The sequence below is a fragment of the Liquorilactobacillus oeni DSM 19972 genome (assembly GCF_001436275.1).
Taxonomy (GTDB): domain Bacteria; phylum Bacillota; class Bacilli; order Lactobacillales; family Lactobacillaceae; genus Liquorilactobacillus; species Liquorilactobacillus oeni.
In genome coordinates this window covers 1-57,671 of the sequence record NZ_AZEH01000041.1, presented here as the reverse complement: position 1 = coordinate 57,671, position 57,671 = coordinate 1, and the positions used below count along the sequence as shown (strand labels likewise).

Below are 57,671 nucleotides of genomic sequence, written 5' to 3'. Positions count from 1 at the left end.
TGTTTCCTTTAGTTTGTTGACAGTGCAGGTTGGTCGTGGTAATCTGTAAAAGGTGCTTTATGTAGACAGTTCTTCCAATTTGTGGGACATGCTGACTGTGTTGCGTTAGCATACAATTGCAAACATCCGGTTTTGCCTATTTTTTTGTAAAAAAAAGGCTCGCCTGGATGTGTGTACTTAAAAAGGTAAATTAAGAAAGGAGGAAGCTTTAGATGCCAACAATTAATCAATTAATTCGTAAAGGGCGTAAGTCTAAAGGTTCAAAATCTGATTCCCCAGCTTTAAACTTCGGATATAACAGTTATAAAAAAGTACAAACAAATAATCCTGCACCGCAAAAACGTGGAGTAGCTACTCGTGTCGGTACTATGACACCAAAGAAACCAAACTCTGCTTTACGTAAGTATGCACGTGTTCGTTTATCAAACTTGATCGAGGTTACTGCATATATTCCTGGAATCGGTCATAACTTGCAAGAACATAGTGTCGTTTTAATTCGTGGAGGCCGTGTAAAGGACCTTCCTGGTGTTCGTTACCATATTGTACGTGGTGCTTTGGATACGGCTGGTGTTACAGATCGTAGACAAGGACGTTCTAAGTATGGTACTAAGAGACCTAAGAAATAAATTTGGATTGGTTTAAGGAGGTTATATAGATGCCAAGAAAAGGTGCTATTTCAAAACGTGAAGTACTCCCAGATCCAATTTACAAGTCTAAATTGGTAACACGCTTAATCAATCGTTTGATGGTTGATGGAAAACGGGGAACTGCTTCAAAAATTTTATATGCAGCATTTGATCAAGTTAAGGAACAAACAGGTAATGAGCCTTTAGATGTTTTCGAAGAGGCAATGAAAAATGTTATGCCTGTTCTTGAAGTTAAGGCTCGTCGTGTCGGTGGATCAAACTACCAGGTTCCAATTGAAGTGCGTCCTGAACGTCGTTCAACTTTGGCTTTAAGATGGCTGGTTAACTACTCACGCCTACGTGGAGAACATACAATGGCTGAGCGTTTGGCAAAGGAAATTATTGATGCTGCCAATAATACTGGTGCATCTGTTAAGAAACGTGAAGACACACATAAAATGGCAGACGCTAACCGTGCATTTGCACATTATCGCTGGTAATTTTTTAGAAAATGGCTATTATATGATTTCGGGAAATCCACAGGAAATCCTATAATAGTCATTTTTTTAAGGAAACTAAATACACGCTCACATAATTTGAAGTAGATTTGGAAGGAGAAAACTCTCAAATGGCTAATAAACGTGAATTTCCATTAGAAAGGACACGTAACATTGGAATTGTTGCCCACATTGATGCTGGAAAGACAACGACGACGGAGCGTATCTTATACTATACTGGTAAAATCCACAAAATTGGTGAAACCCATGAAGGTGCTTCACAAATGGACTGGATGGCACAAGAGCAGGAACGCGGAATTACTATCACATCTGCAGCAACAACTGCTCAATGGAAAGATCATCGTATTAATATCATTGATACTCCCGGACACGTTGACTTCACTGTTGAAGTTGAACGTTCTTTGCGAGTTCTCGATGGTGCTGTAGTTGTACTTGATGCCCAATCAGGGGTAGAACCTCAAACTGAAAATGTTTGGCGTCAAGCAACTACTTATGCAGTTCCAAGAATTGTTTTTGTTAATAAGATGGATAAAATTGGAGCTAATTTTGATTATTCAGTAGGTACTATCAAGGATCGTCTGCAGGCTAATGCTGTTGCAATTCAAATGCCAATCGGAGCAGAAGATAACTTCGAAGGTGTCATTGACCTGCTTGAAATGAAGGCCGATATCTATGATGAAGACAAGTTAGGCGCAAAATGGGATACTGTTGACATCCCAGATGAATACAAGGAAGAAGCACAAAAACGCCGTGAAGCAATGATCGAAGCAATTGCTGACGTTGATGATGGCATCATGGAAAAATATCTTGAAGGCGAAAAAATTTCAAATGATGAAATTAAGGCTGCAATTCGTAAAGCAACTTTAAACTTGGAACTTTTCCCTGTTCTTGCAGGTTCTGCATTTAAGAATAAGGGCGTTCAGATGATGCTTGATGCAGTTAATGATTATTTACCATCACCTTTGGATGTTAAACCATATAAAGCTACTGATCCTGATAGCGATGAAGAAGTAGAATTAGTTGCTGGTGATGACAAGCCGTTTGCCGGTTTGGCGTTTAAGATTGCAACCGATCCATTTGTCGGCCGATTAACATATCTGCGTGTTTATACCGGAACACTAGAAGCTGGTTCTTATGTACTTAATGCAACAAAAGATAAACGAGAACGTGTTGGTCGTTTGTTGCAAATGCATTCTAACCATCGTAAAGAGATTCCCGAAGTATTTTCTGGAGATATTGCAGCTGCAATCGGCTTGAAGGATACAACTACTGGAGATTCCCTAACAGATGTTAAGCATCCTTTGATCCTTGAATCTATGGAGTTTCCAGATCCAGTTATCCAAGTTTCAATTGAGCCTGATACTAAGGCCGACCAAGACAAGATGGATATTGCTTTGCAAAAGCTTGCTGAAGAGGATCCTACTTTTAAGGCTGAAACAAACCCAGAAACTGGTGAAACTTTGATTTCTGGAATGGGCGAGTTGCATTTGGATATCATTGTTGATCGTATGAGGCGTGAATTTAAGGTTGCTGCTAAAGTTGGTGAACCGCAAGTTGCATATCGTGAAACATTTACTAAACAAGTTTCTAGCCAAGGTAAATTTGTTCGTCAGTCTGGTGGTAAAGGACAATATGGTGATGTTTGGGTAGAATTTACACCTAATGAAGAAGGCAAGGGATTCGAATTTGAAAATGCCATTGTCGGTGGTGTAGTTCCGCGTGAATACATCCCATCAGTTGAACAAGGATTGAAAGAATCAATGAAGAATGGTGTTCTTGCAGGATATCCTTTGATTGATGTTAAAGCTAAGCTATATGATGGTAGCTACCATGATGTCGATTCCAGTGAGGCTGCCTTTAAAGTTGCTGCTTCTTTGGCATTGCGTAATGCCGCTAAAAAGGCTGGTGCAGTGATTCTTGAACCGATTATGCGTGTTGAAATTGTAACACCTGAGGATTATCTTGGGGACGTTATGGGTCATGTAACAGCTCGTCGTGGACGTGTTGAAGGAATGGAAGCTCATGGCAATGCTCAAGTTGTTAAGGCTTTTGTACCATTGGCAGAAATGTTTGGCTATGCTACAGTTCTTCGTTCATCAACACAGGGTCGTGGTACCTTTACAATGACGATGGATCATTACGAACCAGTACCAAAATCAATTCAAGAAGAAATTATTAAAAAGAATGGTGGTACTGCTGAATAGTTTTTCAACAGTTTAAGTTAAAAGGTATTTTCGTTAATGATTGATATTTTTGAGAACTTCTTAAAAAGCCATACCAAATTAGTTTTTGGTACGGTTTTTTTATTACCTTTTGAAGAGTAAAGGCTGTTGATATAAAAGAAGAAAGAAAAGACAAAAAAAGCTTGCTTTACACATTGAAAAAAGTTATCATGGTAGGGTACTTGTCAAAGGGATGAGTATGTGCAAAAAAAGAATGCTGAGCTGTGATGTTGAAGGTTGCGACACACCCGGGAGCTTTGCCATGGGGTGAGTTGGGAATTTTGACGGAGCTAGTCTTGTTTTTAAAATAGACGAAGGAGGGAACACAATGGCAAAACAAAAGATTCGTATTCGCTTAAAGGCATACGAGCATCGCATTTTAGATCAGTCAGCTGATAAAATCGTTGAGACAGCAAAAAGAACTGGTGCAGCAATCGCGGGTCCTATTCCATTACCGACAGAACGTACTTTATATACAGTTATCCGCTCGCCGCATAAGTACAAGGATTCTCGTGAACAATTCGAAATGCGGACACATAAACGTTTGATTGATATTGTAAATCCAACACCGAAGACTGTTGATTCATTGATGAAACTCGATCTTCCAAGTGGTGTGGATATTGAAATCAAATTATAATTACAAGTCAAAAAAATAATTTAAATGGAGGTGTACTCATGACCACAAAAGGAATCTTAGGGAAAAAAGTAGGTATGACACAAGTTTTCACTGAAAACGGTGAATTAGTTCCCGTAACAGTTGTTGAAGTTGGAGAAAATGTGGTATTGCAAGTTAAAACTGTTGAAAATGACGGCTACGAAGCAATCCAGTTGGGCTTTGATGATTTACGAGAAGTTTTGTCTAACAAACCTGCTAAGGGTCATGCAGCAAAAGCAAAAACTGCTCCTAAGCGCTTCATTCGTGAGATTAGCGATGTAGCACTTGGAGATTACAAAGTCGGAGATGAAGTTAAGGCTGATATCTTTGAAGTCGGTGACATCGTTAGTGTTACAGGTACATCAAAGGGTCATGGCTTCCAAGGAAACATCAAGCGTTGGGGACAATCACGTGGACCAATGGCTCACGGTTCTCGTTACCATCGCCGTCCTGGTTCAATGGGTGTTATTATCAACCGTGTTTTCAAGGGCAAGCTTCTTCCAGGTCGTATGGGTGGAAAACGTGTCACAATTAAAAACTTGGAGATCGTTAAAGCAGATACCGAAAACAAAGTTCTGTTGATCAAGGGTAACGTACCAGGTGCAAACAAATCATTAGTAACGATTACAGGAAACGTAAAAGAAAAATAAAAGGAAGGAGGAATTTTAAATGCCAAAAGTTACATTATTCAAGCAAGATGGCAGTCAAAATGGCGAGGTTTCTCTGAATGAAAACATTTTTGGAATCGAACCAAATAACAATGTTGTTTTTGATGCTGTTGTTATGCAACGTGCATCTCGTCGTCAAGGAACACATGCTGTTAAGAATAGAAGTGCTGTTTCAGGTGGTGGGAAGAAGCCATGGCGCCAAAAGGGAACAGGACGTGCACGTCAAGGTTCTATTCGTTCACCACAGTGGGTTGGTGGTGGAACAGTCTTTGGACCAACACCACGTTCATATAGTTATAAACTTCCTAAGAAAGTTCGTCGTTTAGCGATTAAGTCAGTGCTTTCTCAAAAAGTACTGGATGAAAGTTTGGTGGTTGTTGACAAATTAGCATTTGAACAACCGAAAACAAAAACTTTTGCTGAAGTTTTGAATAGCTTGGATGTTAAAACAAAAGTATTAGTAGTTCTTGAAGAAGGTAACGACTTAGCTGAACTTTCAGCTCGTAATTTAAAAAATGTTACGGTCATTAATGCAAAAGGTGTAAATGTACTGGATGTAATTAATAATGATAAGTTAGTCTTGACTCAAGAAGCTCTTTCTCAGGTAGAGGAGGCTCTTGCATAATGGAAGCTCGCAATGTGATTTTAAAGCCAGTTATTACTGAAGCTTCAACGGATGAAATGGATTCAAAGCGTTATACCTTTGATGTGGCTACTACTGCTACAAAGACACAGGTTAAAAAGGCTGTTGAAGAAATTTTTTCTGTTAAGGTCGTTAAAGTTAACATTATGAATGTTAAAGGTAAATTGAAGCGTATGGGTCGCTATGCCGGCTATACCAAAAAGCGCCGTAAAGCAATCGTAACTTTGAGTACCGATTCAAAAGAAATTAAATTGTTCGAAAAATAAAAAATAAGTAGGAGGGAATTCACGTGGGGATCAAAAAATTCAAACCGACCACAAACGGACGCCGTAATATGACCGGTTCAGATTTTTCTGAAATTACAAAAACTGTCCCAGAAAAATCGTTACTTGAGTCGCAAAGTAAGACAGCTGGTCGTAACAGTTATGGTCGAATTACTGTCCGTCATCGCGGTGGCGGTCATAAGCGCCAGTATCGTTTGATTGATTTCAAGCGAATTAAAGATGACGTACCAGCAACTGTCAAAGCAATCGAATATGATCCAAACCGTTCTGCTAATATAGCGCTTTTGGTTTATGCAGATGGAATTAAGTCATATATTCTTGCACCTAAGGGCCTCGAAGTAGGTCAAACAGTCCAGTCTGGTAAGGAAGTTGATATTAAGGCTGGTAACAGTTTACCGCTTGGAAATATTCCAGTTGGTACTATTATTCATAACATTGAACTTAAGCCTGGTAAGGGTGGACAGCTTGTTCGTTCTGCTGGCGGTGCTGCACAGTTACTTGGTAAAGAAGGTAAGTATGCTTTAGTACGTTTAAGTTCTGGCGAAGTGCGTATGGTACTTGCTACTTGCCGTGCAACTATTGGTGCTGTAGGTAATGAGCAACATGAACTTATTAAAGTCGGTAAGGCTGGACGTACACGTTGGACAGGCAAGAGGCCTACAGTTCGTGGTTCTGTAATGAACCCTAACGATCATCCACATGGTGGTGGTGAAGGTAAAGCTCCTGTTGGCCGTCCAAGTCCAATGTCACCATGGGGTCAGAAAACAATGGGTTACAAGACTCGTTCTAAGAAAGCCAAGTCAGATAAGTTCATTGTACGTAAGCGTAATAAGTAATATAAAAGTTGCTTAATATCAGAAGATCCGAAAGGAGGATTCACTTTGAGTCGTAGTTTAAAAAAAGGACCTTTTGCTGATGCTCATTTAATGAAAAAAATTGAAGCACAAGCAGATCAAGAGAAGAAATCCGTTATTAAAACATGGTCTCGTCGTTCAACAATTTTCCCAAGTTTTATTGGTTACACAATCGCAGTATATGATGGTCGTAAGCATGTGCCTGTATATATTCAAGAAGATATGGTTGGTCATAAATTGGGCGAATTTGTTCCAACACGGACTTTCCATGGTCATGGTAGTGCAGACAAGAAAACAGCAGTTGTTAAGTAAAAAAATAAGGGAGGGTTAAAAAATGGCTGAACAGGTAACATCAGCAAGGGCAATTGCCACAACAGTTCGAATTCCAGCACGCAAAGCGCGCTTAGTAATCGACCTTATTCGTGGCAAGAGTGTAGCTGAGGCATTAGGGATTTTAAAGTTCACTCCTAGAGCCGGCTCCCCAATCATCGAAAAAGTTTTAAAATCAGCAATTGCAAATGCAGAAAATAATTTTGACTTAGATGTTGAAGATTTAGTTGTAAGCGAAGCTTACGTTAATGAAGGACCTACGCTTAAACGCTTCCGTCCTCGTGCAAAGGGTTCTGCTTCTCCAATCAACAAACGTACAAGTCATATTACTGTAGTTGTATCTGTCAAATAAGGAGGGATAATGCGTGGGTCAAAAAATAAATCCAACGGGATTACGTGTTGGGATCATTCGTGACTGGGATGCAAAGTGGTATGCAGAAAAAGATTTTGCTGCAAACCTGCACGAAGATTTACACATCCGTAAATATATTGCAAGTAAATTAGCTGATGCATCTGTCTCTACCGTTGAAATCGAACGCGCCGCAAAACGTGTTAATATTTCAATTCATACTGCAAAACCTGGTATGGTAATCGGTAAAGGTGGATCAGAAGTCGAAAAACTGCGTAAAGAATTAAATGATTTAACAGGTAAAAGAGTTCATATCAACATTGTAGAAATCAAGAAACCTGACTTGGATGCAAAGCTGGTCGGTGAAAATGTAGCTGTACAGTTGGAAAACCGTGTAGCATTCCGACGTGCAATGAAGCAAGGAATTCAAAGAACAATGCGTGCTGGTGCAAAAGGAATTAAGGTTCAAGTTGCAGGCCGTCTAAATGGGGCAGATATGTCACGTGTAGAGCATTTTTCAGAAGGAACAGTTCCTTTGCATACTTTGCGTGCAGATGTTGATTATGCTTGGACTGAAGCACATACTACTTATGGTAAATTAGGTGTTAAAGTCTGGATTTACCGTGGTGAAATTTTACCTGCTAAGAAAGAAAATAGCAAAGGAGGGAAATAACCTATGTTAGTACCAAAACGTACAAAGTATCGTCGCGAATTTCGTGGCAAGATGCGTGGTGAAGCTAAAGGCGGAAAAGAAATTGCTTTTGGCGAGTACGGCTTGCAGGCGATTGATTCTCATTGGATCACAAACCGCCAGATTGAGGCTTGTCGTGTTGCAATTACACGTTATATGAAACGTGGTGGGAAAGTTTGGATTAAGATTTTCCCTCACAAATCATACACTGCCAAAGCTATTGGTGTTCGTATGGGTTCTGGGAAAGGTGCACCTGAAGGCTGGGTATCTCCTGTTAAACGCGGTAAAATCCTGTTTGAGATTGGCGGCGTTTCAGAAGAAGTTGCCCGTGAAGCATTGCGCTTAGCTTCTTACAAGCTCCCTATCAGGACCAAGTTTGTAAGACGTGAGGAAGTAGGTGGCGAATCACATGAAAACTAAAGAAATTAAAGAATTAACCACTACTGAAATGCTTGAAAAAGAAAAGCAGTTCAAAGATGAATTATTTAACCTTCGTTTCCAGTTAGCTACCGGACAATTGGAAAATACCGCTCGTTTGAAGGAAGTACGTAAAACAATTGCGCGTCTTAAGACCGCATTACGTCAACAAGAATTGAACAAATAGAATACGAAGAAGGAGGAAAATAAAGTATGGCTGAAACTCGTAACCAGCGTAAAGTCTATCAAGGCCGTGTTGTTTCTGACAAAATGGATAAAACAATTACAGTTGTTGTTGAAACCTACAAGAACCATAAGACATACAACAAACGTGTTAAGTATTCAAAAAAATTTAAGGCACATGATGAAAACAACGAAGCTAAGGTTGGAGACATTGTGAAAATTATGGAAACTCGCCCATTGTCAGCTACAAAACGGTTCCGTTTATTAGATATCGTTGAAAAAGCAGTTATTATCTAGGTTACTTTGTTCCTAGTTAAAGATACTTTGATTCGTATTCTGATTCGTTAACGAAAGGAGGTCACACAAAGTGATCCAACAAGAAAGTCGTTTAAAAGTTGCTGATAATTCGGGGGCTCGTGAAATCTTAGTTATTAAGATTTTGGGAGGTTCACGTGTAAAGACTGCAAATATTGGTGATACCATCGTTGCTACTGTCAAACAAGCAACACCAGGTGGCGTTGTCAAAAAAGGCGATGTGGTTAAAGCTGTTGTAGTGCGTACTAAATTTGGTACCCATCGTACAGATGGATCTTACATCAAATTTGATGAAAATGCTGCAGTTATTATTGGTGATGACAAATCACCAAAGGGAACTCGTATTTTCGGACCAGTTGCTCGTGAATTGCGTGATGGAAACTTCATGAAGATTGTTTCCCTAGCACCTGAAGTATTGTAATAAACCAATGTTGGCAAGGAGGTGCAAGATTAATGTTCATTAAGAAAAATGACAAGGTTAAAGTGATTGCAGGTAAAGATAAAGGCAAAACCGGTACGGTTGAAAAAATTTTTGCTGCTAAAGATCGTGTAATCGTAAAGGGTGTAAATGTTGTAAAAAAACACCAAAAGCCAAGTAATGCAAACCCCAACGGCGGCATTGTAGAAATCGAGGCTCCTATTCATGTTTCGAATGTAATGCTGGTTGACTTAGATAATGATGAAGCAACTCGCGTAGGTTACAAAGTTACTGATGGTAAAAAAGTTCGAATTTCGAAAAAAACCGGTAAGGCACTTGACAAGTAGGTAGGAAAGGAGGAGTACTTTCTTCATGGTTAATCGTTTAAAAGAAAAATATGATAAAAACATTACTCCATCATTGATGGAAAAGTTTAATTATACTTCAATCATGCAAGTCCCAAAGGTTGATAAGATTGTGATCAATATGGGTGTTGGCGATGCTGTCAGCAACGCTAAGAATTTAGATGAAGCAGTTGAAGAATTAACTTTAATTTCTGGTCAAAAGCCAGTTGTTACAAAAGCAAAGAAATCAATTGCTGGTTTCCGTTTGCGTGAAGGAATGCCGATCGGAACTAAAGTTACATTACGCGGTCAGCGTATGTATGAATTCTTAGATAAACTGGTTTCAGTTTCATTGCCACGTGTGCGTGACTTTCATGGTGTAAGTAAACGTGCATTTGACGGTCGTGGAAATTATACATTAGGGATTCACGAACAGTTAATTTTCCCAGAAATTGATTTTGATAATGTTAACAAAGTTCGCGGAATGGATATTGTTATTGTTACAACTGCTAACAGTGATGAAGAATCCAAAGAATTATTAACACAATTAGGAATGCCATTCGCCAAATAAAGGGGGTTTCACATTGGCTAAAAAATCACAAATTGCAAAGAATAAACGCCAAGCTAAGTTCTCAACACAAGAATATTCACGTTGTGCACGCTGCGGTCGTCCGCATTCTGTTTATCGCAAATTTAAGCTATGCCGTGTTTGCCTTCGAGAACTTGCACATAAAGGTCAGATTCCTGGTATGAAAAAGGCTAGCTGGTAGTCCAAAATAAAGTAAAGGAGGGCAAATTAATGGCTGTGACTGATCCAATTGCAGACTTCTTAACTCGTGTTCGCAATGCTAACGTTGTGAGACATGAATCATTTGAAGTTCCTGCTTCAAAAATCAAACATGATATCGCTGAGATCCTTAAAAATGAAGGGTTTGTCCGCGATGTTGAATATATAGATGATGATAAACAAGGAATTATTCGTGTTTTCTTGAAGTTCAATAAGAATAATGAACGTGTTATTACAGGAATCAAGAGAATTTCTAAACCAGGACTGCGTTCATATGTTAAAGCTGATTCAGTTCCTAAGGTTTTGAACGGTTTAGGAATTGCTATTCTCTCAACCTCAGAAGGGGTTATGACTGATAAAGAAGCCCGTGCTAAAAAAATCGGCGGAGAAGTACTTGCGTACGTCTGGTAGGAAATAAAAGAAGTGAGGAGGTGTCATTCGTGAGTCGTATTGGTTATAAAGAAGTTGTATTGCCTGAAGGTGTTGAAGTGAAGCGTGACGGAAACACTGTGACTGTTAAGGGTCAAAAAGGTGAATTAACAAGAGAATTTTCTGATCAGATTTCAATGGAAGTTGAAGGAAAGACTGTTAAGTTTGATCGTCCAGCTGATGACAATAAGACAAAAGCATTGCATGGTACGACAAGAGCTTTGTTTCATAACATGGTGGTTGGCGTTACAGAGGGATTCAAAAAAGAATTAGAGCTTCAAGGTGTCGGTTACCGTGCTCAGATGAAGGGGAATAAACTTGTCTTGAATGTCGGTTATTCACACCCAGTTGAATTCATTCCAGAAGATGGACTGAAAATTGAAGCTCCTTCTGCAACTTCAATTATTGTTTCAGGAATTTCAAAAGAAGAAGTTGGGGATTTTGCAGCACGTATTCGCTTAACTCGTGCCCCTGAACCTTATAAAGGTAAGGGAATTCGTTATGTTGGTGAGTTCGTTCGTCGTAAGGAAGGTAAGACTGGTAAGTAGTCAAGTCCTTTTCAAAATACTGTAGATTAAAATCAAGAGGTGAAAATAGTGATTTCAAAACCAGATAAGAATAAAACACGTCAAAAGCGTCATACACGTGTTCGTGGTAAGATCTCTGGTACAGCTAAGCGCCCACGCTTAAATATTTATCGTTCAAATAAAAACATCTACGCTCAAGTAATTGATGACGTAGCGGGTGTGACGCTAGTTAGTGCCTCTACATTAGACAAAGAAGTTAGCGGTGAAACAAAAGTTGAACGTGCTGCTTCTGTTGGTGCAACTGTTGCAAAACGTGCTTCAGAAAAAGGAATCAAGGATGTTGTCTTTGATCGTGGCGGTTATCTCTATCATGGCCGTATTGAAGCTCTTGCCAGTGCAGCTCGTGAAAACGGCTTAGACTTTTAAAAAAAGGAGGGAAACTAATTTATGACTTTTATCGATCCAGCTCAATTAGATTTAGAAGATCGTGTTGTTTCAATTAACCGTATTACTAAGGTTGTTAAAGGTGGACGTCGTCTTCGCTTTGCTGCACTTGTAATTGTTGGTGATCACAATGGACATGTGGGTTTTGGTACAGGTAAAGCTCAGGAAGTTCCTGATGCTATTCGCAAAGCTGTCGATGATGCACGGAAAAACCTTATTAAAGTTCCGATGGTTAACGAAACTCTTCCACATAAAGTTATTGGTGAATACAGTGGCAGCCGCATCTTATTAAAGCCTGCAATTGCCGGTGCCGGTGTTGCAGCCGGTGGAGCAGTCCGTGCTGTCATGGAATTAGCTGGAGTGGCCGATGTAACAAGTAAGTCACTTGGTTCAAATACACCAATCAACGTTGTTCGTGCAACAGTAGATGGTTTAAAAAGAATGAAGAGTGCTGAAGAAGTTGCAACACTTCGCGGGGTTTCTGCCCAGCATTTAGCAGAATAAGGAGGACTCAATTGTGGCTGATTTAAAAATTACTTTAACTCGCAGTATCATTGGGCGTCCTCAGAACCAGCGTGAAATTGTAAAGGCGCTTGGACTGGGACGTGTCAACAGTTCTGTTGTGCTTCCAGATAATACTGCAACACGTGGTGCAGTTTCAAAAATTAACCATTTGGTAGCTGTTTCAGTTGCTGAATAAGACATGTTATAATTATTAATAAGGAGGTGCCAACCTGATGAAATTACACGAATTAAAAGCAAGTGAAGATTCACGTCAGACACGTAATCGTGTAGGTCGCGGGACTTCATCTGGTAATGGAAAAACTGCTGGACGTGGCCAAAAAGGCCAAAAAGCCCGTGGCAAGGTTCGTTTGGGGTTTGAAGGTGGCCAGATGCCATTATTCCGTCGGATGCCTAAACGCGGTTTTCAAAATATTAATCGTAAAGAATATGCTGTTGTAAACCTTGAAACTCTTAATAAGTTTGAAGAAAATACCGAAGTTACACCTGTTCTCTTAGTAGAAAATGGTGTAATTAAGGATGAAAAAAATGGTATTAAAGTTTTAGCAAATGGTGAATTGACGAAAAAATTAACCGTGAAAGCTAACAAATTTTCTGCTTCGGCTAAACAAGCTATTGAAGCAGCTGGCGGTCAAGCCGAGGTGATCTAATGCTGAAAACAATGAAGAATGCCTTAGCTGTAAAGGAGATCCGCAATAAAATCTTATTTACCTTAGGTGTCTTGATTGTCTTTCGCTTAGGCACATACATCACTGTCCCTGGGATCAACGCAAAAGCCTTGAGCAGCGTTGCATCTTCAGGGTTAGTTAGTATCTTGAACACTTTCAGCGGAGGCGGCTTAACAAATTACTCTATTTTAGCAATGGGAGTTTCACCTTATATCACTGCGCAGATTGTTGTGCAGCTATTACAGATGGATATTGTTCCACGGTTTGTTGAATGGAGTAAACAAGGTGAAGTTGGCCGTAGAAAACTGAATCAAGCTACAAGATATTTAACTATTGTGCTTGCGTTTGTACAGTCAATTGGTATCACTGCTGGTTTTAATGCTTTAAGCAGTTTGAATTTGGTTAACAATCCTAGCGTTCAGACTTATGTCAGCATTGGGGTAGTATTGACTGGTGGATCTTTATTCACCACGTGGCTCGGTGATATGATTACCGATCGCGGTTTTGGAAACGGGATTTCTATGATTATCATGGCTGGTATCTTAGCAAGAATACCAACGGGCGTTAAACAGATTTATACTGAGCAGTTTGCTGATGCTTCATCAGGCGAGTTATGGAAGGGAATTTTATTTGTTGTTGTTCTGTTGGTGGCAATTTTAGTAATTGTTACTTTTGTTACTTATGTACAACAGGCTAACTATAAAATTCCGATTCAATATACCCGCCGTTTAGCTGGTGCCACAAATAATTCTTATTTACCATTGAAAATTAATGTTGCTGGAGTTATTCCGGTGATTTTTGCAAGTTCATTTATTGCAACACCTCAAACTATTTTAATGGCCTTCACTCAAAGTTATGGTGAAGACACATGGTATAAGGTGTTAACTAATATTTTCAATATGCAGGCACTAGGCGGTATGATCCTTTATACCCTTTTAATCGTAGTGTTCACATTTTTCTATGCTTTTGTACAGGTTAATCCAGAAAAGTTATCTGAAAATCTTCAGAAGCAAGGAAGTTATATTCCGAGTGTTTGGCCTGGTAAAGAAACTGAAAAATATGTCTCACGCCTTTTAATGCGGTTAAGTTCAGTTGGTTCACTTTTCTTAGGATTAGTTTCACTGATTCCTTTAATTGCATCTAATCTGTGGGGACTTGATGAATCGATTGGTTTGGGCGGTACTAGTTTGCTGATCGTTGTTGGAGTTGCGCTTGAATCTATTAGACAATTAAAAGGTATGATGATGAAACGCGAGTATGTTGGTTTCATCAGATAATAATTGAATTAGGTTGAGCTTTACTGTATGTGGAGCCAACTTTTTCATTTGAACTTACTTTAAACTTTGATGGAGGAAAGACAATGGTTTCTAAGAATTTAATGTTGATGGGACTGCCGGGGGCCGGCAAAGGAACTCAGGCAGAAAAAATTATTACTGTTTTTGACATTCCACATATTTCTACGGGTGACATTTTTCGGGCTGCAATAAAAAATGGCACTCCTATGGGAATTAAGGCGAAGAGCTTCATTGATAAGGGCGAATTGGTACCTGATGAAGTTACAAATGGAATTGTTAAGGAACGCTTGATGGAGCCTGATACAAAAGATGGTTATCTACTTGATGGATTTCCCCGTAATATGATACAAGCCAAGGCACTTCAAGAAATGGGATCTGAACTTGGAAAATCCTTATCAGCTGTCATTAACATTCATGTAGATCCAGATTCTTTAATGGAACGTCTTACAGGACGTTATATTTGCCGTAATTGCGGAGCAACCTACCATAAGGTTTTCAAACCAACAAAAATTGATGGAACTTGTGATCGTTGTGGCGGTCATGAATTTTATCAACGTGAAGATGACAAGCCGAAAACCGTTAAGAATCGTTTGGATGTTAACCTAAAAATGAACACTCCACTTCTTGCTTTTTATAAGAAACTGGGGTTGTTACATCAAGTTGATGGTAATCAGGAAATTAATAAGGTATTTAGTGATGTAAAAGAAATTTTGAATAAATTATAATGGTTATTATAACTCTGAGGCTTGCTTTAAAATTTATTAGATGATATAATATTCCAGGTTTAACTTTTCAACAGGGGAAGTCTGCCTATTTAGACGGGTTAACTTGCGGGAAGGACACTTATTTAAAGTGTCTGCTGTTTACTATGTGTGAAGTTTTGAAATTATTTAAGGAGGTACTTTTGCGTGGCGAAAGATGATGTGATTGAAATTGAGGGTAAGATTAAAGAAACATTACCCAATGCGATGTTCAAAGTTGAACTCGAAAATGGGCATGAAATCTTAGCTCATGTTTCTGGGAAGATTCGAATGCATTATATTCGCATTTTACCTGGTGACAGGGTAACAGTTGAAATGTCCCCTTACGATTTGACTAAGGGTCGCATTACCTATCGCTTTAAATAGATTGTACTCCATCAAATATCTATGGGAGGTATAATTCATGAAGGTAAGACCATCAGTAAAACCAATGTGCGAACACTGTAAAGTGATTAAACGCAGAGGACGTGTTATGGTAATTTGCTCGAATCCAAAGCACAAACAACGTCAAGGAAAGTAAAAATTAGGAGGTGTAATTGTTATGGCTCGTATTGCAGGTGTCGATTTACCGCGTGATAAGCGTATAGTGATCGGCTTAACTTACATTTATGGAATCGGTAACACTACCGCAGAAAAGATTTTGGCAGAAGCTGGTGTTTCTGCAGACATTCGTGTCCGTGATCTGACAACAGACCAGGAAGATAAAATTCGTGCTGCTGTTGACAACTATAAGGTTGAAGGCGATCTTCGCCGTGGAGTCAGTTTGGATATCAAACGTCTTTCAGAAATCGGTTCTTACCGAGGCTTGCGTCATCGTCGTCATTTACCATCTCGTGGTCAAAACACGAAAAATAATGCACGAACATGCAAAGGCCCAGTCACTTCGATTGCTGGTAAGAAGAAATAAATAATAAAGGGGGTTAGCTAATTCATGGCAGTTAAAAAAGGTACACGTAAGCGCCGCGTAAAGAAAAATATCGAAAGCGGTGTTGCTCATATTCATTCAACATTCAACAATACTTTAGTTATGATTACAGATGTTCATGGGAATGCAATTGCTTGGTCATCTGCAGGTTCATTGGGCTTTAAGGGTAGCCGTAAGTCTACTCCGTTTGCTGCTCAAATGGCCGCTGAAGCTGCAGCTAAAGGATCAATGGAACATGGCATGAAGAGTGTTGAAGTTGCAGTAAAGGGACCAGGATCAGGTCGTGAAGCTGCTATTCGTGCATTACAAACAACAGGTCTTGAAGTAACTTCTATTCGTGATGTTACTCCAGTTCCTCATAATGGATGTCGTCCTCCAAAGCGTCGCCGTGTTTAATATGGTATCGTATTCATTTTGAGGTAAATCTTCATAATGTTTTTGCCAGATTACACGCAGCGCTTTGAAAGGGGTAAAGATAAGAATGATCGAATTTGAAAAACCAAAAATTCATAAAATAGAAGAAAGTCATGATTATGGCAAATTTGTTGTAGAACCACTCGAACGTGGTTATGGGACAACATTAGGCAACTCTCTTCGTCGAATTTTGCTTTCTTCTCTACCTGGTGCAGCAATTACAAGTATCCAAATTGATGGAGTATTGCATGAATTTTCAACTATCAAAGGTGTGCTTGAAGATGTTACACAAATTATTTTAAACTTGAAGAAAGTCGCACTGCGTATTGATTCGGAAGAGGCTCAAACTTTGGAAATCAATGTTAATGGTCCTTTAGAAGTCAAGGCCAGTGATATTCAAGGCAGCAGCGATGTAGAGATATTGAATCCGGATTTGTACATTTGTACAGTTGCCGAAGGCGCATCTTTCCATGTACGAATGAATGCTAATACTGGTCGTGGCTATGTTTCAGCTGATGAAAATAAAGTTAAAGCGGACGATATGCCGATCGGTGTTTTGCCAATTGACTCAATTTATACCCCGATCGAACGTGTTAATTACCAAGTAGAAAAAACACGTGTTGGTCAAAAAGATGACTATGACAAGCTGACTTTAGATGTATGGACTAATGGGGCTGTTTCACCTAGCGAAGCTATTAGTTTGTCAGCCAAAATTTTAACAGAGCATTTAACTTTATTCGTTAACCTGACAGATGAGGCTAAGAATGCTGAAATTATGGTTGAAAAAGAAGAAACGCATAAAGAAAAAATGCTTGAGATGACGATTGAAGAGCTTGACTTATCTGTTCGTTCTTATAACTGTTTGAAACGTGCGGGTATTAATACGGTGCAGGAGTTAGCTAATAAATCTGAGGCTGATATGATGAAGGTCCGTAATTTAGGACGTAAATCACTAGAGGAAGTTAAAAATAAGTTAACTGATCTTGGGCTATCATTACGTCATGATGACTAATATTAATAGAAAAACAAGGGAGGGAATTGACCCATGGGTTACCGTAAATTAGGACGTACCAGTGGACACCGCAAAGCAATGTTACGTAATTTGACGACTGACTTACTTGTTAATGAAAAAATTGTTACAACTGAACCTCGTGCAAAGGAAGTACGTAAGACAGTTGAAAAGATGATTTCACTGGGCAAAAAGGGCGACTTGGTTTCGCGCAGAAGTGCTGCATCTTATTTAATGGATGTTGTAGCGGATGTGAAAGAAGACGGTGATGATGTAGTTGTACAGACTGCTCTGCAGAAGCTTTTTGCTGATGTAGCACCACGCTTTAAAGAACGCAATGGCGGTTATACACGAATCTTAAAGATGAGTGAACGTCGCGGAGACGCTGCTAAAATGGTTGTTCTTGAACTGGTTGACTAAATTAAATAATTAAGTATTGTCACTTTTATAACAATAACTGGACGTTACGATGTTGGTAAAAACCTAGTCTAGTCCTAAGTACCCTTACGAGGGGAAACCTTTGTTATAAAAAGTGATTTTTTTAGTTCTGGATCTTTGGTCCAGAACTTTTTTTGTAGCCTTTTTAGTATTAAATTAAAGCAGGTCTATAACTGGCCAGAGCAGGTGTGGTATGATAAATGCAATAAGTTTAACTTGAGGAGCGATATTGTGTTATGCAAAATGTGATCGAAATTTCTGATTTGTCATTTCGCTACCCGCAGCAAACGGATGACCTTTTTGCCCATATTGATTTAACCGTAGGTAAGGGTGAATGGGTTGCATTGATCGGCCATAATGGTAGTGGTAAAAGTACTATAGCACGTTTAATAGATGGATTGCTTGTTCCTAATAAAGGGACGATTAAAGTTTGCGGACTTCAAGTTAATGAAAAGAACGTGTGGCAGGTTAGAAAAAAAGTCGGTATGGTTTTTCAAAACCCTGATAACCAATTTGTAGGAGCAAATGTTGAAGAAGACGTGGCTTTTGGATTAGAGAATCAAGGAATAGCACGATCACAAATGCAGCTTAGGGTGAAAAAAGCTTTAAAAAAAGTAAGTATGTGGGAATTTGCAAAACATGAGCCTGCTAATCTTTCAGGTGGTCAAAAGCAAAGAGTTGCACTTGCGGGGATTATTGCTATGAAACCGGAAATTCTGATTCTGGACGAGGCTACCAGTATGCTTGATCCTGAAGGCAAGAAGGATGTTATTCAGATAATTCAGGAATTAAATCAACAAGAAAATTTTACTGTGATTTCAATTACACATGATATTGATGAGGCGGCTCTTGCAGGACGAGTTGTCGTCTTAAATGATGGGAAAATATTACAGGACGCAACACCAAAAAAAGTGTTTAGCCGTGGAGAAAAGTTGCTATCCGTCGGGTTGGATGTTCCTTTTTCGGAAAAACTCAAAACTGCCTTAAAAAAAGAAGGAATTCAGGTTCCAGAAAATTACTTGACAAAAAAAGGAATGGTCGATTGGTTATGTCAATACGTTTCGAAAAAGTAAACTATATTTATCAACAAGCCACACCCTTTGAACATCAAGCTTTATATGACATCACATTAACAATCCCGACAGGTAGCTATACAGCAATTGTGGGCCATACTGGCAGTGGAAAATCCACTTTACTGCAGCATTTGAATGGACTGTTAAAACCTGTAAGCGGGAGAATAATAATTGGTGATCAAGAGATTACATCGTTGACTAAAAATAAAGAACTCGGTACTTTAAGAAAACATGTAGGCGTTGTTTTTCAATTTCCAGAAGCACAATTATTCGAAGAAACTGTTTTAAAGGATATTGCATTTGCTCCTAAAAATTTTGGCAGTTCTGAGCAAGAAGCATTGGAAACTGCTCGCCAGATGGCAAAGTTAGTTGATTTACCGGAATATGTTTTCAATAAGTCGCCTTTTGAACTTTCAGGAGGACAAATGAGGCGAGTTGCTATTGCTGGGGTCTTGGCGATGAAGCCTGAAGTTTTGGTACTTGATGAGCCAACGGCAGGTTTGGATCCTAAAGGCAGAATTGAGATTATGGATATGTTTCAGAATTTAAAAATTCAACAGCATTTAACTATTATTCTAGTGACACATCAAATGGACGATGTTGCCCGCTATGCAGATAATGTAATTGTGCTGGAAAAGGGACATTTGTTAGCCAACAACTTTCCAGAAAAAATTTTTAGTGATTCAAAGTGGCTGCAAGAGCATCATCTTGCACTTCCACAAGCGACACGTTTTGCAAAGGAATTGCAAAAAAGGGCAGACAGTTTCAACTTTTCTAAAGTTCCATTAACAGAAGAAGAATTGGCAATACAGTTGATACAGAGGATAAACGAGGTGAAACAAAACGATGAATAAAATCATTCTTGGACGTTACATTCCAGGTAAGTCTTTTTTGCACCGCCTTGATCCGCGTTCAAAACTTGTTTTGAGTTTCCTCTTTATTTTAATAATTTTCTTTGCAAATAACTGGCGTACCTACATTTTGCTAGGTATTTTTACGTTTTTTTGTATCTTATTATCAAAAATAAGTTTAGGTTTTTTTTTAAAAGGAGTTCGACCGCTGATATGGTTAATTCTCTTTACAGTTGTTTTGCAGATATTTTTTACACGTGGCGGGCCGACTTATTGGCAATTTGGACCATTATCAATTACACACTTTGGCTTGGTCAACGGTGGATATGTTTTTTGCAGGTTTGTTTTGATAATCTTTATGTCCACATTGCTTACGCTTACAACTTCGCCTCTTGAAATTGCCGATGCCCTTGAAAATTTAATGTTACCGTTAAAAAAATTTAAAGTGCCAGTTTATGAAATTTCGTTGATGATTTCCATTGCACTAAGATTTGTACCCACTCTGATGGATGAAACAGAAAAAATTATGAATGCACAACGTGCTCGAGGAGTTAACTTCGGTGAAGGTGGATTAATAAAACAGCTTAAGGCGATTGTTCCTTTGTTAATCCCACTTTTTGTTGGTGCGTTTAACCGAGCCGAGGATTTAGCGACTGCAATGGAAGCACGCGGATATCGCGGTGGGGAAGGAAGAACTAAGTACCGCTTTCATGCTTGGCATAAAAATGATACTTTGAGTTGTATTATATTTGGGCTTCTAGCAGCTATTTTGTTATTTTTACGTAGCTGGTAGTTTTTAGATGTGGAGAACGAAAAAATGTCAAATAGATATAAAATTATATTAGCATATGATGGAACAAATTTTGCAGGCTTTCAAAGCCAACCTCACCAACGAACAGTTCAAGATGTATTAGAATCAGCTGTTAATAAGATGAGTACTTCTAAAAATTTTGTGCGTATTTTCGGCTCAGGTCGAACAGATGCGGGTGTTCATGCACTAGGACAAGTAGTTCATTTTGACTTAGAAAATAGAATTCCAGAACAAGGAATAGTCAATGGGTTAAACAGCATTTTACCACTTGATATGCAGGTACTGGATGCACACATAGTACCATCCACATTTCATGCACGTTTTACTACACATGCGAAAAGTTATCTTTACCGAGTTAGCCGAGGAAGATTTGTTGATCCTTTTAAAAGATTTTATACCGGCCACTATAAGTATTCCTTGGATATCGAACTGATCAAACAAGCTATTCCGGATATAATTGGAAAACATGACTTTTCTAGTTTTGTTGCTTCTGGAAGTCAAGCGCGTTCTCATATTAGAACTATTTATAATGCAACGGTTAGAGAAGATCTTGGAAATGATGAGGTTATTTTTGAGTTTTGCGGCAATGGATTTTTATATAACCAAGTCAGAATCATGGTTGCGGTACTTCTGGAAATCGGTAATGGCAGAAGACCGGTACATGATTTTTTACGTCTTTATGAAGTAAAAGATCGGAATCAATGCAGGCAAACTGCGCCAGCAAGCGGTTTGTATCTAAAAAAAGTATATTATGAAAAAGATTGGCCGCAAAATACTATAACAGATTTCAATTGACTTTAGCCACTAAAAATTGTATCATAATATTTGGTATTGTTTGCCCCACAGTAGGCCCCGGAAACTTATTATGTGTCAAACAAGCATATAAAAATGGAGGAAATAATCGTGCGTACAACATATATTGCAAAACCAGGTGAAGTGGAACGTAAATGGTATGTCGTAGATGCAACAGATGTTCCTTTGGGACGTCTGTCGGCAGTCGTTGCTTCTATCTTACGTGGTAAAAATAAACCAACTTTTACACCTAATATTGATACAGGTGACTTCGTCATTGTAATCAACGCAGAAAAGGTTGCTTTAACAGGACGAAAAGCAACTCGTAAAATTTACTATCATCATACAGATCATCCAGGTGGCTTGAAGAGCCGTACAGCTGGAGACTATCGTCTAAATGATCCTGAGAAGTTAATTGCATTGTCTATCCAAGGTATGCTTCCAAAGGGAACGCTTGGTAAAGCTCAAGCTAAGAAGTTACATGTTTATCGTGGAGCAGATCACAAGCATGAAGCTCAGCAACCAGAAACATTGGATATTACAAAATTAATCTAGGAGGAAACGTAATTGGCTCAAGTACAATATAAAGGAACAGGCCGCCGCAAAAATTCTGTTGCGCGAGTACGTTTAGTACCCGGAACAGGAAAAATTGTTATGAACGGCAAACCTGCTGAAGAATATATTCCATTCGCAAACTTACGTGAAGTTATGGTACAACCATTTGATGTTACAGAAACAAAGGGAAACTACGATGTTTTTGTTAATGTTGATGGTGGTGGTTTCTCTGGGCAAGCTGGTGCAGTTCGTCATGGAATTGCACGTGCTTTGCTTGAAGTAGATCCTGATTTCCGTGGAGTTTTGAAACGTGCAGGACTCTTAGCTCGTGATTCACGTATGAAAGAACGTAAAAAACCAGGTCTTAAGAAAGCTCGTAAGGCTCCACAATTTTCAAAACGTTAATTATATTATTACGCTGGCTCAAAAGCTCCCTCCATCGGGGGCTTTTTTTGCTTTTCAGCATTTCCTCGGAAATAAAATGATGCATGGTGTTCAATATTCGTGGAACTACTTTTAAATTTTTCCTCTTGACAACTTTTATTTTTTCGCTAAAATTACAGTAAGTTTACTAGGGATTAAAGTATTCTAATAAATAACAGTGTAGCTTTTTTAAACTAAAAGTAAATACATAAGGGATTTGATAACATGAAACCTTTTACAGTGAGTCTCTTGCAATTTAAGGTTGCATTTGCAGCACCGGAGGTTAATTTTCAAAATGCAAAAAAACATATTTCCGAGGCAGCTAAAATGGGAACAGACGTTGCTGTTTTACCCGAAATGTGGAACACAGGATATGCTTTAGATAAGCTGGAACAACTTGCTGATAATGAAGGCTTGAAAACTAAAAGCTTTTTAAGCGAGCTTTCGATCAAGTATGGAATTAATATTGTGGGCGGATCTGTAGCAACAAAGAAAAAGGATAAATTTTATAATACCAGCTATGTTTTTGACCGAAAGGGTAATTTACTAAGTGAATATGATAAGGTTCATCTCTTCAGATTGATGAAAGAAGATCAAGTGATTACTGCTGGAGCAGGTAAAAATAACTTTGAGCTTGATGGAATTTCTGCTGCTGGAGTAATTTGCTATGATATTCGTTTTCCAGAGTGGGAAAGGACCCTGATGAAGAGTGGTCAGCAACTTTTGTTTATAAGCGCTCAATGGCCAAAACAAAGAATAGAGCAATGGGAAGTGCTGTTACGAGCAAGGGCGATTGAAAACCAAGCTTTTGTAGTTGCAGTTAATTGTGTTGGCCATTCTCTTACAGATGTTTTTAGTGGCCATTCTCTTGTAATTGATCCGTTAGGGAATATTTTGTTAAGAGCACCAGAAAATAAAGAGGGGGTTTTCAACACACGGCTTGATTTTTCACAAATAGAAGAAATAAGGGGAGCGATTCCGGTATTTAAGGACCGCAGAAGTGAGCTTTATCATTAGACTTTTTATAAAGGGGATGCAAGGGTGTTTTTCGAAGAATCAAAGTTACTTAAAAACCTACCAACACAGTTTTTTGCGACACTTGTACAGAAAGTAAACCAGAAAGTAGCTGCTGGTAAAGATATCATTAACTTAGGACAAGGGAATCCTGATCAACCAACTTTTAACTATATTGTAAAAGCAATGCAGGCTGAAACAAACAAACCTCGTAATCATAAGTATTCGCAATTCAGGGGACTGCATTCTTTAAAAGTTGCAGCGGCAAAATTTTACAAACAGAATTATAATGTGGAATTGGATCCAGAAAAAGAGATTGCAATTTTAGGTGGGTCAAAGATCGGGTTAGTCGAGTTGCCTTGGGCATTGATGAATCCTGAAGATTTGCTTTTACTGCCTGATCCAGGTTATCCGGATTATTTGTCAGGAGTATCTCTTGGAAGAGTGAATTATAAGACATTTCCGCTTAAACTTGAAAATCGCTTTTTACCAGATTATTCACAGGTAGACAAGGAAAGTGCACAAAAAGCAAAATTCATTTATCTGAATTATCCTAATAATCCTACCGGAGCTGTTGCAGATAAAAAGTTTTGGGATGAAACCGTAGCTTTTGCAAAGCAAAACCATATAGGAGTGGTCAGTGACTTTGCATATGGAGCTCTTGGTTTTGAAGGATATAAAAATCCCAGCTTTTTGCAGGCTGAAGGTGCAAAAAATGTAGGAATAGAACTTTATACATTCTCTAAGACCTTCAATATGGCCGGATGGCGTATTGCATTTGCAGCAGGAAATGCTTCGATGATTGAAGCAATCAATCTGATTCAAGATCATCTCTTTGTCAGTGTTTTTCCAGCAATACAAGAAGCTGGAGTAACTGCTCTTTCAAATGAAGAAGAAGAAGTATCCCACCTAGTAGGAATCTATGAAAAACGCAGGAATACATTCATCAATGCAGCTGAACAAATCGGGTGGAAAGCATTTATTCCCGGCGGTACTTTTTATGCCTGGATGCCAGTTCCAAAGGGTTATGATAGTGTAAGTTTTGCAGACCTCTTATTAGAAAAAGCAGATGTGGCGGTTGCTCCTGGCAAAGGTTTTGGAAAAATGGGAGACGGATATGTCCGAATTGGACTTTTGGTATCACAAGAAAGATTAACGGAAGCTATTAAACGTATTGAAAAGTTGCATTTATTTGAAAAATAACATCTATTTAAACCGAGGATAAGGACAGCTCTGAAGACTTTGTCTTTACCTTTTTTTGTGCAATTTATTTAAAAGAGTTGACAGCAAGTAGTAGCGAAAAGAGAAACAAAAAGTTGATTTTAAAAAGCAAAATTAATTTGCTAAAAAAAATTAGCCAAGATAAAATGAATATAAGACAGGGTTTATTAAGATTTGTAATTTAAGTAATACATATTAATGTTTATTAGTTCATTTTTTTCTTACTAAGTAGTACAATAATTAAACAAGTAGAAAACGTAAATTGGTTTAGTATTTATTAAGAGGGGGGGATTTAGCAGAAAAGATTCCTAAAATAAACGTTTTTGTTTTTCGTTCGTGCAAGCAACTAACTAATTTTTGAGTATGGAAATAGATAGCTGTGAGAAATTACTAAGTCTTTCTAAGCATGCTTGACAACAGAAAGATATTTTAGTATATTATTGTAGTTTATGTTGCACGTAAATTATTTTAAATATTCGGAGGCATGAAAAGTGATAACCTTACAAAAATCCCTAACAAACCTAATGCAAGTTTTACGTTTGCATGAACATCGCCAAAATGACCCTGATTTTGAACGTTTAGGTGCTATCGATGTTTACTATTTGGAAGCAATTTATCAGTTAAAAGAACCAACAATTGGGATGATCTCTAGGTTGCTTGATCAGTCTACCCCCAACACTAATTATCATATTAAAAAATTAGTGAAATTAGGTTTGATCGAAAAGAAACTGGATGAGACTGACAGGCGTGTGACTCACTTAAGAGTAACTGATAAGTACCTTAAGATGCTTAATATTGATAGTGATTTCTGGCAGAGACTAGAAAGCAGGATGGAAGATGAGGTGGCACCAAAGGATTTGGCCATCTTTAAACGTGTTTTGCGTCAGACAACTGAACTAGTTTCAGATGAAAGTTTAGATGAATTCTAAAAAGTTTTCGGATCGGATATGTTATCTTATTTATAATCAGCTGAGACGGCTAATTTTTTAGCTGCCTTAGCTTTTTTGTTGTAAAAAAATCAAAAAAAGTGATAAGTACCGTAGAAATGATACCAGCATTTAAGTTTTTAGAGGTATGCTATAATCAGGCAATAAAGAAGATTGGAGTTGAAGTTATTGAATATGCAGAGCAGTGTTCAAAAGAACGTTTTTACAGCGTTTTTTATTGCTATCATTATTATGCAAAATCTGATCCCTTTTTTGGGATACATCCCATTGGGACCACTTGATTTAACTTTGATCCACATTACAGTAATTGTGGCAGCATTTGTTTTGGGTCCTAAAAGTGGGGCTTTAATAGGTGGTGTTTGGGGATTAATTACCTTTATCCGTGCTTTTGTATGGCCGACAAGTCCTCTTGCAACAATTGTTTTTGTAAATCCTTTGGTGGCAATTTTACCTCGAGTAATGATCGGCTTAATTGCTGGGTGGACATTTCAAATAGCAATTAAAAGAAAAAAAAACAAATTTGGGATGATGGTATTAGGTGCGGTACTGGGTTCTTCTGTAAACACACTGCTCGTGCTTGGTCAAATTTATCTGTTTTATCAAGGAAAATCACAGCTGCTTTATCACCTCGACACGCATGCGCTTCTTCCTTATTTATTGACAGTGGTGGGTACAAATGGGATACCGGAAGCAATTGTAGCTGGTTTTACTGCCCCATTAATTAGTATGCCGTTAATTAAAAAATGGAGTTTCTATAAATAAAGATGCAAGTATAAGGCGAAAGGAGGAACGCAGTGGCAGTTAAAAAAAGAAGAAGAGTCAGCAAAAAAAGAAAGAAAAATTTTTTGTTTGAAAACGGGCATCTGCAATTGGCAAATTTTTTAGTATTGCTTCTTTTACTGGGGATACTTTCAATGCAGTTAATTGGTTGGCTGGGACAATTTAATGATAGCAGCTCTTCCAGTGTTGAAACAGCACAGATTACTGATAGAAAAAAAAGAAAATTTATTTCGCAGATTCTTCCTGCTGCAAAGGAAGAACAACAAAAATACGGAATGCTGGTCAGTATTACATTGGCCCAAGCAGCACTTGAGTCTGATTGGGGACAAAGTCAATTAGCAAGTCGTTATCATAATCTTTTTGGGATAAAAAGCAATGCAGAAAGCGCTCAGTTGTTAACAACTGAGGAATATTTGAATGGTCAATGGATCACAGTACGGGCACGGTTTGCCACTTATAACGACTGGAAGCAATCAGTTCAGGAACATACACTCTTGTTTGTAAACGGAACAGCATGGGATCATAATCATTATCGACAGGTGATTAATGCTAATAATTATCAAGAAGCTGCTCAGGCTCTGCAAAGTCAGGGGTATGCAACGGACCCAGGATATGCTCAAAAACTGATTTCTTTAATAAAAGAATATCAATTTAATAAGTATGATAATTCTAATGTGCAAAACACGAATATTGATTATTGAACTCATAATGATTGTATGCTATTATTCTAAGGTGCTTACTTATATAAAGTCATAATACGGTTGACCAGTTTCTACCCAAGGCCCCTAAACCTTGGACTATGAGTAAAAATTGTGATATTTTGTTGGGCTTCTTTTACTTTATAGTGAGTAGGAGAAGCTTTTTTAAAGGAGAGGAACAGAAAGTGAAATTATTAGAGGATCGAATTCTTGAAGACGGTATTGTTTTGCCGGGAAATGTATTAAAGGTTAATCAATTTTTAAATCATCAGATAGACCCGGAACTTATGTATGCAATCGGTAAAGAATTTGCACGCCTGTATAATGAAGAAAAAATTACAAAAATTCTTACAATTGAGGCTTCGGGGATTGCACCGGCAATTATGACTGGTCTGATTTTACATGTTCCTGTTTTGTTCGCACGAAAACAAAAAAGTGTTACTATGCAAAATGCTTTGTTTACTGCTGAAGTTTATTCTTATACAAAGAAGACTAAGAATAGAGTCGCGGTTGATCAAAAGTTTTTGCATAAAACAGATCGCGTTCTGATTATTGATGATTTTTTAGCTAACGGACAGGCTGTTAATGGCTTATTAAATATTTGTGAGCAGGCTCAAGCTGAAGTTGTCGGTGTCGGAATTGCTATTGAAAAGTCATTTCAAGATGGGGCACGTTTAATTAAAGATAGAGGAGTAAGGTTGGAGTCTTTAGCAAGAATTGCTTCGTTTGATGATAATCAGGTTCGTTTTGTCGGAGGAAAAGGCCTTGAAGAATAACAAAACAAAAAATGTCAACCAAACACAAGCTGCTGTTCTTGGATTGCAGCATTTATTAGCAATGTATTCAGGTGCGGTCGCTGTACCTTTACTAATCGGGACAGCACTTAACTTTAACAGCGCACAGATGACCTATCTTGTTTCAATTGATATTTTTATGTGTGGGCTGGCAACACTTCTGCAATTATTACGTAATCGTTATTTTGGAATCGGGCTGCCTGTAATCCTTGGTTGTGCAATTCAAGCTGTAGCTCCTCTGAAAATGATTGGTAAAGAGTTTACAATCGGGACAATGTATGGAGCTATTATCGTTGCAGGCTGTTTTGTTTTCCTGATTTCAGGTCAATTTTCAAAAATTAAGAAACTTTTTCCGCCTGTTGTCACTGGTTCACTGATTACAGTGATCGGTTTAACACTTATTCCAATTGCTGTTCAAAATCTTGGCGGTGGAAATATAACAGCTAAAAGTTTTGGCGATCCCCAAAATCTTTTGGTTGGTTTTTTGACTGTTTTAGTGATTTTAGCAGTTCAAATCTGGGGACGCGGGTTTTTGAAGACAATTTCAGTTCTGATCGGATTGATTGTAGGTGCTCTTGTTGCAGCTGCTTGCGGAATGGTTTCCACTTCCCCAATCGTGGAAGCTGCTTGGTTTCACGTACCGCAGCCATTTTATTTCGGAATGCCTCATTTTGAATGGTCTTCTTCGGTTACAATGATTATCATTGCTCTGGTATCAATGGTTGAGTCGACAGGTGTTTTCTTTGCATTGGGGAATGTGTTAAACAAGAAAATAACCTCTTCTGATTTGAAAAGAGGCTACCGGGCAGAAGGGCTTGCTGTTATTCTAGGAGGAATTTTTAATACTTTTCCTTATACAACTTTTTCGCAAAATGTAGGTTTGCTGCAACTTTCTGGTATCAAGACTAAACGGCCTATTTATTGGTCCGCGGGGCTTTTAATGTTGATGGGCCTTTTACCTAAGATTGGAGCGTTGGCAACTATTATCCCAACATCAGTTTTAGGGGGAGCAATGCTGGTGATGTTTGCCATGATCAGTGTCCAGGGGATGCGAATGCTTTTAGAAGTGGATTTTAACGATCAACGTAATATATTAATAGCAGCAATTTCTATCGGACTAGGCTTGGGGGTTTCTGTTTATCCAGAAATTTTTCAATTTTTGCCTAAAACAGTTCAGCTTTTCTTAGGTAATGGAATTGTAGTTGCAAGTCTTGTATCAGTATGCTTGAACATAGCATTTAAAGGAAAAAGGGGTCTAGATGACTAAAATGAAGAATCTGCATAAGTGACTATGTAGATTCTTTATTTCTTCTTTAATAAATACATTAGATTTTAGAAAAAATCATTCATTGATTCTATGGTAAAATATGGTTAAGAAAGTTTTATGAGAAGAAACAGCCAGTCTATTCAAAAAGAAAGTAGTGAGAGAATGGATAAGAAAATATTGTTTCCAGGGAGTACTATTGGAATCATCGGTGGAAGCGCAAACGGGATCATGCTCGCTGAGTCTGCTAAAAAGATGGGTTTCAAAGTGATAGCCTATAGTAGCGACGAAGCATCCCCGACTGTCCAAGAAGCAGATCTGGGAATTATAGGTTCTTATAAAGATCGTAGTAAACTGCAAACTTTTGCAGAACGCTGCGACTTGGTGACCTATGAATCAGAGAATGTTCCTGCTGATGTAATTGCATTTATTGAACAGTATACTGTTGTTCCTCAAGGGAAAGAAGCCTTGGAAATATCACAAGACCGTTTATTAGAAAGAGCTTTTTTGGAACAAGTCAATGTTAATATAGCTCCATATGCGACAATCGTTAGCTTGGATGACGTTTATCAAGCAATCGGCTCAATCGGGTATCCCTGTGTACTTAAACCGATTCAAAAGGGATTTGGCAAACTTCGGCAGCAAATAATCCGCAAACAATCTGATATTGCAAAGTGCGCAGATCTAATTGATTTAGGTACATATGTACTTGAAGCATGGGTTCCGTATGAAAAGGAGCTTTCGGTAATTATTACTAAAGAAGCCGATGGGTCGCTGAGCTCGTTTCCAATTATTGAATGTTTCTATCGTGATCATCGTCTTTTTGAAGCTGCTGTTAAATGCGAGCTTGCTTCGGATGTGGAAGAAGAAGTTAAACGTTTGGCTACCGGAATTGCTAAGCAGTTGAAGTATGTCGGAGTATTGGAAATTGCATTTTTTCTGACAAAAAGCGGTACGATTTATATTAAAAGAATTGTACCAGCCTTGCACAAAGCAGGATTTGTTTTTGACAAAGCAACAAATACTTCAATGTGTGAGCAGCATTTACGTGCACTGGCTCAGATGCCTTTACCGCAAGTAAACTTTTTACAGCCGACAGTTATGGTTTCATTGCAAAATTCTGAATTGGATTTGCTGCACACTCAGTGGGTGTTAAAAGATAATTGGTATTATCGCTTTTATCGTTATCCGCAAATGGCCCGAACACGAACGCCAGGTTATTTGCTAGTTCTGGCAAATTCAACTTCGGCCGCTTTAGAACAAATTGATGCTACTGGCATTTGGAGTGAGCAGCCATCTGAAACCCAAGAGAAGCTTTAGTAAATTTTTACAAAAAATAGATGCTGTTGAAATTACAAAAGATGAGCAAAAGACGGAAGTTTATGGAAACTACTCCATGAATTTCCGTTTTATATTATTTAAGAAAGATCAACTATCATTTTTGCTTTTTCATAAGAAGTAATTTGACTTTTTTGCTATAATTAACATTGATTGGAATTTAAGAGAGGATTGAAAAAAGTGACAGCCGAAAGATTATTGAATGCAATGAACGACAAACAGCAAGAAGCAGTCTTATGTACCGAAGGCCCACTACTCGTGGTTGCGGGTGCAGGAAGCGGGAAAACACGTGTTTTGACTCACCGTGTAGCTTATTTGATAGAAGAAAAGCACGTTAATCCTTGGAATATTTTGGCAATCACTTTTACAAACAAAGCTGCTGCTGAAATGAGAGAAAGGATAACTAAGCTGCTTAATGAAGATGCTGCAGATGTTTGGGTCTCAACCTTCCATGCGCTTGGTGTTCGTATTTTACGTAGAGATATTGATAAAATCGGCTATAGTAGAGCATTTGTCATTACAGGAACCAGCGAACAGCGAACCTTGGTTAAACATATTTTGGCCGATTTAAATGTTGATCCTAAGAAATTTGATCCTCGATCGATTATAAGTGCTATCTCGAACGCTAAAAATGACTTGAAGACCCCGGCAGAATATGCAAAAGAGGCGAAGGGTCCCTTTGAAAAGGTTGTGGCGGATGTTTACCCGCAATATCAAAAGCAACTGGAAAACAATCAAGCAGTTGATTTTGATGACTTGATCATGTTAACTCTTAGGCTTTTTAAAGAGTTTCCTGAGATCCTGGAATTCTATCAACGCAAGTTCCGTTATATCCATGTAGATGAATATCAAGATACCAATCAGGCACAGTATGAATTGGTTAACTGTCTTGCACAAAAGAATAAAAACCTCTGCGTTGTAGGAGATGCTGATCAAAGTATTTACGGTTGGCGTGGGGCAAACATGGAGAATATCCTTAATTTTGAAAATGACTATCCTGATGCCAAAATAGTGAAACTTGAACAAAATTATCGTTCTACTAAAAGTATTTTGGAAGCTGCTAATGCAGTGATTCAAAACAACGTGAAACGCAAAGCTAAAAGTCTCTGGACTCAAAATGTAACAGGGGAAAAAATTCATTATTTTCGTGGGCAAAATGCAAATGATGAAGCTTTTTATGTTGTCCGCAATATTCAGCAGATGATGAAAGAGCACAGTTATAAGTTTAGTGATTTTGCTATCTTATATCGAACTAATGCTCAGTCACGTACAATTGAAGAAACGTTCATGAAAGCTAATATTCCATACAGGATAGTCGGAGCGCATAAGTTCTATGAGCGCAAGGAAATTAGAGATGTACTGTCATATATGCAATTAGTTACTAATCCAAGCGATTCGCTTAGTTTTGAAAGAGTTGTTAATGAACCTAAACGCGGCATCGGAGCTACGAGTATCGAAAAGTTAGCGGCTTTTGCACAAATGAGCGGAATGTCGCTTTCAGATGCCGCAGCAAATGCTGTTTTAGCAAATATTTCTAAAAGAGCAAGCAATGCACTGATGGATTTTGCATTTGTAATTAGCAAGCTGCATGAACAAAGGAAAAATTTAAACGTTACTGAATTAACTGAAAAAATTTTGGAAAAGACCGGCTATAAAGCCTCTTTGGAGCAGGTCAACACTTTAGAAAATCAAAGCAGACTTGAAAATCTGCAAGAATTTCTTTCAGTTACCAAGCAGTTTGATGATTCATGGAAACCAGATGATGAACAGTCAGATCCCTTTGTTGATTTTCTTGCTGACCTTGCGTTAGTTTCTGATCAAGATATGCTTGAAAATGACGCAGCAGAAGTAACTTTAATGACACTCCATGCTGCGAAGGGACTGGAATTTCCAGTGGTTTTCCTGATGGGAATGGAAGAAGGAATATTTCCGCTTTCGCGTGCAATGTTTGAAGAAGACGAGATGGAAGAAGAAAGACGCTTGGCATATGTTGGAATTACACGTGCTGAAAAAGAACTTTTCTTAACAAATGCACTTTCACGTATGCTTTACGGCAGAAAACAAAATAATCCTGCCTCCCGATTTATTGATGAAATAGGACCTGAATTATTGCAGGCTGATAATCACCAAGTGGTCAATACAGGTGCTGGTACCTCGCGAGCTTATCCTTTCAGTAAAAATAAAAGAAAAGTGAATTGGATGCCTGCTGGAACAGTTGAAGAAAATAAGGGGACCGGTGCTGCAAAATTAAACTGGCAGGTTGGTGATAAAGTTGTGCATAAGGCTTGGGGAGAAGGAACAGTAGTTAAACTTTCCGGAACCGGTGATGACTTGGAACTTGATATTGCTTTTGCAGGTAAAGGGATTAAGAGATTGTTGGCGACATTTGCACCGATTTCTAAGAAAAAAGTTTAATGTATAGTGAAAGGAACAGGAGATCATTATGAAAGATGTGACCCAACAGACTGCTGCAAAGCGTATTTTACTTCTGAGAAAAGAACTTGATCGTTGGAGGCAGCAATATTACGTTGAGGACCAACCCACAGTTGAAGATCATGTGTACGATCAAGCTTATCATGAACTGATTGACCTTGAAACTGCTTATCCGGAGTTGATAACGGATGATTCACCTACACAGAGAGTTGGCGGACCGATCTTAAGCGGTTTTGAAAAAAAAACGCATGAGACTCCTATGTTATCTTTGGGTGATGTTTTTTCAAAAGAAGAGCTTTTTGCTTTTGATCAGCGCCTGGAAAAAACTGTCGGTCAAAAACAAAGCTATAGTTGTGAATTAAAGATTGATGGTTTGGCAATTTCATTGATCTATAAGGATGGGCGGTTTGTTGAGGGTTCAACAAGAGGTAATGGCGTAGTTGGAGAAAATATAACGGAAAACCTTAAAACGATTAAGGCAATTCCTTTACGGTTAAAGAAAGCTGTTTCAGTAGAAGTACGTGGGGAATGTTATATGCCTAAAAAAGCTTTTGCTGAGTTGAATAAAAAACGTGAAGCAAAAGGAAAGCCAGTCTTTGCTAATCCGCGTAATGCTGCTGCAGGCAGTCTAAGACAGCTGGATACACGAATAACAGCTAGCCGCCAGCTAAGTACTTTTATTTATTATCTGATGGAGCCGCAGCGCTATGGACTGTCTACGCAAACTCAGGTCCTTAAACAGCTTTCTGAATGGGGCTTTAAAATCAATAAAGAATCGCAAAATGTGAGTCAAAAAGATGAAATAGAGCGTTTTATTGAGAAATATCAAAAAAAAAGAACGCAGCTTTCTTATGATATTGATGGAATTGTGCTAAAGGCAGATGACCTGAAAGTACACCAGCTTGTCGGAAACACCGTTAAAGTTCCACGCTGGGCGATTGCATATAAATTTCCCCCTGATGAACAAGAAACGATTGTCCGGCAGATTCTATGGACTGTTGGCAGAACAGGAATTGTTACTCCCACTGCGATAATGGATCCGGTCAGACTTGCTGGGACTAAAGTAGCTCGTGCTTCTTTGCATAATCCTGATTATCTAAAGCAAAAAGACATCAGGCTTTTGGATACCGTTAAGCTTCATAAAGCTGGGGATATTATTCCAGAAATTTCTGAAGTTGTTCTGGAAAAACGCCCTGCAGAATCTGAAATATACCCTATACCAGAAACCTGTCCGATTTGTAAAGCAGGATTGGTTCATCTTGATGAAGAAGTTGCTCTTAGATGTATTAATCCTAAATGCCCGGCCTTGCTTAAAGAAAGTTTAGTTCATTTTGCTTCGCGTAATGCAATGGAAATTACCGGGTTGGGACCGCGTGTTGTTGAACAGCTTTTTGATAAGCAGCTTGTTAAGGACGTATCAAGCCTTTATCGGCTTTCTTTTGAAGATTTGCTTAAATTAGATAAATTTAAAGATAAGTCTGCTCATAATTTGTTGACAGCGATTGATAGAAGTAGGCATAATTCTGTTGAGCGACTTGTTTTCGGTTTGGGAATAAGGCATGTCGGGGCAAAAGCTGCCAAGCTGTTAATGGCCCATTTTGAAAGTTTGGATAATCTAATTGCGGCTTCTTCTTCAGATATTTTCAAAATCAGTTCGTTAGGCGAAGTTATCGGCCAAAGCCTGATTACTTACTTTTCGAGACAAGAAGTAAAAGACTTAATAACAGAACTAAGACAAGCAGGTGTCAACTTCAAGTATCTAGGAGTCAGTGAAAGAAATGTAGAAAAGCAGACTGGCTTTTTTGCGGATAAGAAGATTGTTTTAACGGGGACACTTGAAAAGATGACTCGTAATGAAGCAAGAAAATGGCTTGAGGCTCATGGTGCAGACGTGACAGGTAGTGTTTCAAAAAATACTGACTGCGTAATTGCAGGAAGTGAAGCGGGAAGCAAGCTGACTAAGGCACAGAAACTTGGAATTACAATTTTGAATGAGCAGCAATTTAGAGATCAAATGGAGGGAAAAAATTGAAAAAAAGCAAACTGGTTTTAGGAGTTGTAGCTGGAGCGCTTTTGCTTGCCGGCTGTGGCAGACTAAGCTCTTCAACCTCCACGGGTACTACAAATAAGAGTTCTTCTTCCGGATATCGTACCACTGGACAGACTAGTGACAGCGAGTATCAAGGCGTAATTAAAGATGGTAAATATTTAACAAGTAAAGCACGGGGAGTAGGAATTTCGCAAAATTCAGATAATTTGCTTAATTTAAAAAGCTTTGAGGCTGGGCTAACACAGCTTTCAAAGAATCAATTTTCGCCCGATGATTATGTCTTTCAAGAAGGACAGCTTCTATCTTCAAATACTGTAGAAAATTGGTTGGATCGCAAATCTAAAAATAACCAAGATGGTTTGAACCCAGAAGATAATGGGCAAAAAGATCCTAATAAGCGTAACCCGATTTATGTACAGCAAATTGAGGAACAAGATTATATGAAAGAAAAAAATGGTAATTTGTCATTAGCAGGCATTACAATTGGAATCGGAATGAATGCTAAAGATTATTACCAAAAAGAAGATTATGGTGCAACTTTTACTACAGACATTCCTAAAGACAAAATGATTGCAGAAGGAAAGACTGCAGCAGCTAAGGTGCTGCAAAGATTGCGCAATACTGAGGGAGTTTCAGCTGATACACCGATTTTAATAGGCATGTTTGAGCAGGCACCCAAGGACAGCCTTGTCGGAGGTTCTTTCTATTCTTATACACTGGTTAAAAATGGCAACGTGATTAGCAAATGGAATGATGTTAATATTAAGAGCTACGTTTTTCCTGTAACTTCAACTTCTTCTGTTCCAAATGATAATGATGAAACGTCTTTTGAAAGTTTCAAAAAGCAGGTTCAAGGTTTTTTCCCTAATTTGGCAGGAGTTACTGCTCAAGGGCAATATAAGGATAAGTCATTGCAGGGATTGCATGTGAATATTACTACGCAGTTTTATAGTGAAACCGAGATTACAAGTTTCACACAGTATGTTGCTCAAGCAGCCAAGACATACCTACCGAACGGGATTCCTATTGACATAACTGTTAAGGGTAGCGATGGCAGTGTCCAAAGCTTTTTAGCAAGAACTGCGAAAGACAGCAACTACTATACACATGTTTTCAGCAGTTATTAAAATAAAGTTTCCAGCTCTAAAAGATTTGTCTTACAATAACAATATAAGAGAAATGATTTAGTTCTAAGTGTTTATGATAGAATATTACTATAAAAATGGGAAAGAAGGAGTAAAAGTGGCAATTAACGCAAACGAAGTCGAACACGTTGCAAAGTTAGCAAAACTTGCTTTTTCAAAAGATGAACTGCAAAAGTTTACTGGGCAGTTGGGTGAAATTATTGAGATGGTCCAACAGCTTAGCGATGTTGATACTGAAAATGTACCGGTAACAACTCATATCAGCAATTCTCAAGGAGTAATGAGAGAAGACAAGGCGGTTCCTGGGACTTCACGAGACCTGCTTATGGAAAATGTACCCCAGCATCAAGATGGGTATATTAAGGTACCTGCAATTATTGATGAAAGTGAGGAAGCATAGCAGATGGATTATTTTAAGTATGATCTTGCTGGGTTGCATGAATTGCTTGTAAAGAAAGAACTCAGTGTCTCTGAATTGGTGAAGGAAACTATTGTTAATATTAAAAAAAGGGATAATGATGTTGCAGCCTTTTTAACACTGAATGAAGAAGAGGCTTTGCGGCAAGCTGAAGAACTTGATAGAAAAGGGTTCGATAAAGATAACCCGCTTTTTGGAATCCCCCTTGGAATTAAAGATAATATTGTTACTAAGAATCTGCGAACAACTGCTGCAAGCAAGATACTTGAAAATTTTGATCCGATTTATAATGCTACTGTGATGGATAAGCTCCAAGCAGCAGCAGCAATTACTATCGGAAAAACAAACATGGATGAATTTGCAATGGGCGGTTCAACTGAAAACTCTGCCTTTAAGGTTACAAAAAATGCATGGGATCAAACAAAGGTTCCTGGCGGATCATCCGGTGGATCAGCAGCAGCTGTTGCCTCTGGAGAAGTAATCGCAGCTTTAGGGACAGATACAGGCGGCTCTATTAGACAGCCAGCTTCATTTAATGGAATAGTCGGTGTAAAGCCAACATACGGCCGTGTATCGCGTTATGGCATAATTGCTTTTGCTTCCAGCTTAGATCAAGTTGGACCATTAACTCGTAGTGTGAAAGATAACGCATTGGTATTAAATGCAATTAGCGGACTTGACCCTCATGATTCAACGAGTTCCAAACAAGCTGTTCCTGATTTTACAGCTAAACTTGATGGCAATATTAAAAATATGCGGATTGCTGTTCCAAAAGAATTTATAGGTAAAGGTGTTGCTACAGAAGTTAAAGAGGCAATAAAAAAAGCAATTACAACTTTTGAAAAACTTGGTGCAGTAGTTGACGAGGTCAGCCTTCCACACAGCAAGTATGGTATTCCTGTTTACTATATTATTGCTTCTTCAGAAGCAAGTTCTAATTTGCAGCGTTTTGACGGTATTCGTTATGGTCACCGTGCACAAGATGTCAAGAATTTGGAAGACGTTTATGTTAAGTCACGTTCGGAAGGCTTTGGAGATGAAGTTAAGCGTCGCATCATGCTAGGAACATTCTCTCTTTCTGCTGGGACATATGATGCATTTTTCAAAAAAGCAGCACAAGTCAGAACACTTATCTGCCGCGACTTTGAACATGTATTTGCTGATTATGATCTGATTTTAGGACCAACAACTCCAACTCCTGCATTTGGAATAGGAGAAGATGTTAAAGATCCGATTACAATGTACTTAAATGATATTTTGACAGTTCCTGTAAACTTAGCAGGCTTGCCAGGGATGTCGTTGCCTGCTGGTTCTTCAAATGGCCTGCCGATTGGGTTGCAGCTGATCGCTAACCGTTTTGACGAAGAAACTATGTATCGTGCGGGCTATGCGTTTGAACAGGCAACAGATTTCCATAAAGAAGTACCAACGTTTGGGGGGCAAAACTAATGAATTTTGAAACGACAATTGGGTTAGAAGTTCACGTTGAAATGAAAACTAACTCCAAGGCATTCTCGCCGGCTCCTGTTCAGTATGGTGCGGCACCAAATACAAATACAAATGTTGTTGATTGGGGATATCCTGGAGTTTTGCCAACTCTTAATAAAGGGGCTTTGGAATTTGGAATGCGTGCTGCACTTGCACTGAATTGTGAAATTACTAAGGACACACATTTCGACCGTAAGAATTATTTTTATCCTGACAACCCTAAGGCTTATCAGATTACTCAAGCCCAAGAACCGATAGGTCATGACGGCTGGGTTGAAATTGAAGTTGACGGTAAGAAGAAAAAAGTTGGAATTGCAGAAATGCACGTTGAAGAAGATGCTGGAAAGAACACGCATAGTCCTGACGGCTATTCTTATGTCGATCTGAATCGTCAGGGGACACCATTAATTGAAATTGTTTCAAAGCCGGATATTTCCTCAGCAGAGGAAGCCTATGCGTATTTAGTACGTTTACGTCAGATTATCCAATTCACCGGAGTTTCGGATGTAAAGATGGAAGAAGGTTCAATGCGTGCAGATGTTAATATTTCTGTAAGGCCTATCGGTTCCGACAAGTTCGGGACAAAAACGGAAATGAAAAACCTGAATTCATTTGAACATGTACGCAAGGGCGTACAGTATGAAGCCAAGCGGCAAGAAAGACTGCTGCTTTCAGGTGGAGTTATTCAGCAGGAAACGCGTAGATTTGATGAAGCTTCCGGTCAAACAATTTTAATGCGTGTCAAGGAAGGCTCAAGTGATTATCGTTATTTCCCAGAGCCGGATATTCCGCCGCTGCATATTTCAGATGAATGGATTCAGGAAGTGAAGGCTTCTATTCCAGAAATGCCGGATAAGCGCCGTAAAAAGTATGTGGAAAAATGGAACATTCCTGAATACGATGCAGGTGTCCTTACACAAACTAAGGAAATGTCTGATTTCTTTGAAGAAACCGTTGCTCAGGGCGCACAGGCAAAGCTTGCAGCTAATTGGTTGATGGGTGAAGTTAATGCATATCTGAATACTAACAAACTCGAACTATTGGATACTAAACTAACTCCTGAGCATTTGGCGACAATGATCAAACTGATTGAAGATGGAACAATTTCTTCTAAAATTGCTAAGAAAGTCTTTAAAGAAACAATTTCAAACGGAAGTGAACCAAGAAACTGGGTTGAAGAAAAAGGCTTAGTGCAGCTTTCAGATGCTAAAGTGTTAGAACCGATTATTACTGCTGTTTTAAATGATAATCAAAAATCTATTGAAGATTATCAAAATGGTAAGGGACGTGCGATAGGCTTTCTTGTTGGCCAGATTATGAAACAAACACATGGCAAGGCCAATCCTAAAGTTGTTAACAAATTATTAATTAAAAATTTAAAAGAGAGATAACCTGGCAGTGATCTCTCATATGGTTAATGAAGAGAGTGTTTTTGTGAGAAGTTGAAGGAGAGTTAGCGATGAAAAAGCGTTGCAGGATTATTTATAATCCAACATCGGGTCGTGAAGCAATGAAAAATGACCTAGTGGATATTTTGAATATCTTGGAAAAAGCCGGATATGAGACTAGTGCTTTTCAGACCACTCCTGAATTTGAGTCGGCTCAAAATGAAGCAGCACGTGTCGCACGTGATGGTTTTGAATTGGTGATTGCGGCCGGAGGAGATGGCACGATCAATGAAGTTGTTAATGGAATCGCACCTTTTAAAAAGCGCCCCAAAATGGGAATTATTCCAGCTGGGACAACCAATGACTATGCACGTGCTTTGAAAATTCCAAGAGAAGATCCGCTTGCAGCTGCTAAGGTAATTGCCAAAGGAAAGACCATCAGCATGGATATTGGTCAAGCTGGAGAAAAATACTTTGTTAACATTGCAGGCGGAGGTTTGCTTACCGAATTGACGTACGGAGTCCCGTCTCAGTTTAAATCGCTGTTTGGATATCTGGCATATCTTGTTAAGGGAGCAGAAATGCTTCCAAGGATCAAACCAATTAAAATGCATCTTGAGTATGACCAAGGAATCTTTGATGGGAAGGCCTCGATGTTTTTTCTCGCACTAACGAATTCAATTGGTGGTTTTGAACAGATTGTACCGGATGCTTCGCTTGATGATGGTAAATTTACTTTAATTGTCGTTAAAACAAGTAATTTAGTGGAAATTCTGCAATTAATGACAATGGTTTTAAATGGAGGTCGTCATATTAATGATCCGCGTATTTTATATGTAAAAACTGCAAAGCTGGTTGCAAAACCGGTAGATGAAAAGATGATGATTAACATTGATGGAGAATACGGCGGCGATGCACCAATGACGTTTAAGAATTTGAAGCAGCATATCGAAATGTTTGCTAACACAGAAAAGATTCCGCTAACTGCGATTACATCCAGCAAGACACCAGAAGAAAAAGATGCCAGCGAGCATTTTGTTAAGGGTGTCAAACATCTTGCTGATAAAGAGCTTGGACATTAATTATTAGTTAAAGCCCTGTAAATTGCATTGAAGAAAATAAGTAGCCTGGATTTTGGAACTGGGCAAAAGCAGGCTGTGTCAAATTTATGTTTTGGCACAGCTTCTTTCTTAATTATTAAAGGAGAAATAAATGAATAAACCACCTGTAACAAAGAATCAGGAATTGACACTTAAAATCAGTGACCTGAGTTATCAAGGGATGGGTGTAGCTAAAATTGAACGCTATCCACTTTTTATTGCTAATGCGCTCCCCGAAGAAACAGTGGTAGCGCATGTCCTAAAAGCTGGGAAAAATTTTGGCTTTGCCAAAGTAAAACAAAGACTCACTGATAGTCCCCAAAGAGCCACTGGAATCGAAGAAAAATACACTCAGACAGGAATTGCACCTTTACAACATCTTAAATATGCAGCACAATTAGCGTTCAAACGTACACAGATTAAAGAACTGTTAAAGAAAGCACATATGGATGAAATTGAAGTTGCTCCAACGCTCGGAATGGAGGATCCATATCATTACCGCAATAAAGCACAAGTACCTGTCAGAATGCTGAAGGGGCAACTAGAAACAGGTTTTTTCAGGCAAAGCAGCCACAAATTGATTCCAATGGAGAATTTTTTAATTCAAGAGCAGCGAATTGACGAAGTCATAAAAAGTATTCGCGACATTGTACGCAAGTATCAGATAATTGCGTACAATGAAGACGGACATAGCGGTACATTGCGGCATATTGTAGTTAGGCGTGGGCATTATTCTCATGAAGTAATGGTGATCTTGGTTTCACGGACAAAAAGAATTCCGCAAATTGCTCAGATTACTCATGACATTTTAGCAGAGTGTCCAGATGTTGTGAGTGTTATTCAAAATATCAACCAGGAAAAAACAAACGTTATTTTAGGTACCAAAGATCGTTTGCTGGCAGGAAAAGAACAAATTACTGACAGTCTGAACGGGATTAAGTTTGCAATCTCTGCGCATTCGTTTTACCAGGTAAATTCTGTACAGACTGAAAAGCTATACCAAGAAGTTGCTAAAAGAGCTGAATTAACGGGAACTGAAACAGTTATTGATGCATATTGTGGAATTGGGACAATTTCTTTGAATTTAGCTGCCAAGGCTAAAAAAGTTTATGGCGTAGAAATTGTACCAGAAGCTATTACCGATGCACAAAAAAATGCTGAAGTAAATGGAATTAATAATGTTGAATTTAAAACTGGTTCAGCCAACGAATGGATGGCAAAGTGGTCCGAAGAAAAACTTGTACCTGACGTGGTGGTTTTTGATCCGCCACGCAAGGGATTAGATAACGAGGTTATTAAAAGTACACTTGAATTGGCACCGCAAAAAATCGTATATGTCAGTTGTAATCCAGCAACACTTGTACGTGATTTGAAGGAATTTACGAATCAAGGCTATAAAGTTAAAGAACCAATTTTACCAGTGGATCAATTTCCACAGACGGTGCATGTTGAGTCTGTAACAGTGTTGGCAAGGGCTAAATAACTTTTCAATAAGGATATATGATAAGTGGAAGGTTTTTTGATGTACAGTAAAATATTAGCAATAGTCTCAGATAAGTAATATTTGATAAACAAAGTATAAAATATTTATTAGTTTTGTTAGAGAAAAATTTCGTGTTTAAAAACATTAATTTATAGTTCAGGGGTAAGAAGTAATGTGTAGAGTTAAATTAGAAAAACTTGCTGAATGGCTGATATTGCTTGCCTGTTCAGTCCCATTATTGATAATAACAAGTTATTCATTAAAATACAGAGTGACCATCTCTACTGATTGGTTTGAAATAATAAGAACGACGAATAATGCGGGCTATATGTATATGTTATTTTTAATATTAATTTTGTGTATCGTTGGGCTGGTGCCATTTTTAAATAAGATTGATTCTAAGTCGTTTTTGTTAGGCGGTTTAATACTATTTTTAATAATGGGATTATATATAACATTTAATGCTGACACTTACCTGAGGCCCGCCGATCCTAAGTATGTTTTAGATGCGGCAAATAATATTAATAATGGTAATTATACTGATTTAGAAAAATCTGCTTATTTAGGGGAGTATCCATTTCAGTTAGGGCTTGTTAGTTTTGAAAGAGTATTGCTAAAATTTTCTACAAATATAGCCTTCTTTTATTTTATAAACTTGGTTTTTACTATGATCATTATGGTTTATTTTTGGAAAATTTCAAAAAGCATAGTTGCCAAAAATAGCGTGCAAAATATAGTCGTAATATTGTTTATTTTATTTTTGCCTCATCTTTTTAATATTTTATTTGTTTATGGTAATGTTTTGGGATATATGTTTTTAGTGCTTGCTGTTTATTTCCACTTGAAAACTTTACAGGTTGGCAATTTAAAAAATTATCTGTTAGTTATTATTTTTGGGGCCCTTGCATATATTGTAAAAAATAATTTTGAAATCGGAATAATTGCTATGATATGCGTGTATTTGACACGCTCGTTATCTAACCATAAGTTATTTTTAATGGCTATGACATTATTTTTAGTGATTCCAGTGTCTAATCAGATACTTAGTAGTTATTACACTAAAATAACACATAGTAAAATAGCCATGAACCAAGGGATACCTAAGAATTCATTTATTGTAATGGGATTGCAGGAAAGCGGTAATAAAGCAGGCTGGTATAGTTCATATACTAATAAAAATTATAAAAAATCGGGATATAATACTGCTGAAGCAAAGAAAATGGCAAAAAAAGACTTAGAAAAAAGGCTATATTTCTTTAAAACTCACCCAGAAGATTTCATTAAATTTTTAAATAAAAAGTATAGTTCAACATGGGGAGATTCAATGTATCAGTCTGTATGGATTGGACCTTTGGCTACTTGGGGTGGAAAATTAAAAACTAGGGTATTCAGAGCAATCTATGCTAAAAATGGTAATAGTAAAACGTACTACGTTCTTAGCCAGCTTTCAAGGTTAGTAAATTGGTTAATAATGAGTATGTCTATAATATTTGTAACCTTTAATGTGATTCTTAAAAAAAGAGCTATTAACAATTATGTTCTATTTGCTTTAGTATTTGCTACAGGAGGCTTTTTGTTCCATACAATCTGGGAAACTAAATCACAGTATGTATGGCAATATGTATCAATGTTAATTCCTCTTGCAAGTTTAGGAATAACCAGAACATCTGATTTCTTTTATAAAAAATTAGCGAAGAGGATAAGGGCCTGAATATATTTCATTGGTTAGAATTAACATATTTTAAGGCTAGATTACAATATTACGTATTAGGGGTGGAAAGTAACAATTTATACTTCGAGTATCTTGGGTACTTGATTTAAAAAATTCTTTGCTGATGAATAAAAATAATTAATTAACTGTAAATCATTTATGGAATTTTATAAAAGAAAAGAAGTGTACCAATAGCCGTTAAGCGAGAAAAATGACTATTGGAAGCTGTTAACTTGTAAATTTCAGATTAAAGAAGAGGGATTGGATCAAAAGTTAATCTTTGACCCAATCCCTCTTTTATTTATTAGTTGAACCAACCATTCTTTAATGCAAAAATCATTTTCCCTTTGTTACTTCAGTTTTCCCTAAATTTTCACATCTTGTAACAGGGTAAACCTGATTATCTGCCTCGTCAAACAAACTAATAGGCCTATCTTCTGAGACATCAACTCGGAGATGGTAGCCGTAAGTATCTAAAAAGAGCAGTTCCTTTTCGTCCAAATGCACTATTTTGCCAGGAAGCTCACGGTTGTCAATTAGAATATTCAATGTTTTTGTGATTTGTAAGATATGAACGCGACCGTTTATATCATCTTTAAAGTTCCATTTACCAATATAGCGGTTAGAAATATTCACAGGATCATGATGTTTCTTAAATATTGGAAAAAAGTTGAGGTGATTGCGCAACCTGAATCCCGTGTTTTTATGGTTTCGGTCCATCTTTCCGCGCTCCCCCCTCGTAGATATTGAAAAGTCTTGGACTATGATTTCAACTATAATATAACATGTTATTGTCCGATAAAGTAGCCATTAGACTGAAATTTAACACTATTATGAAACAAATGAAATGTTTTTGTGATGTAAATTACGAACAGTTTTTCCTATAATATACTGTTTAGCTTTTTTTTGATACAATGCCTATAGTGAAAAAACAAAGGAGGGTTTAGTATGTTAAAACTAGGAGTAATCGGAACAGGTTGGATTACCAAGCAATTCATAGATGCAACACAAGAAGTCGGAGGCTGGAAACTGACTAGTGTTTTTTCTCGTCGTCTTGAAAAAGCCAATGACTTTGCAAAACAATTTAAAGGTGAGGCTGTAGGATATCGTGATCTTGACACCTTTTTTCAAGAAGGAGATTTTGATGTCGTTTATATTGCTTCACCTAACAGCCTTCATTTTTCCCAAGCTCGCCAGGCTATTATGGCAGACAAACATGTAATTGTAGAAAAGCCTGCTTGCTCGAATCCAAGTGAGATGAAAGTATTAATTCGGCTTTTGCGACGAAAACATCATCTTTTTTACTTTGAAGCAGCCCGTCATTTTCATGAAGAAAATTTCAAAACAATTGCACAGCAGATCAAAAAAATGAAAACGGTACAAGGGGCTACATTGACGTATATGAAATATTCGTCGCACTATGATGATTTTTTGGCCGGTAAAGAGCCAAATGTTTTTTCACCGGTCTTTTCCGGCGGAGCTCTGCAAGACCTTGGAGTTTATCTGGTTTATGACGCAGTTGCCTGGTTTGGGGTTCCAATTAGGGCAGTATATTTTCCTCATAAGCTGCGTAACGGCATTGATGGAAAGGGGATTGCTATTTTGCAGTATCCTGGCTTTGAAGTGACGCTTAATTTTGGAAAAACGGCGAATTCATATCTGGCTAGCGAAGTTTATGGGATGGGTGAGACTATTTGGATGAATAACGCAGCTGATCTGCAAAAAGTTGAACTGATTGATAAACAAGGTAACAAAAATGACATCACAAAAGCGGTTACAACAAATCCGATGATTACAGAGGTAAAAAATTTTACTGCTGTTTTACAAAGTTCAAATTCACTTGCCAATAAGCAGCTTATGGAGGACTGGTTAGCAGTAGCTGTTCAAGTTAATAGGGTAATGTATGATTTACGCCAAAGTGCTCATATTAATTTTAGATCAGATTACGAATTTAGATAATGAAAGAGGAAAAGATGGATTTAAAATTTCAAGGTTTTTTTAAAGAAAAGGGATATACAGATCTTACTGCAATTCAGGAAGCAGTTTATCATCCTTTAAAAGAAAGAGAAAATGTTTTAGGATTAGCTCCAACAGGATCTGGTAAAACACTGGCTTATGTAATTCCACTTTTGGAAGGACTCTTGCAAGGCCAAGGAATCCAAATGATGGTAGTAGCTCCCTCACAGGAACTTGCTATCCAAATTGCTGCAGTTGTCACAGAATGGGCGTCTTTAAAGAAACTGAAAACAGTGCCTTTAATTGGCGGGGCGAATGTGAAGAGACAGTTGGAGAAACTTAAGAAAAAGCCTGAGATTATTGTAGGTACACCTGGGAGAATGTTGGAGTTGGCTGATGCTAAGAAGTTAAAGTTGCATAAATTACGCACAGCTGTTTTTGATGAAGCAGATGATTTATTAACGGAAGAAACACTGACTGCATGTCGTGCTTTGCTTAATCATGCACCTAGCAGACAAGTTCAGTTAAGCTTTTTTTCTGCAACTAATGCAGCAGTTTTTTCTGAATTGAGTCAGTTGTTTGCAGCACAAGTTAAAACTTATGATGTACGTGCAGTGGATAAGACCCAAGGAAAGGTAACACATTATCTCCTTGAGACTCCTACGAGAAAGCGAATTGAAACATTGCGCAGGCTATCTCATCTAAAAGGCTTTAGAGCTCTGGTCTTCTTTAAACAAGTAGCGGAATTAGAAGAAGCATTGGAAAAGCTACGTTACCAAAAAGTTGCAGTTGCAGCTTTGGAGGGGCAAAATAAACAGCAAGAGCGCAAAAAAGCTCTTATTGATTTAAGAAATAGCAGGATCTCTTTGTTGCTGACAACGGATGTAGCAGCGAGAGGATTGGATATAGAGCAACTGCCGGCTGTAGTCAATTATGATTTACCAGCAAATATTACAGTATACATTCACCGTGTTGGACGTACCGGTAGAATGGGTGCACAAGGAGCCGTGATTAATTTAGGTAATGAACATGCTTTGCGTAACTTTCGGCAACTGCTGAAAGCTGGAGGGTATGAAGCTTATAAAGGTGAGATCTTTAGCGGAAAGTTATTTAAGAAAGAAGACCTTGAAGAGTCAGAAAAGCTGTCTGGCGAAAATAAAAAATTGCAGAAGCATTCTCCAAAAAGATTACCGCACCGACAAATTTCAAGTCTGGATAACGCACCTGTTGAAAAAAAACGTAAGGGTCATAAAAAGCGCAGAAGAGATCAGCTTAATAAGGGAAAGCGTCACGGTTCTAGATCTAAATAAACTAAAAAATTTTTAGAAAAGCTAAGAGAACAAAGTAATGTCTTACGGGTGGAGTATTGACTTTAGGACCTTTAATTTACTATACTGGTATAGTCAGTATTTCATTTGTATTTTGCGCTTGTAGCTCAGCAGGATAGAGCGACCGCCTCCTAAGCGGTAGGTCATCGGTTCGATTCCGATCAAGCGCACTAAAAATCAGTTAAAATTTAAAATAAGAAGCCAGAATAAAATTAACATTTTGTTCCGGCTTCTTATTTTTTTTTAGACGTTAAAATCAGTTTTAGAATGGAGTTAGGATAGTGAAATTAGTAAATGCAATTAAATTTTTAGTTCTTTTTGGCTTCTAACGTTTTGAATTATAAGGTTCTTAAAAAAATATTGTGTAATGTCGAATAAGTCTATTAAGGAACCGCTAATTTCACAGATTTGTTTTTCCGTTAGTAATCAAATGTAGTACAATAATGTTAAGAAAGTTGAATTAACGAGAGGAAAGGGCACTTGAAAAAAATAAAAGTAATGACAGTTTTCGGAACACGGCCCGAAGCCATTAAAATGGCTCCGGTAGTGTTGCGCTTGAAAGAACGCGACACAGAATTTGAGACTATTACAGTTGTTACCGCGCAACACCGTGAGATGCTAGACCAAGTCTTACAGGTCTTCAAAATTCATCCTGATTACGATTTGAATATTATGAAAAATAATCAAACATTGGGAGATATCACTGCCGGTGTTTTACATCTATTGGATCACGTGCTTGAAGAAGCTAAGCCTGACATAATACTTGTACATGGAGATACGACTACGACGTTTGCTGCCAGTGTTGCTGCTTTTTATCGGCAGGTTCCAGTTGGACATGTTGAAGCTGGCCTGCGTACTTGGAATAAATATTCACCTTATCCTGAAGAAATGAACCGGCAAATGACAGATGTTTTGAGTGACTTGTACTTTGCTCCTACTCTTACAAGCCGAGAAAATTTGATAAAAGAAAATCATGCGGGGGACAAAATTTTTGTAACTGGGAACACCGCTATTGACGCACTTCACGAAACTGTTAGTGAAGATTATCAGCATGAAGTTCTTTCACATGTAGTTTCAGAACATAAAATAATTTTACTGACGATGCATCGACGTGAAAATCTCGGCGAACCAATGAAAGAAGTTTTCTTAGCAGTAAAAAGTATAGTGGAAAAGTACCGCGATGTAGAAGTAATTTACCCATTGCACCTCAATCCCAGGGTCAGGGAAGCCGCAAACCAAATTCTTGGAAAGTGTGAAAGGATTCATTTAATTGAGCCGTTGAATGTTATTGATTTTCATAATTTGTGTGCACGTTCTTACTTCATTATGACAGATTCCGGTGGAGTTCAGGAAGAGGCTCCGGCGCTTAAAAAACCGGTTTTAGTATTGCGAGATACAACTGAACGTCCAGAAGGAGTTGCTGCCGGGACTTTAAAGCTGGTGGGAACCAAAAAAATGTCAGTTACACAGTCAATGGAGCAGTTGTTGAATGACAAAAAAATTTATCAAAAAATGGCAGAAGCTAAAAATCCCTATGGTGATGGAAAAGCCAGCACGCGTATCTTAGATGCAATTTTATACTATTTTAGGCAAAGAAAGGCTAAACCGGCTGAATTCAAAAATTAGGTTCTGTTTTTAGGAGAGGATAGCTATGGAAAAGATGGAAGTTGATCGGCATGGTTTTAAGAATGAAGAGCATGTTTTTCATCGTTATTTTGCATTATACACAATTGGTCTGAGATACTACCCAGATTTATTTAATATGCTTGAAAAGCATCCGGATCCGGAAAACCCTCGTACCATCTCATCAAATATAAATTTAGTTTTTGCAATTTTACGTTATCAGGAAATGACCAAAAATTTAGTTAGTTTGCAGGCAGTAAGCCAGACTGGAAAAAATGAAGAAAATATTATAACGGAGGTTAAAGAACTGAGAAAAATTATTGATACATTGGAACATTTACAGTACGTAATTGCACATGACCCAAGTATTACCAAAAGTGCAAAGGTTATAAAAGATAGAATCTTTGATATTGACCATTTTAGAAAATGATCCTAGGTATTAATTGGTTAAGGATCAGAACGGAGAGTTTTTAAAGGGGAACAGGTTTTGAAATATAAGTGGGAGCTTATTTGTCCATCTAGTAAAACGGATGAAAGGACGCCAGTCATCGTAACGTTGCATGGCTTGGGTTCAAATTACTTGAATTTAAGAAAACTTGCGGCACTCTATCCCGTGCCTGTGATAGAGCTTCACATTGAAGGTGCTCTGGTCTATGGCAATGGATTTGCTTATTATACTCCGCAAGCTCTCAAGAAAAATGAAGCTGAAGTGATTGAAAAAACAGCAGACGCATTGTATACCGAAATTATAAGGATTTTGAAAGAAAACAATTTAATTTGCGAGTCTATGAATATTATTGGATTTAGTCAAGGGGCAATACTAGCAGCAGTATTGAGTGCCCGTTATCCAAAATTTTTCGATAATGCAGTGCTGTTGAGCGCGAGGTTACCAGATTTTCTTCGTGAGTTTGGACAAAAAAAGTTAAGTAAAGATAAAATAAAAACAGCTTGTTTTATTGCCCAAGGAGAATTCGACCCTATATTTCCCGTTGAAGAAGGAAGACGGTTACGCCAATTCTTTTCTTTATATTCCTGTGTGATGCCTGAATATCATGAATATCCTTATGGTCATAAAGTTAGTCGACAAACCTTAGAGGATATTTATAATTGGTTTTTAGATTAGGATAGAATTATCTAATTATATATGGTATCATTACGCAAGCTGAGCCATTTTTTTGTATGTTTAGAAAGAGGGTAATTATTTGAGGAAGAGGCGCCGCAAAATATTTTTCCCAATCATTATGTTATGTACTTTGATCGGGACCAGCGTCTATGCTTTCAGAGAAGTTATCTTGGGGGATAATCAGGAAGCGTTAGTTAGACAATTTAAGGGTTCATTGCACTTGACGACCAGCAATAAGGGAAAAAGAAAGGTACAAAAGAAGGTTTCGCGAATTGTCTTAGATGTTCCGCTAGTTAATCAAATGACAGAGCCAAGATTATATAATGGTTGCGAAGTGACTTCCCTAACAATGTTATTGAACTATAACAAAATAGATGTTAGTAAAAATGTTTTAGCAGATGAAATCAATACAGTTCCGTTAAATTACGATGATGGCGAGCATGGTAATCCAAACATTGGTTTTGTGGGTGATATCACTGGTAGTTCTGCGGGACTCGGAGTATATCATGGGCCCATTACTAAACTTGCCCGTAAATATTCTAAAAATGTGAAAGATATCAGTGGGCAGAATTTTAATAAAGTAATTGAACAACTGGAATTAAAACATCCGGTTTGGACAATTACTACTGTTAGCTTTGCGCGTGTTAATGATTTTCAAGATTGGCAAACTCCTCAAGGGGATATGCAAATTACTTTTTCTGAACATAGTGTCGTAATTACTGGATTTGATCGGAAAAATAATTTGATTTATATTAATAATCCTTATGGTACTAAAAACCAAGCAGTAAACTGGGATAATTTTGAAGAAGCATATAATCAAATGGGAAAACAGGCAGTGTATATCAATTCTCAAAAGTAAAAAGTAAAAGCCTCCTTGCTATTGATAGATAGGTAAGGAGGCTTTTATTGTGTTTAATAGTTTAATTGCCTGTATTAAAAAAACAGATAATTGAGTTATGCCTTTTTGCATAATCTTAATCACCTGTTGAAAATTCTTATATTGTTGTAGTAAGCTGTATTACCAGCAATAATATTTTTTAATTAATGATTGTTTTAAGTGATACTATTTTAGTACCAGCCGTTACTTAACCAATGTTGCTTAGCTGCAGACCATGAACCATAACGTGAACTTACGTAGTTCTGAGCAACACGTTCTTGATTAGCTGCTGAATAGTCGCCATTTAAGTAAGAAGCACTTAATTGGTATTTTCCAACATACTGGCCATTACGAGCACTGTAACTACCGCCAGATTCTTTAGAAGCGATCCAACTTTGTGCATCTTGGTCTGAACCAGAAACAGTGCTTACTGAAGCAGTCTGTTGTGTGGAAGCAGAGTTATTGTTTGTTTGTGCAGCAGGTGCTTGTTGCTGTGTTGTCTGTTGCGTTGAAGCAACAGGTGCCTTTTGCTGTGTTGTTTGTTGTGTGGAAGCAGCAGGTGCTTGTTGTTGTGTTGTCTGTGCTGCTTGTTGAGCTGGAGCAGCAGTTGTAGTTGTACTTGTTGCTGTACCTACTTCAATCTTTTGTCCAACAAAAATTAAATTTTCATTTTGCAGATTGTTTGCTTGTTTAATCTGTGCGACTGAAGTATTGTGCTCACGAGCTATTTCAGAAACAGTTTGTCCTGATTGGACAGTGATGGTATCAGCGTTAGCTGCCAAAGTTCCAGCTGTTAGTACGCCTGCAATTGTTGCAGCTGATAATAAAATTTTCTTAATATACATAATATATTCTTCACTCCTGTGATTTTTTGCCACGTAGCAATTTGCTACAGTACTTACGATCACCTTTGATCGAATCAACAATGCTTAGTATATAGGGCCAATATAACAAGTACATAGCAGTCAAGTTACTATTTATAGGTTTTTTGTAATATTTTCTTATTTTTGTAATATACTGTAATGTTATTTTCTTGCTAAAAATACATTGGCACTTTAAAAAAGACTATGATGTTGGGAATCAACCTTTAAAATTATTAAAAATGAAAATATGACAAAACAGCGTTAAATTTGAGTAAAAACAACCTATCTTTTTCAAAAAAACATCATATTTATTTTAAAATTGTCTTGACATGAGTATTTTTTGGACTTTTAAAGTCCAAAAATTACAAAAACTGTTTCTTTTGTAATTTTTGGAAGATGAATTTTGCCTGTTTTTTTGCGATATGGTTAGTTATTTAAGTTTATGAGGTTTTCCGGCAGTGATTTTATCCGTTGCGCTGAAAGTAGGTGTGAAATATTATATAATTAGTAGGAAATTAGTTGGAGGTGCTCAAAGTGGGCAAATTTTTTTTAGTAAATGCTGGAAGTTCATCAGTTAAGTGGCAGTTGTTTGAAGCGGAAAATGAAAGAACAATTGCAAAAGGGCTAATTGAGCGACTTAATATGCCTGATTCTTTGTTCGAAGTAAAATATGATTCAAAAAAATATCAGGAGAAATTTAAACAGCTCTCTTATGAAAAAGCTGCTGAACTGATTTTTAAAAAGTTGACTCAACTGGGAATAATTAATTCTTTGTCCGAAATTGAAGCTGTAGGTCATAGAATTGTAGCAGGCGGACAGACTTTTACGCATGCAGTAGAATTGAATTCTGAAAATTTAGCAAAGTTGGAGAACTTAAATGACTTTGCTCCTTTGCATAATCCAATGGAAGTTCGTTACGTTGGAATTATGCAAAAAGCATTGCCGCAAGTTCCTCAGTATGCAGTCTTTGATAGTCAATTCTTTACGACTCTTCCAGAAATGAATGCAATTTTCAGCATTCCTTATGAAGATACGGTTGAATTGGGAATAAGGCGATATGGTGAGCATGGTATCAGTCACTCTTATATTTCACAAAAAGCAGCAAGTCTCTTGCAACAGCCGCTTGCCACTTTAAAAATGATTACTCTTCATTTAGGAAGCGGTGCTTCAGTTGCTGCCGAAAAAGATGGTAAGGCTTTTGATACTTCAATGGGTTTTACACCGCTGACAGGGTTAACAATGGGAACTAGAGCAGGTGATATAGATCCTTCTGTTATCCAGTATCTGATGAAGAAACACCATTTTTCTTTAGAGAAAATAATGTCAATTCTGAATGAAGAATCCGGTTTGCTCGGTATTTCTGGCCTTTCACCCGATATGCGTGATCTTTTAGCAAATAAAGAACAAAAAAGAGTTCAACTAGCTATTGATATCTTTATTAACAGAATAGTTAAATATGTTGGTGCTTATTTTGCAGAACTTGGAGGATTAGACGTTCTTGTTTTTTCTGGAGGTATCGGTGAAAATAATGCGCTGTTGAGAGCAGCCATTATTGAAAAACTAGCAGGACTTGGTTTGAAAATAGACAATGAATTAAATAACAATGTTGGTGAGGGTGTTGTTTCAGCAACAGGCTCAATTGCGAAAATTATGATTGTTCCGACAAATGAAGAACTATCGATGGTTAAGCAGATTAAAGAATTGCGCAGTTAATTTACAAAATATATTATAGGAAGTAATTAAAAAATGACATCTAAAAGTTACCCCTTAAACTGATCCATTATCTAGTTTAAAAATGTGGGGTGTTAAGATGTCTTTTTTGTACTTTATAATAGAAAAAAGTTGGTGCGAAAAAATGAGGTTTCCTTATGAAGAAGGAATATGATGCGTTTTTTATACACAGCAGATTGGCATATTGGTAAGAAACTGCGCGGCTATGAACTGATAGAGAAGCAAGTGGATGTTTTTAAGTAGATCATAATGATTGAAATTGATGCGGTGCTGTTTGATAGAGCAACAACCCAATGAGTACTCAGCGGTGTGTCTGGATAAAATGATTATCGAATCCAATCTTAAACTTGAAAGGTCAGTACTTGCGATTTTAGCAGGGATCATGAATCCGCTATTAGTCCTAGCGGCCATAAATGGTATAAAGCAGCTGCCTTTTTTCTTACTACTTCAGTTTAAAGTTCCCCAGTTTTTCTTGCTGCATACTTTCGTGCATATCAAGTGAGAAACTTATTTAAAGATTCAGAAATTACTGGATTAACCTTAGCCTTTAAAAAGGTTTTAAGCGAAATGAAAAAGAATTGTAACCCTAGAGGAAAGTACATTTTAGCAGCTCATTTTTTGCAGCCGGCAGAGTCCTGAGACTGATTCAAAAATGCCTTTACAAGTGTGAGGCCCTAAATGCCCCACTCCTCTCAATTTATTTGATATGTAATTTTGGGACATCTGCGTGACAAGGATGCATTAAAAAGAAAGAATACGTTATAGCAGTTCACCTCTTAAATTTTCACTTTCAGAAGTAAATAAAAAAGGTTTGTTGGTGGTAGATATTGAAAACTTTACATGCAATACCACACCACGATTTTGTGCTGTGGGGTGCTTATCAAGAACTGACAGTACCTATGTTCTATAATAAAATTAATGCTGAAGATTTTGTGGGTGTGCAGTTGACAGATAAAATTGTAATTCCAAATGTAATCAATAATTTGCAAAAATATTATCCTGGAATCCTTAATTCGGAAAAAATCTCTCAAGTAAATGAAATTGGCGATGAAAGTTCAAGAAAATTAGAACTTGATCCGTTACCCTTTTTGCAAAACTTTTTGAAGAGATGACAGCCAAAAAAATTTCAAAAGAACAGTTTAAATGGGCTAAGGCAAGTATGGAAAGAACTAATGCAAAAAGTGAAAATGAATGAAACCCGTAAAAACAGAGATGCAAAAATTTTGCCCATATGAAAAACAAACTGTTGATTTTCCCGTTTTGAAGGAGCACCTTTATTTCTTATTACAGACAAAACAGGCAGTGAAAAACCACGATTTTTGATGTTATAAGTTATGCGTTATTTGGAAAAACTCTGTCAAGGATAGGCAGCCAGAACAAATGGGATCAAGATTTGCAAAATCTGATCAAAAAACCCGTGCCTACTTTACTTTTGAACACCAAGTGCATGCATGTGAGCAGCAGGAACGACAAATAGTTGCCAAAAAACGGAGAGCAGGGGACTGGAAAAAAGCTGGAAGCATTTCTGCGTTTCGAAGATAATGAAGAACATGAAAGATAAATTGTTAAGGTTAATGAAATTAATGTTTTCATTCAAAAATTGTTGAATTTGACTTCGGAGCAGTTTCTTGGAAACAGACAGCAATAAAAAAGAAAAACTGTTGCGTGGTTTATTCGGAACCAAAATTTTTAAGTTACGATCTGGTGATTTGGCAAAAGTTAGAAGTGTTCATATTTTATCAGGCGAAGAAAGCCTTATTGCAGCGTTATACGCTATATCTTATTTTTTTAGCAGAAGTTGTGCAGCATACCAATGGCGGAATATAGAAGCCTTATTTATTGATGAAGAATTTTTAAATGATGAGGTTACAAACAGTATTGGAATCATTGCAAACTGTTGATAACTCGAAAGGTAGTTTAATTGGAGTAATAAGCCATGTAAGCGCGTTGCGGTACCAGATTCCGGATCAGTTGCGAATCAATTTGGTTTCAAGAAGGAGCAGGGCAAGTTAAGTTGCTGACTTTGAAGTTCTAAAGTACTAAAAACGGCTGAGAATTTAATTATGGACTTTTTTTCTTAAGAAAGAGTATAATAATTCGTGAGTCTAGTTCATCACGCAGTGGTTTTAAAGGAGGATTAAATGATGGTGCAAAGCCAAGAGGATTTATTGTCAGCTGCAAACAAGCTGAAACAATACAAAATAAAGAATACCCCTCAAAGACAGGTCATCTTATCTTATTTAATGTCATCACATGCTCATCCTTCAATTGAAATGATTTTTAAGTATGTACGTGGCAATGGTTTTAGTGTAAGCTTGGCCACTGTGTATAATACTTTGCAATTACTGATTGATCATAATTTAATTATTGAAATTGCAGCTGATAGCGGTGGACATATGCGTTATGATTACATTGAAGCCCCTCATTATCACGTTATTTGTGTTAATTGTAATAAAATCGTTGATGTTTTTGACGACAGTTATAAGCAAAATGAGAAGGAAGCAGTAAAAAAAACAGGATTTCAAGTTTTTAACAGTCAGTATGAAGTTTATGGATTATGTCCCGAATGTCAGCGAAAGCTGTCTGCCTCAAAAGAGAAAAAAATGAATATTGACTTTTAGCATAAATTGCAATATATTTACTCTAGTTAATGAATAGAGCAGCAAAGTAGAAGATAGCCAATATTTACAGAAACCTGATGCGGGCTGAAAATCAGGATAAGCTATTTCTTTGAATTACACTGTTCGGTAGTTTCATTCGATTCATCTCTATATCGATGAGGAGAGCTGACTGCTTTTATAGCAGTAATTTGGGTGGTAACGCGGAATTTAATGTTCGTCCCTAGTACATATATGTACTAGGGACTTTTTTATTGAGGAGGAGATTTTTATGAATATTATAGATGAATTAAAATGGCGTGGCGCAATCAATCAAATGTCTGACGAAAAAGAACTGCATAGTTTGGTTGAGCAAAAATCAATTGGACTTTATTGTGGTGTTGATCCTACAGGTGACAGCTTGCATATTGGTCATCTGATTCCTTTTATGATGCTTAAAAGGTTCCAGATGGCGGGTCATCGTGCACATATAGTGATTGGTGGCGGTACGGGCTCTATAGGAGATCCTTCAGGTAAAAAAGCAGAACGTGTTTTGCAGAGTATGGAACAGATTCATCACAATGAAGAAAAGCTGACTGCACAGATGAAACATCTTTTTGGTAAAGATAATATTACTGTTGTAAATAACTATGACTGGCTTTCAAAAATTGATTTGCTTAGATTCCTGCGTGATTATGGTAAATTATTTAATGTAAATACAATGCTGGGAAAGGAGGTAGTTGCTAGCAGACTTGAAGTCGGTATCTCTTTTACAGAATTCACTTATCAAATATTGCAGTCGATTGATTTTTACCATCTTTTAAAGAATAACGATGTACAGTTGCAGATCGGCGGTGCAGATCAATGGGGCAACATTACTGCTGGAATCGATATGATTCATAAGCTTAGTGGATCCGATAAGAAGGTGTTTGCTCTGACAATTCCTCTAATGCTAAAAGCTGATGGAACTAAATTTGGGAAAACTGCTGGAGGAGCTATTTGGCTGGATCCTGAAAAAACAACACCTTATGAATTTTACCAATTCTGGTTGAATCAAGATGATCGGGATGTTATTAAGTACTTGAAATATTTCACTTTCTTGAGCCATGAAGAAATCAATGAGCTTGCAGAAAAGGTAAAAAGTTGCCCAGAAAAAAGAGAAGCACAACGACGTTTAGCTGAAGAGGTAACTGCTTTTGTACATGGGGAAAAAGCAGTTGAACAAGCGGAGCATATTTCACGAGCGTTGTTTTCAGGTGATGTTAAACAGTTAACTGCAACTGAAATTGAACAGGGCTTTAAAAATATGCCTACGATTGAAATTACTAATGATACTAAAAATATTATTGAATGGCTTGTTGATACAAAAATTGAAAAATCTAAAAGACAGGCTCGAGAAGATGTTACAAATGGAGCAATTTATATTAACGGCGAACGTATCCGAAATTTAGATTTCGTAATTGAACCCCAAAATAATTTCGATGGAAAGTTTGTAATTGCTCGGCGCGGCAAGAAAAAATATTATTTGGCAAAAGTAAAGTAGATAGATTTCAAAAAGGCAGGATGTATTATGAAAGGTTCCTTTGATTATTACTTTTAAAAGCCAAATATCAACTGAAATTTTAAAAATATAATTAAGACGGCAGTAAATTTTTACTGCCGTCTTAATTGCTTATACACGAATACTATTTCACAGCAGTGACCTATATTTTACTTTAAAACACTAAAAACGAAGTATAAAAGCAAAAATTGATTAAATAATTCAGGATGCTTTATTATCCATAAGTTTATTTGCAAGTACGCAAAAATATTTTTGTAATTATTTCTTGACGCACTGGGCCTTACAGGGTATAGTAGTCAATGTTGTTGGTTTTATTTATCTTTTTTATATTGAAATTATGTATTGACATTACTTATATAGCCATGTATACTTAAAAAGATAGACGGTATAGAGATAGTGGTGATGAGAGTTTGTTTTATCCGATTTATCTTTACTGACCTTCAACAAGGTAGACCTTTGAAAACTGAACAAAGTTTCGACAAATCAAATGTGCAGGGCT

General features: G+C 37.6%; 69 protein-coding genes, 1 tRNA gene and 1 riboswitch. Of the genes, 68 read left to right on the top strand and 2 right to left on the bottom strand.

The window, feature by feature from the left end:
- Positions 1 to 212: 212 nt before the first annotated feature.
- The 55 genes from rpsL (at position 213) to FD46_RS09270 (ending at position 43,513) form a co-directional block, all read left to right on the top strand.
- A complete protein-coding gene (gene rpsL / locus FD46_RS09535) occupies positions 213 to 626 on the top strand; it encodes a 30S ribosomal protein S12 (protein WP_057896948.1) in 414 nt (137 codons plus the stop codon).
- A gap of 29 nt (positions 627 to 655) precedes the next feature.
- Positions 656 to 1,126: a 30S ribosomal protein S7 gene (gene rpsG / locus FD46_RS09530; protein WP_057896947.1), complete on the top strand. Its 471-nt coding sequence runs from the start codon at positions 656 to 658 to the stop codon at positions 1,124 to 1,126.
- A gap of 128 nt (positions 1,127 to 1,254) precedes the next feature.
- Complete coding sequence (fusA, locus tag FD46_RS09525) at positions 1,255 to 3,348, top strand: elongation factor G (protein WP_057896946.1); 2,094 nt, start codon at positions 1,255 to 1,257, stop codon at positions 3,346 to 3,348.
- 346 nt (positions 3,349 to 3,694) lie between these two features.
- Entirely contained in the window at positions 3,695 to 4,003 is a 309-nt protein-coding gene (gene rpsJ / locus FD46_RS09520; protein WP_054756437.1) for a 30S ribosomal protein S10, read from the top strand.
- 38 nt (positions 4,004 to 4,041) lie between these two features.
- Positions 4,042 to 4,671 carry a 50S ribosomal protein L3 gene (rplC, locus tag FD46_RS09515; RefSeq protein WP_057896945.1) on the top strand — a complete coding sequence of 210 codons (630 nt, stop codon included), beginning with the start codon at positions 4,042 to 4,044 and terminating at the stop codon, positions 4,669 to 4,671.
- Positions 4,672 to 4,690: 19 nt separating this feature from the next.
- Complete coding sequence (gene rplD / locus FD46_RS09510; protein ID WP_057896944.1) at positions 4,691 to 5,314, top strand: 50S ribosomal protein L4; 624 nt, start codon at positions 4,691 to 4,693, stop codon at positions 5,312 to 5,314.
- Positions 5,314 to 5,598, top strand: a complete 285-nt coding sequence (gene rplW, locus FD46_RS09505; RefSeq protein WP_057896943.1) for a 50S ribosomal protein L23 — start codon at positions 5,314 to 5,316, stop codon at positions 5,596 to 5,598. The genes rplD and rplW overlap by 1 nt, the downstream gene beginning before the upstream one ends.
- 23 nt (positions 5,599 to 5,621) lie before the next feature.
- Entirely contained in the window at positions 5,622 to 6,452 is an 831-nt protein-coding gene (gene rplB / locus FD46_RS09500) for a 50S ribosomal protein L2 (RefSeq protein ID WP_057896942.1), read from the top strand.
- A gap of 45 nt (positions 6,453 to 6,497) precedes the next feature.
- A complete protein-coding gene (rpsS, locus tag FD46_RS09495) occupies positions 6,498 to 6,782 on the top strand; it encodes a 30S ribosomal protein S19 (protein WP_057896941.1) in 285 nt (94 codons plus the stop codon).
- Between the two features lie 22 nt (positions 6,783 to 6,804).
- Positions 6,805 to 7,152, top strand: a complete 348-nt coding sequence (gene rplV / locus FD46_RS09490; RefSeq protein ID WP_057896940.1) for a 50S ribosomal protein L22 — start codon at positions 6,805 to 6,807, stop codon at positions 7,150 to 7,152.
- 13 nt (positions 7,153 to 7,165) lie between these two features.
- Positions 7,166 to 7,822 carry a 30S ribosomal protein S3 gene (rpsC, locus tag FD46_RS09485; RefSeq protein ID WP_057896939.1) on the top strand — a complete coding sequence of 219 codons (657 nt, stop codon included), beginning with the start codon at positions 7,166 to 7,168 and terminating at the stop codon, positions 7,820 to 7,822.
- A gap of 3 nt (positions 7,823 to 7,825) precedes the next feature.
- Positions 7,826 to 8,260: a 50S ribosomal protein L16 gene (rplP, locus tag FD46_RS09480; protein ID WP_057896938.1), complete on the top strand. Its 435-nt coding sequence runs from the start codon at positions 7,826 to 7,828 to the stop codon at positions 8,258 to 8,260.
- Complete coding sequence (gene rpmC / locus FD46_RS09475; protein WP_057896937.1) at positions 8,250 to 8,444, top strand: 50S ribosomal protein L29; 195 nt, start codon at positions 8,250 to 8,252, stop codon at positions 8,442 to 8,444. The genes rplP and rpmC overlap by 11 nt, the downstream gene beginning before the upstream one ends.
- Positions 8,445 to 8,470: 26 nt before the next feature.
- Positions 8,471 to 8,737 (top strand): 30S ribosomal protein S17, encoded by a 267-nt coding sequence (rpsQ, locus tag FD46_RS09470; RefSeq protein WP_057896936.1) that lies wholly within the window; start codon positions 8,471 to 8,473, stop codon positions 8,735 to 8,737.
- 70 nt (positions 8,738 to 8,807) lie between these two features.
- Positions 8,808 to 9,176: a 50S ribosomal protein L14 gene (gene rplN, locus FD46_RS09465; protein ID WP_057896935.1), complete on the top strand. Its 369-nt coding sequence runs from the start codon at positions 8,808 to 8,810 to the stop codon at positions 9,174 to 9,176.
- A gap of 32 nt (positions 9,177 to 9,208) precedes the next feature.
- A complete protein-coding gene (gene rplX / locus FD46_RS09460; RefSeq protein WP_057896934.1) occupies positions 9,209 to 9,520 on the top strand; it encodes a 50S ribosomal protein L24 in 312 nt (103 codons plus the stop codon).
- A gap of 25 nt (positions 9,521 to 9,545) precedes the next feature.
- Positions 9,546 to 10,088 carry a 50S ribosomal protein L5 gene (rplE, locus tag FD46_RS09455; protein WP_057896933.1) on the top strand — a complete coding sequence of 181 codons (543 nt, stop codon included), beginning with the start codon at positions 9,546 to 9,548 and terminating at the stop codon, positions 10,086 to 10,088.
- A 13-nt stretch (positions 10,089 to 10,101) separates the two neighbouring features.
- A complete protein-coding gene (locus FD46_RS09450) occupies positions 10,102 to 10,287 on the top strand; it encodes a type Z 30S ribosomal protein S14 (RefSeq protein WP_057896932.1) in 186 nt (61 codons plus the stop codon).
- Positions 10,288 to 10,316: 29 nt separating this feature from the next.
- Positions 10,317 to 10,715 (top strand): 30S ribosomal protein S8, encoded by a 399-nt coding sequence (gene rpsH / locus FD46_RS09445; protein ID WP_057896931.1) that lies wholly within the window; start codon positions 10,317 to 10,319, stop codon positions 10,713 to 10,715.
- 29 nt (positions 10,716 to 10,744) lie between these two features.
- Positions 10,745 to 11,281, top strand: coding sequence for a 50S ribosomal protein L6 (rplF, locus tag FD46_RS09440; RefSeq protein ID WP_057896930.1), 537 nt, complete (start codon positions 10,745 to 10,747; stop codon positions 11,279 to 11,281).
- Positions 11,282 to 11,320: 39 nt separating this feature from the next.
- Positions 11,321 to 11,686, top strand: a complete 366-nt coding sequence (gene rplR / locus FD46_RS09435) for a 50S ribosomal protein L18 (RefSeq protein WP_057896929.1) — start codon at positions 11,321 to 11,323, stop codon at positions 11,684 to 11,686.
- A 21-nt stretch (positions 11,687 to 11,707) separates the two neighbouring features.
- Entirely contained in the window at positions 11,708 to 12,208 is a 501-nt protein-coding gene (gene rpsE / locus FD46_RS09430; protein ID WP_057896928.1) for a 30S ribosomal protein S5, read from the top strand.
- Between the two features lie 13 nt (positions 12,209 to 12,221).
- A complete protein-coding gene (gene rpmD / locus FD46_RS09425) occupies positions 12,222 to 12,404 on the top strand; it encodes a 50S ribosomal protein L30 (protein WP_057896927.1) in 183 nt (60 codons plus the stop codon).
- A gap of 37 nt (positions 12,405 to 12,441) precedes the next feature.
- The gene (rplO, locus tag FD46_RS09420) at positions 12,442 to 12,876 is read left to right on the top strand and encodes a 50S ribosomal protein L15 (protein ID WP_057896926.1); all 435 of its coding nucleotides are present in this window, start codon (positions 12,442 to 12,444) and stop codon (positions 12,874 to 12,876) included.
- Positions 12,876 to 14,171, top strand: coding sequence for a preprotein translocase subunit SecY (gene secY, locus FD46_RS09415; protein ID WP_057896925.1), 1,296 nt, complete (start codon positions 12,876 to 12,878; stop codon positions 14,169 to 14,171). The genes rplO and secY overlap by 1 nt, the downstream gene beginning before the upstream one ends.
- Positions 14,172 to 14,254: 83 nt before the next feature.
- Complete coding sequence (locus FD46_RS09410; RefSeq protein WP_057896924.1) at positions 14,255 to 14,914, top strand: adenylate kinase; 660 nt, start codon at positions 14,255 to 14,257, stop codon at positions 14,912 to 14,914.
- Between the two features lie 183 nt (positions 14,915 to 15,097).
- Positions 15,098 to 15,316, top strand: a complete 219-nt coding sequence (gene infA / locus FD46_RS09405; RefSeq protein ID WP_056961011.1) for a translation initiation factor IF-1 — start codon at positions 15,098 to 15,100, stop codon at positions 15,314 to 15,316.
- A gap of 37 nt (positions 15,317 to 15,353) precedes the next feature.
- On the top strand, positions 15,354 to 15,470 hold the full coding sequence (gene rpmJ / locus FD46_RS10275) for a 50S ribosomal protein L36 (protein WP_083479420.1): 117 nt from the start codon (positions 15,354 to 15,356) through the stop codon (positions 15,468 to 15,470).
- Positions 15,471 to 15,491: 21 nt separating this feature from the next.
- Positions 15,492 to 15,857 (top strand): 30S ribosomal protein S13, encoded by a 366-nt coding sequence (rpsM, locus tag FD46_RS09400; RefSeq protein WP_057896923.1) that lies wholly within the window; start codon positions 15,492 to 15,494, stop codon positions 15,855 to 15,857.
- Positions 15,858 to 15,881: 24 nt separating this feature from the next.
- Positions 15,882 to 16,271, top strand: coding sequence for a 30S ribosomal protein S11 (gene rpsK / locus FD46_RS09395; RefSeq protein WP_054756469.1), 390 nt, complete (start codon positions 15,882 to 15,884; stop codon positions 16,269 to 16,271).
- Between the two features lie 85 nt (positions 16,272 to 16,356).
- Positions 16,357 to 17,301, top strand: coding sequence for a DNA-directed RNA polymerase subunit alpha (locus FD46_RS09390; RefSeq protein ID WP_057896922.1), 945 nt, complete (start codon positions 16,357 to 16,359; stop codon positions 17,299 to 17,301).
- 33 nt (positions 17,302 to 17,334) lie between these two features.
- A complete protein-coding gene (gene rplQ / locus FD46_RS09385) occupies positions 17,335 to 17,718 on the top strand; it encodes a 50S ribosomal protein L17 (protein WP_057896921.1) in 384 nt (127 codons plus the stop codon).
- A gap of 254 nt (positions 17,719 to 17,972) precedes the next feature.
- Entirely contained in the window at positions 17,973 to 18,809 is an 837-nt protein-coding gene (locus FD46_RS09380; RefSeq protein WP_057896920.1) for an energy-coupling factor ABC transporter ATP-binding protein, read from the top strand.
- Entirely contained in the window at positions 18,785 to 19,663 is an 879-nt protein-coding gene (locus tag FD46_RS09375) for an energy-coupling factor ABC transporter ATP-binding protein (protein ID WP_057896919.1), read from the top strand. Before FD46_RS09380 ends, FD46_RS09375 begins: the two co-directional genes overlap by 25 nt.
- Positions 19,656 to 20,453, top strand: a complete 798-nt coding sequence (locus FD46_RS09370) for an energy-coupling factor transporter transmembrane component T family protein (protein WP_057896918.1) — start codon at positions 19,656 to 19,658, stop codon at positions 20,451 to 20,453. The genes FD46_RS09375 and FD46_RS09370 overlap by 8 nt, the downstream gene beginning before the upstream one ends.
- Before the next feature lie 24 nt (positions 20,454 to 20,477).
- The gene (gene truA, locus FD46_RS09365) at positions 20,478 to 21,266 is read left to right on the top strand and encodes a tRNA pseudouridine(38-40) synthase TruA (RefSeq protein ID WP_057896917.1); all 789 of its coding nucleotides are present in this window, start codon (positions 20,478 to 20,480) and stop codon (positions 21,264 to 21,266) included.
- Between the two features lie 108 nt (positions 21,267 to 21,374).
- The gene (rplM, locus tag FD46_RS09360) at positions 21,375 to 21,818 is read left to right on the top strand and encodes a 50S ribosomal protein L13 (RefSeq protein WP_057896916.1); all 444 of its coding nucleotides are present in this window, start codon (positions 21,375 to 21,377) and stop codon (positions 21,816 to 21,818) included.
- 12 nt (positions 21,819 to 21,830) lie between these two features.
- Positions 21,831 to 22,223, top strand: coding sequence for a 30S ribosomal protein S9 (gene rpsI, locus FD46_RS09355; protein WP_057896915.1), 393 nt, complete (start codon positions 21,831 to 21,833; stop codon positions 22,221 to 22,223).
- Between the two features lie 243 nt (positions 22,224 to 22,466).
- Positions 22,467 to 23,258, top strand: a complete 792-nt coding sequence (locus FD46_RS09350; protein WP_057896914.1) for a carbon-nitrogen family hydrolase — start codon at positions 22,467 to 22,469, stop codon at positions 23,256 to 23,258.
- Between the two features lie 24 nt (positions 23,259 to 23,282).
- Positions 23,283 to 24,458, top strand: a complete 1,176-nt coding sequence (locus FD46_RS09345) for a pyridoxal phosphate-dependent aminotransferase (protein WP_057896913.1) — start codon at positions 23,283 to 23,285, stop codon at positions 24,456 to 24,458.
- 509 nt (positions 24,459 to 24,967) lie between these two features.
- Entirely contained in the window at positions 24,968 to 25,405 is a 438-nt protein-coding gene (locus tag FD46_RS09340) for a MarR family winged helix-turn-helix transcriptional regulator (protein WP_057896912.1), read from the top strand.
- 192 nt (positions 25,406 to 25,597) lie between these two features.
- Positions 25,598 to 26,185 (top strand): ECF transporter S component, encoded by a 588-nt coding sequence (locus FD46_RS09335; RefSeq protein WP_057896956.1) that lies wholly within the window; start codon positions 25,598 to 25,600, stop codon positions 26,183 to 26,185.
- 32 nt (positions 26,186 to 26,217) lie between these two features.
- Complete coding sequence (locus FD46_RS09330; protein WP_057896911.1) at positions 26,218 to 26,904, top strand: glycoside hydrolase family 73 protein; 687 nt, start codon at positions 26,218 to 26,220, stop codon at positions 26,902 to 26,904.
- 19 nt (positions 26,905 to 26,923) lie between these two features.
- Positions 26,924 to 27,023, top strand: a riboswitch (purine riboswitch).
- Between the two features lie 63 nt (positions 27,024 to 27,086).
- Positions 27,087 to 27,677, top strand: a complete 591-nt coding sequence (locus FD46_RS09325; RefSeq protein ID WP_057896910.1) for a xanthine phosphoribosyltransferase — start codon at positions 27,087 to 27,089, stop codon at positions 27,675 to 27,677.
- Positions 27,667 to 28,962, top strand: coding sequence for a nucleobase:cation symporter-2 family protein (locus tag FD46_RS09320; protein WP_420805351.1), 1,296 nt, complete (start codon positions 27,667 to 27,669; stop codon positions 28,960 to 28,962). The genes FD46_RS09325 and FD46_RS09320 overlap by 11 nt, the downstream gene beginning before the upstream one ends.
- A 162-nt stretch (positions 28,963 to 29,124) precedes the next feature.
- Entirely contained in the window at positions 29,125 to 30,279 is a 1,155-nt protein-coding gene (locus FD46_RS09315; protein WP_057896909.1) for a 5-(carboxyamino)imidazole ribonucleotide synthase, read from the top strand.
- Between the two features lie 198 nt (positions 30,280 to 30,477).
- Complete coding sequence (pcrA, locus tag FD46_RS09310) at positions 30,478 to 32,712, top strand: DNA helicase PcrA (protein WP_057896908.1); 2,235 nt, start codon at positions 30,478 to 30,480, stop codon at positions 32,710 to 32,712.
- Positions 32,713 to 32,740: 28 nt separating this feature from the next.
- Positions 32,741 to 34,762 carry an NAD-dependent DNA ligase LigA gene (gene ligA, locus FD46_RS09305; protein WP_057896907.1) on the top strand — a complete coding sequence of 674 codons (2,022 nt, stop codon included), beginning with the start codon at positions 32,741 to 32,743 and terminating at the stop codon, positions 34,760 to 34,762.
- Positions 34,759 to 35,907, top strand: coding sequence for a CamS family sex pheromone protein (locus FD46_RS09300; RefSeq protein WP_057896906.1), 1,149 nt, complete (start codon positions 34,759 to 34,761; stop codon positions 35,905 to 35,907). The genes ligA and FD46_RS09300 overlap by 4 nt, the downstream gene beginning before the upstream one ends.
- Positions 35,908 to 36,022: 115 nt before the next feature.
- Positions 36,023 to 36,325 (top strand): Asp-tRNA(Asn)/Glu-tRNA(Gln) amidotransferase subunit GatC, encoded by a 303-nt coding sequence (gene gatC / locus FD46_RS09295; RefSeq protein WP_057896905.1) that lies wholly within the window; start codon positions 36,023 to 36,025, stop codon positions 36,323 to 36,325.
- Positions 36,326 to 36,328: 3 nt separating this feature from the next.
- Positions 36,329 to 37,792 carry an Asp-tRNA(Asn)/Glu-tRNA(Gln) amidotransferase subunit GatA gene (gene gatA / locus FD46_RS09290; RefSeq protein WP_057896904.1) on the top strand — a complete coding sequence of 488 codons (1,464 nt, stop codon included), beginning with the start codon at positions 36,329 to 36,331 and terminating at the stop codon, positions 37,790 to 37,792.
- On the top strand, positions 37,792 to 39,222 hold the full coding sequence (gene gatB, locus FD46_RS09285; RefSeq protein ID WP_057896903.1) for an Asp-tRNA(Asn)/Glu-tRNA(Gln) amidotransferase subunit GatB: 1,431 nt from the start codon (positions 37,792 to 37,794) through the stop codon (positions 39,220 to 39,222). Before gatA ends, gatB begins: the two co-directional genes overlap by 1 nt.
- A gap of 68 nt (positions 39,223 to 39,290) precedes the next feature.
- Positions 39,291 to 40,301 (top strand): diacylglycerol kinase, encoded by a 1,011-nt coding sequence (locus FD46_RS09280; RefSeq protein ID WP_057896902.1) that lies wholly within the window; start codon positions 39,291 to 39,293, stop codon positions 40,299 to 40,301.
- Positions 40,302 to 40,431: 130 nt separating this feature from the next.
- Positions 40,432 to 41,802 (top strand): 23S rRNA (uracil(1939)-C(5))-methyltransferase RlmD, encoded by a 1,371-nt coding sequence (gene rlmD / locus FD46_RS09275; RefSeq protein WP_057896901.1) that lies wholly within the window; start codon positions 40,432 to 40,434, stop codon positions 41,800 to 41,802.
- Between the two features lie 172 nt (positions 41,803 to 41,974).
- Positions 41,975 to 43,513, top strand: coding sequence for a glycosyltransferase family protein (locus FD46_RS09270; RefSeq protein ID WP_057896900.1), 1,539 nt, complete (start codon positions 41,975 to 41,977; stop codon positions 43,511 to 43,513).
- A gap of 336 nt (positions 43,514 to 43,849) precedes the next feature.
- Here the strand turns inward: FD46_RS09270 and FD46_RS09265 are convergent, their stop codons facing one another.
- The gene (locus tag FD46_RS09265) at positions 43,850 to 44,233 is read right to left on the bottom strand and encodes a DUF4828 domain-containing protein (protein WP_057896899.1); all 384 of its coding nucleotides are present in this window, start codon (positions 44,231 to 44,233) and stop codon (positions 43,850 to 43,852) included.
- Positions 44,234 to 44,461: 228 nt separating this feature from the next.
- Between FD46_RS09265 and FD46_RS09260 the strand changes: the two genes are divergently transcribed.
- The 7 genes from FD46_RS09260 (at position 44,462) to FD46_RS09230 (ending at position 50,402) form a co-directional block, all read left to right on the top strand.
- Positions 44,462 to 45,472: a Gfo/Idh/MocA family protein gene (locus tag FD46_RS09260; protein ID WP_057896898.1), complete on the top strand. Its 1,011-nt coding sequence runs from the start codon at positions 44,462 to 44,464 to the stop codon at positions 45,470 to 45,472.
- A gap of 14 nt (positions 45,473 to 45,486) precedes the next feature.
- A complete protein-coding gene (locus tag FD46_RS09255; protein ID WP_057896897.1) occupies positions 45,487 to 46,779 on the top strand; it encodes a DEAD/DEAH box helicase in 1,293 nt (430 codons plus the stop codon).
- 114 nt (positions 46,780 to 46,893) lie between these two features.
- Positions 46,894 to 46,967: transfer RNA gene (locus FD46_RS09250), tRNA-Arg, on the top strand.
- 310 nt (positions 46,968 to 47,277) lie between these two features.
- On the top strand, positions 47,278 to 48,423 hold the full coding sequence (wecB, locus tag FD46_RS09245; protein WP_057896896.1) for a non-hydrolyzing UDP-N-acetylglucosamine 2-epimerase: 1,146 nt from the start codon (positions 47,278 to 47,280) through the stop codon (positions 48,421 to 48,423).
- 25 nt (positions 48,424 to 48,448) lie between these two features.
- Entirely contained in the window at positions 48,449 to 48,850 is a 402-nt protein-coding gene (locus FD46_RS09240) for a hypothetical protein (protein WP_057896895.1), read from the top strand.
- Between the two features lie 57 nt (positions 48,851 to 48,907).
- On the top strand, positions 48,908 to 49,543 hold the full coding sequence (locus FD46_RS09235; protein WP_057896894.1) for an alpha/beta hydrolase: 636 nt from the start codon (positions 48,908 to 48,910) through the stop codon (positions 49,541 to 49,543).
- Positions 49,544 to 49,622: 79 nt separating this feature from the next.
- On the top strand, positions 49,623 to 50,402 hold the full coding sequence (locus tag FD46_RS09230; RefSeq protein ID WP_420805350.1) for a C39 family peptidase: 780 nt from the start codon (positions 49,623 to 49,625) through the stop codon (positions 50,400 to 50,402).
- A gap of 209 nt (positions 50,403 to 50,611) precedes the next feature.
- Here FD46_RS09230 and apf read toward each other — a convergent pair whose 3' ends face one another.
- Entirely contained in the window at positions 50,612 to 51,265 is a 654-nt protein-coding gene (apf, locus tag FD46_RS09225; protein WP_057896892.1) for an aggregation-promoting factor, read from the bottom strand.
- Between the two features lie 552 nt (positions 51,266 to 51,817).
- On the opposite strand from apf, the gene FD46_RS09220 reads away from it, so the two are divergent.
- From FD46_RS09220 to tyrS, 6 genes are all read left to right on the top strand, one after another.
- Positions 51,818 to 52,996, top strand: a complete 1,179-nt coding sequence (locus FD46_RS09220; RefSeq protein ID WP_057896891.1) for an acetate/propionate family kinase — start codon at positions 51,818 to 51,820, stop codon at positions 52,994 to 52,996.
- A gap of 845 nt (positions 52,997 to 53,841) precedes the next feature.
- Entirely contained in the window at positions 53,842 to 54,126 is a 285-nt protein-coding gene (locus tag FD46_RS09210) for an exonuclease SbcCD subunit D C-terminal domain-containing protein (RefSeq protein WP_057896889.1), read from the top strand.
- 268 nt (positions 54,127 to 54,394) lie between these two features.
- The gene (locus tag FD46_RS10385) at positions 54,395 to 54,556 is read left to right on the top strand and encodes a hypothetical protein (RefSeq protein WP_157047112.1); all 162 of its coding nucleotides are present in this window, start codon (positions 54,395 to 54,397) and stop codon (positions 54,554 to 54,556) included.
- An 86-nt stretch (positions 54,557 to 54,642) separates the two neighbouring features.
- Complete coding sequence (locus FD46_RS09205) at positions 54,643 to 54,915, top strand: P-loop NTPase family protein (RefSeq protein WP_057896888.1); 273 nt, start codon at positions 54,643 to 54,645, stop codon at positions 54,913 to 54,915.
- A 240-nt stretch (positions 54,916 to 55,155) separates the two neighbouring features.
- Positions 55,156 to 55,635 carry a Fur family transcriptional regulator gene (locus FD46_RS09200; RefSeq protein WP_057896887.1) on the top strand — a complete coding sequence of 160 codons (480 nt, stop codon included), beginning with the start codon at positions 55,156 to 55,158 and terminating at the stop codon, positions 55,633 to 55,635.
- A 268-nt stretch (positions 55,636 to 55,903) separates the two neighbouring features.
- Positions 55,904 to 57,154: a tyrosine--tRNA ligase gene (gene tyrS, locus FD46_RS09195; RefSeq protein WP_057896886.1), complete on the top strand. Its 1,251-nt coding sequence runs from the start codon at positions 55,904 to 55,906 to the stop codon at positions 57,152 to 57,154.
- Positions 57,155 to 57,671 lie beyond the last annotated feature (517 nt).

Bases quoted from the DNA above. Each gene is read 5' to 3' on its own strand.
- rpsL (WP_057896948.1), top strand. From the start codon at position 213: ATGCCAACAATTAATCAATTAATTCGTAAAGGGCGTAAGTCTAAAGGT.
- rpsG (WP_057896947.1), top strand. From the start codon at position 656: ATGCCAAGAAAAGGTGCTATTTCAAAACGTGAAGTACTCCCAGATCCA.
- fusA (WP_057896946.1), top strand. From the start codon at position 1,255: ATGGCTAATAAACGTGAATTTCCATTAGAAAGGACACGTAACATTGGA.
- rpsJ (WP_054756437.1), top strand. From the start codon at position 3,695: ATGGCAAAACAAAAGATTCGTATTCGCTTAAAGGCATACGAGCATCGC.
- rplC (WP_057896945.1), top strand. From the start codon at position 4,042: ATGACCACAAAAGGAATCTTAGGGAAAAAAGTAGGTATGACACAAGTT.
- rplD (WP_057896944.1), top strand. From the start codon at position 4,691: ATGCCAAAAGTTACATTATTCAAGCAAGATGGCAGTCAAAATGGCGAG.
- rplW (WP_057896943.1), top strand. From the start codon at position 5,314: ATGGAAGCTCGCAATGTGATTTTAAAGCCAGTTATTACTGAAGCTTCA.
- rplV (WP_057896940.1), top strand. From the start codon at position 6,805: ATGGCTGAACAGGTAACATCAGCAAGGGCAATTGCCACAACAGTTCGA.
- rplP (WP_057896938.1), top strand. From the start codon at position 7,826: ATGTTAGTACCAAAACGTACAAAGTATCGTCGCGAATTTCGTGGCAAG.
- rpmC (WP_057896937.1), top strand. From the start codon at position 8,250: ATGAAAACTAAAGAAATTAAAGAATTAACCACTACTGAAATGCTTGAA.
- rpsQ (WP_057896936.1), top strand. From the start codon at position 8,471: ATGGCTGAAACTCGTAACCAGCGTAAAGTCTATCAAGGCCGTGTTGTT.
- rplX (WP_057896934.1), top strand. From the start codon at position 9,209: ATGTTCATTAAGAAAAATGACAAGGTTAAAGTGATTGCAGGTAAAGAT.
- rplE (WP_057896933.1), top strand. From the start codon at position 9,546: ATGGTTAATCGTTTAAAAGAAAAATATGATAAAAACATTACTCCATCA.
- rpsH (WP_057896931.1), top strand. From the start codon at position 10,317: ATGGCTGTGACTGATCCAATTGCAGACTTCTTAACTCGTGTTCGCAAT.
- rpsE (WP_057896928.1), top strand. From the start codon at position 11,708: ATGACTTTTATCGATCCAGCTCAATTAGATTTAGAAGATCGTGTTGTT.
- rplO (WP_057896926.1), top strand. From the start codon at position 12,442: ATGAAATTACACGAATTAAAAGCAAGTGAAGATTCACGTCAGACACGT.
- secY (WP_057896925.1), top strand. From the start codon at position 12,876: ATGCTGAAAACAATGAAGAATGCCTTAGCTGTAAAGGAGATCCGCAAT.
- FD46_RS09410 (WP_057896924.1), top strand. From the start codon at position 14,255: ATGGTTTCTAAGAATTTAATGTTGATGGGACTGCCGGGGGCCGGCAAA.
- rpmJ (WP_083479420.1), top strand. From the start codon at position 15,354: ATGAAGGTAAGACCATCAGTAAAACCAATGTGCGAACACTGTAAAGTG.
- rpsM (WP_057896923.1), top strand. From the start codon at position 15,492: ATGGCTCGTATTGCAGGTGTCGATTTACCGCGTGATAAGCGTATAGTG.
- rpsK (WP_054756469.1), top strand. From the start codon at position 15,882: ATGGCAGTTAAAAAAGGTACACGTAAGCGCCGCGTAAAGAAAAATATC.
- FD46_RS09390 (WP_057896922.1), top strand. From the start codon at position 16,357: ATGATCGAATTTGAAAAACCAAAAATTCATAAAATAGAAGAAAGTCAT.
- rplQ (WP_057896921.1), top strand. From the start codon at position 17,335: ATGGGTTACCGTAAATTAGGACGTACCAGTGGACACCGCAAAGCAATG.
- FD46_RS09380 (WP_057896920.1), top strand. From the start codon at position 17,973: ATGCAAAATGTGATCGAAATTTCTGATTTGTCATTTCGCTACCCGCAG.
- FD46_RS09375 (WP_057896919.1), top strand. From the start codon at position 18,785: ATGTCAATACGTTTCGAAAAAGTAAACTATATTTATCAACAAGCCACA.
- FD46_RS09370 (WP_057896918.1), top strand. From the start codon at position 19,656: ATGAATAAAATCATTCTTGGACGTTACATTCCAGGTAAGTCTTTTTTG.
- truA (WP_057896917.1), top strand. From the start codon at position 20,478: ATGTCAAATAGATATAAAATTATATTAGCATATGATGGAACAAATTTT.
- FD46_RS09350 (WP_057896914.1), top strand. From the start codon at position 22,467: ATGAAACCTTTTACAGTGAGTCTCTTGCAATTTAAGGTTGCATTTGCA.
- FD46_RS09335 (WP_057896956.1), top strand. From the start codon at position 25,598: ATGCAGAGCAGTGTTCAAAAGAACGTTTTTACAGCGTTTTTTATTGCT.
- FD46_RS09315 (WP_057896909.1), top strand. From the start codon at position 29,125: ATGGATAAGAAAATATTGTTTCCAGGGAGTACTATTGGAATCATCGGT.
- ligA (WP_057896907.1), top strand. From the start codon at position 32,741: ATGAAAGATGTGACCCAACAGACTGCTGCAAAGCGTATTTTACTTCTG.
- gatA (WP_057896904.1), top strand. From the start codon at position 36,329: ATGGATTATTTTAAGTATGATCTTGCTGGGTTGCATGAATTGCTTGTA.
- gatB (WP_057896903.1), top strand. From the start codon at position 37,792: ATGAATTTTGAAACGACAATTGGGTTAGAAGTTCACGTTGAAATGAAA.
- FD46_RS09280 (WP_057896902.1), top strand. From the start codon at position 39,291: ATGAAAAAGCGTTGCAGGATTATTTATAATCCAACATCGGGTCGTGAA.
- rlmD (WP_057896901.1), top strand. From the start codon at position 40,432: ATGAATAAACCACCTGTAACAAAGAATCAGGAATTGACACTTAAAATC.
- FD46_RS09270 (WP_057896900.1), top strand. From the start codon at position 41,975: ATGTGTAGAGTTAAATTAGAAAAACTTGCTGAATGGCTGATATTGCTT.
- FD46_RS09265 (WP_057896899.1), bottom strand. From the start codon at position 44,233: ATGGACCGAAACCATAAAAACACGGGATTCAGGTTGCGCAATCACCTC.
- FD46_RS09260 (WP_057896898.1), top strand. From the start codon at position 44,462: ATGTTAAAACTAGGAGTAATCGGAACAGGTTGGATTACCAAGCAATTC.
- FD46_RS09255 (WP_057896897.1), top strand. From the start codon at position 45,487: ATGGATTTAAAATTTCAAGGTTTTTTTAAAGAAAAGGGATATACAGAT.
- FD46_RS09240 (WP_057896895.1), top strand. From the start codon at position 48,449: ATGGAAAAGATGGAAGTTGATCGGCATGGTTTTAAGAATGAAGAGCAT.
- apf (WP_057896892.1), bottom strand. From the start codon at position 51,265: ATGTATATTAAGAAAATTTTATTATCAGCTGCAACAATTGCAGGCGTA.
- FD46_RS10385 (WP_157047112.1), top strand. From the start codon at position 54,395: ATGGGATCAAGATTTGCAAAATCTGATCAAAAAACCCGTGCCTACTTT.
- FD46_RS09200 (WP_057896887.1), top strand. From the start codon at position 55,156: ATGATGGTGCAAAGCCAAGAGGATTTATTGTCAGCTGCAAACAAGCTG.
- tyrS (WP_057896886.1), top strand. From the start codon at position 55,904: ATGAATATTATAGATGAATTAAAATGGCGTGGCGCAATCAATCAAATG.